General features: G+C 46.9%; 53 protein-coding genes. 10 read left to right on the forward strand and 43 right to left on the reverse strand.

All coding sequences use genetic code 11. The annotated features are described in order from the left end of the window. Window positions 1-463: 463 nt before the first annotated feature. The 3 genes from argS to ACTRWE_RS11645 all read right to left on the reverse strand — a co-directional run bounded on the left by argS (window position 464) and on the right by ACTRWE_RS11645 (window position 4,762). The gene (gene argS, locus ACTRWE_RS11635; protein WP_462880045.1) at window positions 464-2,206 is read right to left on the reverse strand and encodes an arginine--tRNA ligase; all 1,743 of its coding nucleotides are present in this window, start codon (window positions 2,204-2,206) and stop codon (window positions 464-466) included. A gap of 62 nt (window positions 2,207-2,268) precedes the next feature. Further along, complete coding sequence (gene prfC / locus ACTRWE_RS11640; RefSeq protein WP_462880046.1) at window positions 2,269-3,858, reverse strand: peptide chain release factor 3; 1,590 nt, start codon at window positions 3,856-3,858, stop codon at window positions 2,269-2,271. Between the two features lie 256 nt (window positions 3,859-4,114). Next, window positions 4,115-4,762 (reverse strand): LexA family protein, encoded by a 648-nt coding sequence (locus ACTRWE_RS11645; protein WP_462880047.1) that lies wholly within the window; start codon window positions 4,760-4,762, stop codon window positions 4,115-4,117. Window positions 4,763-4,879: 117 nt separating this feature from the next. Between ACTRWE_RS11645 and ACTRWE_RS11650 the strand changes: the two genes are divergently transcribed. From ACTRWE_RS11650 to eexR, 7 genes are read left to right on the forward strand one after another with little or no spacing between them, the layout of a single operon-like run. Continuing rightward, window positions 4,880-5,131 carry a helix-turn-helix domain-containing protein gene (locus ACTRWE_RS11650; protein WP_032482345.1) on the forward strand — a complete coding sequence of 84 codons (252 nt, stop codon included), beginning with the start codon at window positions 4,880-4,882 and terminating at the stop codon, window positions 5,129-5,131. Window positions 5,132-5,186: 55 nt separating this feature from the next. Then, a complete protein-coding gene (locus ACTRWE_RS11655) occupies window positions 5,187-6,056 on the forward strand; it encodes a hypothetical protein (RefSeq protein WP_064663599.1) in 870 nt (289 codons plus the stop codon). After that, window positions 6,043-6,705 (forward strand): DUF6475 domain-containing protein, encoded by a 663-nt coding sequence (locus ACTRWE_RS11660; protein WP_055648505.1) that lies wholly within the window; start codon window positions 6,043-6,045, stop codon window positions 6,703-6,705. Before ACTRWE_RS11655 ends, ACTRWE_RS11660 begins: the two co-directional genes overlap by 14 nt. After that, window positions 6,692-7,240, forward strand: a complete 549-nt coding sequence (locus ACTRWE_RS11665) for a lytic transglycosylase domain-containing protein (protein ID WP_025610846.1) — start codon at window positions 6,692-6,694, stop codon at window positions 7,238-7,240. The genes ACTRWE_RS11660 and ACTRWE_RS11665 overlap by 14 nt, the downstream gene beginning before the upstream one ends. Continuing rightward, the gene (locus tag ACTRWE_RS11670; RefSeq protein ID WP_000210563.1) at window positions 7,237-7,536 is read left to right on the forward strand and encodes a flagellar transcriptional regulator FlhD; all 300 of its coding nucleotides are present in this window, start codon (window positions 7,237-7,239) and stop codon (window positions 7,534-7,536) included. Before ACTRWE_RS11665 ends, ACTRWE_RS11670 begins: the two co-directional genes overlap by 4 nt. Continuing rightward, a complete protein-coding gene (locus tag ACTRWE_RS11675) occupies window positions 7,533-8,066 on the forward strand; it encodes a FlhC family transcriptional regulator (protein WP_000566755.1) in 534 nt (177 codons plus the stop codon). Before ACTRWE_RS11670 ends, ACTRWE_RS11675 begins: the two co-directional genes overlap by 4 nt. A 54-nt stretch (window positions 8,067-8,120) precedes the next feature. Beyond that, the gene (gene eexR, locus ACTRWE_RS11680; RefSeq protein WP_462880050.1) at window positions 8,121-8,552 is read left to right on the forward strand and encodes an entry exclusion protein EexR; all 432 of its coding nucleotides are present in this window, start codon (window positions 8,121-8,123) and stop codon (window positions 8,550-8,552) included. A 32-nt stretch (window positions 8,553-8,584) separates the two neighbouring features. On the opposite strand, the gene ACTRWE_RS11685 is transcribed toward eexR, so the two are convergent. The 17 genes from ACTRWE_RS11685 to ACTRWE_RS11765 all read right to left on the reverse strand — a co-directional run bounded on the left by ACTRWE_RS11685 (window position 8,585) and on the right by ACTRWE_RS11765 (window position 25,636). Next, entirely contained in the window at window positions 8,585-12,154 is a 3,570-nt protein-coding gene (locus ACTRWE_RS11685) for a conjugal transfer protein TraG N-terminal domain-containing protein (RefSeq protein ID WP_462880051.1), read from the reverse strand. A gap of 3 nt (window positions 12,155-12,157) precedes the next feature. Then, a complete protein-coding gene (locus tag ACTRWE_RS11690) occupies window positions 12,158-13,546 on the reverse strand; it encodes a conjugal transfer protein TraH (protein WP_024023020.1) in 1,389 nt (462 codons plus the stop codon). 2 nt (window positions 13,547-13,548) lie between these two features. After that, window positions 13,549-14,493, reverse strand: a complete 945-nt coding sequence (locus ACTRWE_RS11695; RefSeq protein WP_024023021.1) for a thioredoxin family protein — start codon at window positions 14,491-14,493, stop codon at window positions 13,549-13,551. Window positions 14,494-14,585: 92 nt separating this feature from the next. Beyond that, window positions 14,586-15,290 carry a hypothetical protein gene (locus ACTRWE_RS11700; RefSeq protein ID WP_462880052.1) on the reverse strand — a complete coding sequence of 235 codons (705 nt, stop codon included), beginning with the start codon at window positions 15,288-15,290 and terminating at the stop codon, window positions 14,586-14,588. Window positions 15,291-15,379: 89 nt separating this feature from the next. Next, window positions 15,380-16,447 carry a DUF7146 domain-containing protein gene (locus tag ACTRWE_RS11705; protein ID WP_462880053.1) on the reverse strand — a complete coding sequence of 356 codons (1,068 nt, stop codon included), beginning with the start codon at window positions 16,445-16,447 and terminating at the stop codon, window positions 15,380-15,382. A gap of 90 nt (window positions 16,448-16,537) precedes the next feature. Next, complete coding sequence (locus ACTRWE_RS11710) at window positions 16,538-16,879, reverse strand: plasmid-related protein (RefSeq protein ID WP_462880054.1); 342 nt, start codon at window positions 16,877-16,879, stop codon at window positions 16,538-16,540. Beyond that, entirely contained in the window at window positions 16,879-17,376 is a 498-nt protein-coding gene (gene radC / locus ACTRWE_RS11715; RefSeq protein ID WP_000791199.1) for a RadC family protein, read from the reverse strand. Before radC ends, ACTRWE_RS11710 begins: the two co-directional genes overlap by 1 nt. An 83-nt stretch (window positions 17,377-17,459) precedes the next feature. Continuing rightward, on the reverse strand, window positions 17,460-19,115 hold the full coding sequence (locus ACTRWE_RS11720; RefSeq protein WP_462880055.1) for a VWA domain-containing protein: 1,656 nt from the start codon (window positions 19,113-19,115) through the stop codon (window positions 17,460-17,462). Between the two features lie 69 nt (window positions 19,116-19,184). Further along, a complete protein-coding gene (locus ACTRWE_RS11725; RefSeq protein WP_462880056.1) occupies window positions 19,185-19,625 on the reverse strand; it encodes a hypothetical protein in 441 nt (146 codons plus the stop codon). A gap of 61 nt (window positions 19,626-19,686) precedes the next feature. Next, on the reverse strand, window positions 19,687-20,640 hold the full coding sequence (locus ACTRWE_RS11730; protein WP_462880057.1) for a DUF3150 domain-containing protein: 954 nt from the start codon (window positions 20,638-20,640) through the stop codon (window positions 19,687-19,689). A gap of 98 nt (window positions 20,641-20,738) precedes the next feature. Further along, a complete protein-coding gene (locus ACTRWE_RS11735) occupies window positions 20,739-21,503 on the reverse strand; it encodes a hypothetical protein (protein WP_462880073.1) in 765 nt (254 codons plus the stop codon). 2 nt (window positions 21,504-21,505) lie between these two features. Next, window positions 21,506-22,465 carry an AAA family ATPase gene (locus ACTRWE_RS11740; protein WP_007104990.1) on the reverse strand — a complete coding sequence of 320 codons (960 nt, stop codon included), beginning with the start codon at window positions 22,463-22,465 and terminating at the stop codon, window positions 21,506-21,508. A gap of 209 nt (window positions 22,466-22,674) precedes the next feature. After that, window positions 22,675-23,691, reverse strand: coding sequence for a YqaJ viral recombinase family nuclease (locus ACTRWE_RS11745; protein ID WP_000862954.1), 1,017 nt, complete (start codon window positions 23,689-23,691; stop codon window positions 22,675-22,677). Between the two features lie 60 nt (window positions 23,692-23,751). After that, complete coding sequence (locus ACTRWE_RS11750) at window positions 23,752-23,895, reverse strand: hypothetical protein (protein ID WP_000167275.1); 144 nt, start codon at window positions 23,893-23,895, stop codon at window positions 23,752-23,754. Window positions 23,896-23,976: 81 nt separating this feature from the next. Further along, complete coding sequence (gene bet / locus ACTRWE_RS11755) at window positions 23,977-24,795, reverse strand: phage recombination protein Bet (protein ID WP_000414662.1); 819 nt, start codon at window positions 24,793-24,795, stop codon at window positions 23,977-23,979. A 79-nt stretch (window positions 24,796-24,874) separates the two neighbouring features. Next, the gene (locus tag ACTRWE_RS11760; RefSeq protein ID WP_007104994.1) at window positions 24,875-25,294 is read right to left on the reverse strand and encodes a single-stranded DNA-binding protein; all 420 of its coding nucleotides are present in this window, start codon (window positions 25,292-25,294) and stop codon (window positions 24,875-24,877) included. A gap of 15 nt (window positions 25,295-25,309) precedes the next feature. Further along, window positions 25,310-25,636, reverse strand: coding sequence for a plasmid-related protein (locus ACTRWE_RS11765; RefSeq protein ID WP_335910251.1), 327 nt, complete (start codon window positions 25,634-25,636; stop codon window positions 25,310-25,312). Between the two features lie 367 nt (window positions 25,637-26,003). Here ACTRWE_RS11765 and ACTRWE_RS11770 point away from each other — a divergent pair, with 367 nt between their 5' ends. Then, the gene (locus tag ACTRWE_RS11770) at window positions 26,004-26,606 is read left to right on the forward strand and encodes a hypothetical protein (protein ID WP_462880059.1); all 603 of its coding nucleotides are present in this window, start codon (window positions 26,004-26,006) and stop codon (window positions 26,604-26,606) included. Between the two features lie 529 nt (window positions 26,607-27,135). Here the strand turns inward: ACTRWE_RS11770 and ACTRWE_RS11775 are convergent. The 18 genes from ACTRWE_RS11775 to traL form a co-directional block, all read right to left on the reverse strand. Beyond that, window positions 27,136-27,669 carry a DUF6691 family protein gene (locus ACTRWE_RS11775; protein ID WP_462880060.1) on the reverse strand — a complete coding sequence of 178 codons (534 nt, stop codon included), beginning with the start codon at window positions 27,667-27,669 and terminating at the stop codon, window positions 27,136-27,138. Then, window positions 27,669-28,220: a YeeE/YedE thiosulfate transporter family protein gene (locus tag ACTRWE_RS11780; protein ID WP_462880061.1), complete on the reverse strand. Its 552-nt coding sequence runs from the start codon at window positions 28,218-28,220 to the stop codon at window positions 27,669-27,671. The genes ACTRWE_RS11775 and ACTRWE_RS11780 overlap by 1 nt, the downstream gene beginning before the upstream one ends. 324 nt (window positions 28,221-28,544) lie before the next feature. Then, entirely contained in the window at window positions 28,545-29,144 is a 600-nt protein-coding gene (locus ACTRWE_RS11785) for a glutathione S-transferase family protein (RefSeq protein WP_462880062.1), read from the reverse strand. A gap of 246 nt (window positions 29,145-29,390) precedes the next feature. Continuing rightward, window positions 29,391-33,083, reverse strand: coding sequence for a conjugal transfer protein TraN (gene traN, locus ACTRWE_RS11790; protein WP_462880063.1), 3,693 nt, complete (start codon window positions 33,081-33,083; stop codon window positions 29,391-29,393). Window positions 33,084-33,085: 2 nt separating this feature from the next. After that, a complete protein-coding gene (locus ACTRWE_RS11795; protein WP_462880064.1) occupies window positions 33,086-34,114 on the reverse strand; it encodes a TraU family protein in 1,029 nt (342 codons plus the stop codon). Beyond that, window positions 34,098-35,225 carry a TrbC family F-type conjugative pilus assembly protein gene (locus tag ACTRWE_RS11800; protein ID WP_462880065.1) on the reverse strand — a complete coding sequence of 376 codons (1,128 nt, stop codon included), beginning with the start codon at window positions 35,223-35,225 and terminating at the stop codon, window positions 34,098-34,100. Before ACTRWE_RS11800 ends, ACTRWE_RS11795 begins: the two co-directional genes overlap by 17 nt. 7 nt (window positions 35,226-35,232) lie before the next feature. Then, window positions 35,233-35,745, reverse strand: coding sequence for a S26 family signal peptidase (locus ACTRWE_RS11805; protein WP_462880066.1), 513 nt, complete (start codon window positions 35,743-35,745; stop codon window positions 35,233-35,235). Further along, window positions 35,729-36,076: a hypothetical protein gene (locus ACTRWE_RS11810; protein WP_462880067.1), complete on the reverse strand. Its 348-nt coding sequence runs from the start codon at window positions 36,074-36,076 to the stop codon at window positions 35,729-35,731. Before ACTRWE_RS11810 ends, ACTRWE_RS11805 begins: the two co-directional genes overlap by 17 nt. After that, on the reverse strand, window positions 36,069-38,468 hold the full coding sequence (traC, locus tag ACTRWE_RS11815; RefSeq protein WP_188731912.1) for a type IV secretion system protein TraC: 2,400 nt from the start codon (window positions 38,466-38,468) through the stop codon (window positions 36,069-36,071). The genes ACTRWE_RS11810 and traC overlap by 8 nt, the downstream gene beginning before the upstream one ends. Then, on the reverse strand, window positions 38,468-39,160 hold the full coding sequence (locus ACTRWE_RS11820; RefSeq protein WP_188731914.1) for a DsbC family protein: 693 nt from the start codon (window positions 39,158-39,160) through the stop codon (window positions 38,468-38,470). The genes traC and ACTRWE_RS11820 overlap by 1 nt, the downstream gene beginning before the upstream one ends. A 131-nt stretch (window positions 39,161-39,291) precedes the next feature. Beyond that, window positions 39,292-40,230 (reverse strand): nucleotidyl transferase AbiEii/AbiGii toxin family protein, encoded by a 939-nt coding sequence (locus ACTRWE_RS11825; RefSeq protein ID WP_067206304.1) that lies wholly within the window; start codon window positions 40,228-40,230, stop codon window positions 39,292-39,294. Then, on the reverse strand, window positions 40,223-41,014 hold the full coding sequence (locus tag ACTRWE_RS11830) for a type IV toxin-antitoxin system AbiEi family antitoxin (RefSeq protein WP_161747939.1): 792 nt from the start codon (window positions 41,012-41,014) through the stop codon (window positions 40,223-40,225). The genes ACTRWE_RS11825 and ACTRWE_RS11830 overlap by 8 nt, the downstream gene beginning before the upstream one ends. Window positions 41,015-41,234: 220 nt before the next feature. After that, window positions 41,235-41,621: a TraA family conjugative transfer protein gene (gene traA / locus ACTRWE_RS11835; protein WP_000180225.1), complete on the reverse strand. Its 387-nt coding sequence runs from the start codon at window positions 41,619-41,621 to the stop codon at window positions 41,235-41,237. Beyond that, window positions 41,618-42,190, reverse strand: coding sequence for a type IV conjugative transfer system lipoprotein TraV (gene traV / locus ACTRWE_RS11840; protein ID WP_140372854.1), 573 nt, complete (start codon window positions 42,188-42,190; stop codon window positions 41,618-41,620). The genes traA and traV overlap by 4 nt, the downstream gene beginning before the upstream one ends. Before the next feature lie 74 nt (window positions 42,191-42,264). Then, window positions 42,265-43,554, reverse strand: coding sequence for a TraB/VirB10 family protein (locus ACTRWE_RS11845; protein WP_462880068.1), 1,290 nt, complete (start codon window positions 43,552-43,554; stop codon window positions 42,265-42,267). A 2-nt stretch (window positions 43,555-43,556) separates the two neighbouring features. Then, window positions 43,557-44,453 carry a hypothetical protein gene (locus tag ACTRWE_RS11850; protein WP_462880074.1) on the reverse strand — a complete coding sequence of 299 codons (897 nt, stop codon included), beginning with the start codon at window positions 44,451-44,453 and terminating at the stop codon, window positions 43,557-43,559. Continuing rightward, window positions 44,437-45,063 (reverse strand): TraE/TraK family type IV conjugative transfer system protein, encoded by a 627-nt coding sequence (locus ACTRWE_RS11855; RefSeq protein WP_000667170.1) that lies wholly within the window; start codon window positions 45,061-45,063, stop codon window positions 44,437-44,439. The genes ACTRWE_RS11850 and ACTRWE_RS11855 overlap by 17 nt, the downstream gene beginning before the upstream one ends. Further along, window positions 45,060-45,341 carry a type IV conjugative transfer system protein TraL gene (gene traL, locus ACTRWE_RS11860; RefSeq protein WP_000433891.1) on the reverse strand — a complete coding sequence of 94 codons (282 nt, stop codon included), beginning with the start codon at window positions 45,339-45,341 and terminating at the stop codon, window positions 45,060-45,062. The genes ACTRWE_RS11855 and traL overlap by 4 nt, the downstream gene beginning before the upstream one ends. A gap of 288 nt (window positions 45,342-45,629) precedes the next feature. On the opposite strand from traL, the gene ACTRWE_RS11865 reads away from it, so the two are divergent. Then, window positions 45,630-46,217, forward strand: coding sequence for a plasmid-related protein (locus ACTRWE_RS11865; protein ID WP_462880075.1), 588 nt, complete (start codon window positions 45,630-45,632; stop codon window positions 46,215-46,217). 26 nt (window positions 46,218-46,243) lie between these two features. Here ACTRWE_RS11865 and ACTRWE_RS11870 read toward each other — a convergent pair whose 3' ends face one another. The 4 genes from ACTRWE_RS11870 to mobH are packed head-to-tail and all read right to left on the reverse strand — an operon-like array spanning window position 46,244 to window position 51,442. Continuing rightward, window positions 46,244-46,879 carry an IncC plasmid conjugative DNA transfer DtrJ family protein gene (locus tag ACTRWE_RS11870; RefSeq protein WP_462880069.1) on the reverse strand — a complete coding sequence of 212 codons (636 nt, stop codon included), beginning with the start codon at window positions 46,877-46,879 and terminating at the stop codon, window positions 46,244-46,246. Further along, window positions 46,866-47,426: a conjugative transfer protein gene (locus ACTRWE_RS11875; protein ID WP_323242469.1), complete on the reverse strand. Its 561-nt coding sequence runs from the start codon at window positions 47,424-47,426 to the stop codon at window positions 46,866-46,868. Before ACTRWE_RS11875 ends, ACTRWE_RS11870 begins: the two co-directional genes overlap by 14 nt. Window positions 47,427-47,435: 9 nt before the next feature. After that, complete coding sequence (traD, locus tag ACTRWE_RS11880; protein WP_462880070.1) at window positions 47,436-49,256, reverse strand: conjugative transfer system coupling protein TraD; 1,821 nt, start codon at window positions 49,254-49,256, stop codon at window positions 47,436-47,438. 47 nt (window positions 49,257-49,303) lie between these two features. Further along, window positions 49,304-51,442 (reverse strand): MobH family relaxase, encoded by a 2,139-nt coding sequence (gene mobH / locus ACTRWE_RS11885; RefSeq protein WP_462880071.1) that lies wholly within the window; start codon window positions 51,440-51,442, stop codon window positions 49,304-49,306. A 95-nt stretch (window positions 51,443-51,537) separates the two neighbouring features. Here mobH and ACTRWE_RS11890 point away from each other — a divergent pair, with 95 nt between their 5' ends. Beyond that, window positions 51,538-51,840: a hypothetical protein gene (locus ACTRWE_RS11890; protein WP_115389085.1), complete on the forward strand. Its 303-nt coding sequence runs from the start codon at window positions 51,538-51,540 to the stop codon at window positions 51,838-51,840. A 29-nt stretch (window positions 51,841-51,869) separates the two neighbouring features. Here ACTRWE_RS11890 and ACTRWE_RS11895 read toward each other — a convergent pair. Then, on the reverse strand, window positions 51,870-53,828 hold a 1,959-nt coding region (locus tag ACTRWE_RS11895), incomplete at its 5' end, for a hypothetical protein (RefSeq protein WP_462880072.1).

The raw sequence follows: 53,828 nt of genomic DNA on the forward strand, positions 1-53,828 counted from the left end.
ATCAGCTATCAGCTATCAGCTATCAGCTATCAGCTATCAGCTATCAGCTACAAAATTGGTGAACATACCGAACAGTGTCAATATAAATCTAACACCTAAACCTAAAATTATCTGTAAGTCTAGGAGTGCTAGCAAGGCGGTAAAACTATTTATGCATAGGAGCATACGGTTTGTATGTGACTTAGGCTAAATAGTTTTACCAACGCAGCTAAAGCGAACTACACGCAGCAGACGTTCACCTAAGTAGTTTAGTCTAAGATAAGGCGGACACTCGACTTATCCCTATGAGCATACGTAGTTGTATGTGATTAGGGTGAACTATTTAGTGCCAAGCTTCGCATCTGCAAGTGTAGAAGTGCTGACAAGGCGAAGTGCTTTTTTATGCCAAGGAGCATACGTTTTTGTATGTGACTTAGGCTCAAAAAGCACGACAACGCAGTCAAAGCGAACTACACGCAGCAGATTACATTTGCTCCATGACTTCGATGCCTAACAGATCTAAACCCGTTTTTAACGTATCTGCCACTAAATTACACAACACTAAACGGCTATCACGAACACTTGGCTCTACGCCCTCTTTAAGTACTGGGCAAGCTTCGTAGAATGTCATGTATAGGCTAGCTAGTTCGTATAAGTAACCACATAATACGTGCGGTGTGGCTTCATTGATCATCAGATCAAGGACTTCTTCTAACTGCAATAATTTAAGCGCGAGGGTTTTCTCTTGCGGCTCAATAATGCTCACATCAGCCTTTAAGCTTCCAGCATCAACACCTGACTTACGGAAAATACTGCGAACACGCGTATACGCATATTGTAAGTAAGGGGCTGTTGCGCCTTCAAAACTTAACATGCTGTCCCAGTTGAAGATGTAATCGCTGGTACGATGCTTAGAAAGGTCTGCGTATTTAACCGCGCCAATACCCACTTTACGGGCAATTTCACTACGGTCTTCGTCAGATAAATCTGATTCACGCTCAGCGAGTTTAGCTGCTGCGCGAGTAATTGACTCTTCAAGTAAATCAGCTAATTTTACCGTACCGCCTGTACGGGTTTTAAATGGTTTGCCATCAGCACCCATCATGGTGCCAAATGGGCAAAACTCGTAACTGGTTTCATCACGTAACAAACCGGCTTTACGCGCAGTAAGCTCTACTTGATTAAAGTGAAGGCTCTGGCGCGCATCAACAAATATCAAAATACGCTCAGCGCCTAGTTTGTTTGAACGGTAATCACACGCGGCTAAATCTGTGGTTGCATATAAGAAGCCGCCACCCGATTTTTGTACGATAAAAGCTGAAGGCTCACCGTCTTTATTTGCCAGCTCATCTAAAAATACCACCTGTGCGCCTTGCGACTCTACTGCAATATTTTTATCTTTTAATAGGCTAATAATATCGTTAAGTTCACTGTTATAAGCACTCTCAGCCATAATGTCGGCAGGCGTAAGGGTTACGTTTAAACGCTTATATACTTCCTCAGAGTGCTTCACTGAAGTGGCAATAAATAGTTTCCACAGTTTTTCACAGTGTGCGTCGCCACTTTGCAGTTTAACTACGTAGTTACGTGCTTTATCGGCAAAACCTTCTTCGTCATCAAAACGCTTTTTAGCATCGCGGTAAAAAGTTTCTAAGTCAGCAAGCGCAACAGTATCTAAGTCAACACCTTGATTAATTTGATCTTCTAAATGCGCAATCAACATACCAAACTGTGTGCCCCAATCACCCATGTGATTTTGACGAACAACGGTATCGCCTCTAAATTCAAGCGCACGTACTACCGCATCACCAATAATAGTTGAGCGTAAATGACCTACGTGCATTTCTTTTGCAAGGTTCGGCGATGAGTAATCAACCACTACTTTTTGTGGTTTGGCGTGCTCATTTACGGCAAGTTTTGCGTGGTTATTAGCGGCTTGTACGCTTTGTGCTAAAAACTCTGGCTTTAAGTGAATATTAATAAAACCAGGGCCAGCAATTTCCGTTTTTTCGGCAATGTCGCTTACATCTAACTGATCAATAATTTTTTGCGCCAATTCACGCGGATTACTTTTCATTTTTTTAGCTGCGCCCATCGCGCCATTAATTTGGTAATCACCAAACTGTGGACGTGTGCTTTGCGTAACCGCTGGGTTAGTATCTTCTGGCAGGCCTGCAGCGGTCATAGCGGCAATGGCTTTTTCTACTAAAATAGTACGAATATTCATTATATTATTTACCTTTATAAGCCCGCCAAAGCAGGCTTTGTGTTAATTCTAGTGGCTAAGTGTTAGTTTTCACGCGTGTGGTTAAATGTCACTTCAGGGTAACGCTCAGTCGACAAGTTAAGATTTACACGACTCGGTGCGATATAAGTTAAATTATCGCCACCATCGAGTGCTAAGTTGCTTTCGCACTTACGCTTAAACTCTTCAAACTTTTTAACATCATCACAGCTAACCCAGCGGGCTGTATTTACATTAACGCTTTCGTAAATTGCATCAACGTTATATTCAGCTTTTAAACGCGCTACAACCACGTCAAACTGCAACACACCTACCGCACCTACAATTAAGTCATTATTAATTAATGGTCTGAATACTTGTACTGCGCCCTCTTCTGAAAGCTGTACCAATCCTTTTAATAACTGTTTTTGTTTTAATGGATCGCGCAGACGAATACGGCGGAACAATTCAGGGGCGAAGTTTGGAATACCGCTAAACTTAATTTTTTCGCCTTGGGTAAAGGTATCACCAATTTGAATCGTACCGTGGTTATGTAAACCAATAATATCACCAGCGTAAGCATCAGCCGCACGCTCACGATCGCCCGCCATAAAGGTTACCGCATCAGAAATACTGACTTGTTTACCGATACGCACATGATTCATTTTCATGCCTTGGCTATATTTACCCGACACAATACGCATAAAGGCAATACGGTCACGGTGTTTTGGATCCATGTTGGCCTGAATTTTAAATACAAACCCAGTGAAGTTTTCTTCTGTGGCTACAACTTGGCGGTCTTCTGTCTCACGTGGTAATGGGGTTGGCGCCCACTGAGTTAACCCATCTAAAACATGATCTACACCAAAGTTACCAAGTGCGGTACCAAAATACACAGGCGATAACTCACCCGCTAAGAATAGCTCTAAATCAAATTCGTGTGATGCACCAATAACTAGCTCTAGTTCATCACGTAACTGCGCTGCAAGTTCATCACCAATGGCTTGGTCAAGCTCAGGGTTATCGAGCCCTTTAATGCTGCGTACTTCTTGAATAGTGTGACCTTGACCTGTTTTATATAAAATGGTCTCTTCGTTATGGATATGGTAAACACCTTTAAACTCTTTACCACAGCCAATTGGCCAAGTAACAGGTGCACAGGCAATATTTAGCTCTGTTTCTACTTCGTCAAGTAGTTCCATTGGGTCGCGAATATCACGGTCACATTTATTCATAAAGGTAACAATAGGCGTGGTACGCAGGCGTGTTACTTCCATTAGCTTACGGGTACGTTCTTCTACACCTTTGGCGGCATCTATCACCATTAAACACGAATCTACCGCGGTTAATGTACGGTAAGTATCTTCAGAGAAGTCTTCGTGTCCTGGGGTATCAAGTAAATTAACTAACGCATTGTTATATGGAAATTGCATTACTGAGGTAGTCACAGAAATACCACGCTCTTTTTCCATTTCCATCCAATCAGACTTAGCATGCTGATTAGAGCCACGCCCTTTTACTGTTCCGGCTTTTTGAATTGCTTGTCCGAATAACAATACTTTTTCTGTGATAGTGGTTTTACCCGCATCCGGATGCGAGATGATAGCAAAGGTCCTTCGCTTATTGATTTCATTAAGAAAATCTTGGTTTGCCATGTATAAATTCTTTTAGTTTGTACACGGATTTGTACACACTTTTGGAAGTACTCTCTTTTCAGTTCTTCGCTTGTCAAATCCGTCGTGTTAATCGTAATTGGCCGCTATTTTCGCTGATCTTGACTTTATAAACAATCAATGGTTATCTAATCGGTTACCATTTACTCTCAGCGTGCGCCAATGCTCAGTTGTAGCTGTTTGCAATCGTTGCTTCTTCAGCTCATGAACAACTGTGGCTAAACCACAAATTCCTTCGCTACCAGAAATCGATGATAGCTTGTCGTACTACACCGATGATGGTGCAGTTGCCGTTGATCGGTATTGCAGGGTATTGCGGGTTCAAAGGTTTTAGGTACTTCTGTTCACCATCAATAACTAACTGCTTAAAGGTTGCTTCTTTCGAATCATCCAAACGCGCAACAACCAATGAACCTGAAGAGTAAGGTAACTCAGGATCAACAACGATCACTGCCCCCTCAGGTATGGATTTTTTTCCGCTTGGATTTTCCATACTGTCGCCTTTTACGCGAAGTGCGAAACAACCCTCATGTGCTTTCCCAGTGACTTCCCGCCACTCCTCAGCATCTTCATGGGCAAATCCTTCCGCTATTTTAGTCCAATCACCGGCCTGAACCCAGTTAATGAGAGGAATTCTTCCCTTAATATCAGGCCCGACTTCTACATTACCGACCCCCAAGCCAATCTCGCCATCACCTGTGGCGAGCCAATGAGCATTCACGCGAAGCGCCTCCGCGATCTGCATGGTGTAACGAGACCTAGCCGATTTACCAGAGCAAATCTGGCTGATCGACTGCTGTTTGATACCAATGCGGCGAGCCAACTCAGACTGAGTCACCCCAGTAAGCTGCAAGGCATGGTTTAGTCGTTCGGATAAAGTTTTCATAAGCCCGTATTCTACAAATAAAACTGTAGCCTTTCAACAATTTTAACTGTTGACTAATCTACAGTTTAAACTGTAACATCCAATCTTGTAACAGTTATTATTGTAACAGGAGACGGTATGGAAGTGTTCAACACAACACAAAAACATCTCCGCCGTGCCATTGACTTGGTCGGCGGGCAATCAGCATTAGCACGAGCCATCAACTCAAAACAGCAAAACGTCTGGTTTTGGTTGAATAAATCAGGGCGTGTTCCCGCTGAATTCGTTTTACCCATCGAACAAGCTACGCGAGGACAGGTAACCCGATCCCAGTTAAGACCGGACATCTATCCCGAATGCCCAAGCGAGCTGAAAGCCAGTAACCAGTAGGATTAAGGGCAAATAATGGTCAGCATTTTACGTAAACACAAAAGCGAGTTCCTCCATGCGTGATTATGGCAAGGTCTATACCCGCTTTTGGCTAAAGCAAAATGTTTTGTCCTGGAGTGACTCAGCGAAGTTGCTAGGACTGTATTTGCTTACATGCCCGCATTGTAATTTGCTTGGCTGCTTTCGACTGCCGATTGGTTACGTTGCTTCTGACTTGAACTGGGATGAGCAACAGGTTGCCAAGACGTTAAGTGAGTTAGAACAAGATCAGTTCCTCATTCGTTGCGAGGCATCTGGTTGGACTTTGATTCGAAGCTTTCTGAAGCACAACCCAATCGAAAACCCAAACCAAGGTAAGGCAGCCTTTCGGTTGCTTAAAGATGTACCTGCCGACTTCATTGGTATGGCATCGCTTTTGAAATCTCTTGCCGCTTTTCAAGCTCGGCTACCAGAAGAATTTTCATCATTGTTTATGCCTGATGGCAACCCGGTAAGGGACTCTCAACGGTCGGATGACTCTGAGAGAAGCAATAAACCAACAGTTAAAACTGTTGACCAGATACAGTTTGAAGACTTCTGGGATGTACAAATACGCAAAGAAAAAAAAGCGAAAGCCAAAGAAGAATGGCTACGCATGGGCCTCAATGAAGACCATGAACTCGCCTTGGAAGTGCTAACACGCTGGAAAGAGCAACGAGACAACCGATTACAGTATCAAGATCGGACTAAGACCCCTATGCCACATAACTGGCTTTTAAACCGGCAATGGGAAGACGAGTACGTTCGCATTGATGAAGTACAGCAATCATCGACGAGCCTAAAGGGCAGCAATCACCAATTGAATATTGAAGAAAGCAATCGCCGCATTGCTGAAAGCTGGGCCGGACCAGGTATTCGGGAGGTTCGTTCAAGTGCAGGAGGTTGATAAACGCGAGTTTGCTGAAGTTTGGGGAGCTGCTTGGGCCATGTATGGCAAAAGCGTATCACCACAATTGCTATCCATCGCATTTGAAGCCCTTCGTGCTTATAGCATTGAAGAAGTGCGAATCGGTCTGACTCGGCATATTCAATCACCGGATACTGGGCAATTTTTTCCAAAGCCCGCTGACGTCATCAAGCATATCGATGGCAACTCAGGTTCAAGAGCCATGATTGCTTGGAACAAAGTTGACAAGGCTGTTCGTCAGGTTGGCGCTTGGACATCCGTGATGTTTGACGATGCGCTTATCCACCGCGTGATTTCAGATATGGGTGGATGGGTTGAACTCTGCAAGGTTGATGACAGGGAATACCCCTTTAAGCAAAAAGAGTTTTTAACACGCTACCAGGCTTACTTGCTACGGGACGAAGTGGGTGAATACCCAAGGCTATTACAGGGTATTGCAGACCATCAGAACCAGCAAAAAGGATTTGATATGCAAGCGCCTGTTGCCGTAGGCGACTGGTCAAAAGCGGCACAAGTTTATACGAGAGGCATCGCCGACTTTAGCGCAGTGCCATTAAAAAGAATAAGCCCGAAAGCCATTCAGGCGCTTCTCGGAAATCAATTAGAGGACAAAAATGAAAACGATTAAAGCAAAAACCATTGCCCTAGTGATAGCCATGTCCGCAAGCACTTCAGTCTATGCGTTTCCGGGCTATCAGTGGGAAAAAGCAGCACAAAGTGTTGGTATTGATCCAGTCATGCTCTACGCCGTTGCCTTGGCTGAGTCGGCCTCACATCGAGGTCTTAACATGACCAGTCCATGGCCATACGCAATTCGCAATGGTTCAAATGCAACCTACGCCAAATCTAAGACAGAAGCGGAGCAACTGTTAAACCAAGCACTGCAAGAGAGTGAAAAATACCAGCTCGATATTGGCCTAATGCAAATCAATTTGCATTGGCATGGGCATCGGGTGAGCTCAGCGGCGGAACTGCTAGACCCCATCACCAACCTTACCGTCGGCTCCAGTATTTTGGCCGAAGCAATCAAGTCTTCACCTAACGATTTAGAGCTTGGCATAGGCCGCTATCACAGTTGGAACGAAGAGCGTGCACGCTGGTATGGGCAAAGAGTGCTTTCTATTTATCGCAATATTTTACATGAACTGGAGGTCCGTCAATGACAACCAATCAACAAGACTTCTATCAATTAAACTTGGCGTACCTGCACGCAGCACGGGAATTGGCGCGCATTGATCCGCAAGAGGCTGTCTTGCGCTTTGGACTTACACGCGATGTGGTTGATGCTCTGATTAATGCTGGTGTTGACGACCTGCAACGAGTGGCGACCTCATCATTCATGCTGTTTCAACCAAGGGGTAACCAAAGCCAACTGATTGAGATGGTGAAGAGCAAAGGCACAGGTATCCCAAGAATCGCTTATTTATTATCAACCCTAAACAACAAGGGGGATGCATGATTGATAACCTGTCCAAAAGTGAGCTGTTTACCCGAGCCTCGCTGCTTATTAAATACGGATTTCGAACAACCATTATCGCGCTCGATACAGGTTTGCCAATCCACATTATCAGAAGGCTCCACAAAGAAGTGACTGGCAAGTCACCTTGTCCTGGTCAATTGCCAGAATCTGATGCCATCGTCAAAAGCAGAAGAGCATTAGTTGAAGGCTCCCTGCTTATGGCGCTTTATGTCAATATTGGTGGTGATAATGTCTACAAGCAATTAAATATCGATGCTTTGATGAAGGCTTACGATGCGTATTTGGTTGCAAGAAAAGAAGCAGATCTTCCAGCTGAGATCCCCTGGAAAAAACTGACCATCAATGAAGGTTGGGTTCTAGCTCGTGATTTAAGATCACAGCTAGCATCCTTACACCGGTGTCGATGCGGCAGTCTGTATTTGACGGTATCTCAACAGCGCATTCAGCTTAAATGTCCTGTGTGCGAGATTATGGCCGAGCAAACCACTAGAGCACTTTTTGAGAACTAAAATGCTGATGCATGATTTGATTGTGCACCGCCCGTGCACTTTGAGAGTACTAAGATGATAAAATTACTTAAATCTTTACCAGCACGCTGCTGGTTTATATCACTGGGGCTTTTTCTGGCGACTTTGGCTGCGGCTCATTTCTTTCCATCAGAAATATTAACGGCATCTGCCAAGTTAGCGGCTTTGCCATTTCTGATTTGCACCATCGTTTTTTTCAGCTACTTGGGATTCAAAGCAACTGCTAGTCCTATCGGCCTTATAACCATCACCACTATGTTTTTAGCAATCGCATATTGGCAAGCGAGTTGGGCAATTTTATGTGTCGGTTTAGCTTTCTTAGGCTTAAGCGGACTAATCCATTTATTTCAAAGACAACTGAAAGATACCGGTCGAGAACTAAGCCTGAGCGAAAAAAAATATTGGTACTGGGTAAACGAATTTGCAGACGGTCGCTCATCAATCCTCCCCAAAAGGCCAAAAAAATAGCCAGCCCATCACAAGCTGGCTACCTTCTGTTTTTAGTTCCTTCCTGAAGCCTGATTATAGGCTCTAATATCGATCAAGTTGTTCTGAGCATAATCTCCAGCAAGGGATGCATTTGAGATCACTGCAATCTGCTTATCCACAAATGCTTTATCTTCTTCGGACACACTGTAAGGGATGTAAGCGCCACTCTCATCCTTTTGACGATACTCATTTAGCATTTGCTCCCTTAGGCCAAGCATTTCAGGCGACCAACTCGATGAGTCTTCAGAGTTGAATACGCGCCCCGCCAAACCTTCATTGAAAGCTTGAGCGAACACTTGACTTTGAATCGGGGTCAATCCCATTCTCTGCCCTTCGCTGTATGCCTCCTGTTTAAAATCATCGGCATACTGTTCTAAGAACTCACCATATCGATTGTTAACTGCCGCACCGAATGCCCCAGCCAACATGGCTTCAGACTTAGTACCCCAGTTTACTTCGGAGGCATACTGCAAACTCGATCCACTGTATGCATCATTAAACGCCGTCAATGGGTTTTCCAAAGAGGTTCCGGCGTCAACGGCTGCTTTTAAGCCATCCCAGGTTGATTTACTGGCCACCGTTGCATTGTGCAAGAAACCTCGTGAGCCAGGATCTTCAAGCGCTTGTTCTTTGTAACTCTCATAGTCTTCGCCAAAGTGATTCAAGGTATGCAGTGCTGCATCAGTATGCTTGCCACTGAAATCACCAATAGCACTGGCGCTGTTGAAGAACATTTCAGCACCAGAAACTCCGCTATCATCAGCCATAATGCGTGCTCGCCACTGAGACCCAGCTTCACTGTTTAGTCCAGATTGATAGGTACTTGTGTCAGAAACTACGGCCTGTTGGGCTTGTTGTTGATGCGCATTTAGTTGTCCATCTACACTGGACAGATTGGCTTGGTAAGCTGATTGAGCTGAGTTGAACTGCGTTTGAACTGTTGCAGCATCCTCATAGCCTCCCAGAACACCCGATTCCACTTGGCTTTGAGTGCCTCCAAAAGTAGGTGCTGTTGATGACAAGCCTTCATTAGAGCGCGGTTGAATAGATCGTAAATCGGCTCCGGTAGCCATGGCCATAACAGTCATTGCTGCTTGATAATCATTGTCCCGTTCAGCGGGCGTTGAAGAATTGCTATAGGTTAAAGACTCCATAGCTGCGGCCACATACGCCTGATTATCATCAGGTAACAAACGCTGATACATTGGAAGGTTTTCACGTAATCGGTTACCGGCTTCAACATGCTGGTTCATATAGCGACCTAAATAATCCATGACTTCAGGATTATCCGCCGCTAATCGGGTTAACGTCGCACCATCAGTATTTCTTTGTCCTGATAGACTGTAGCTGGCCTGATCAAGCTCACTAAAGCGGTTTGATGCCGTGACAACGTCTTGTGCTGAACTCTGAAGAGACTGATAGTCTTGGTTAGACAAGGACATCTCAACGCCAGAACGTCTTGAATCTGAAAGGTCCTTAACCATTGCATCGCGATACTCAGCACGTCGTGAATCACTTGATGCCAAGCTTTGCATCTCCCCAGTGAGCGTATTTGCGGTCGTAGATCGAGAACTGCCTTCTGATGACTCAACTTGGCCACTAAAGTTACCACCTAAATCCAAGCCTGCTCGTAACCGTGATATTTTTGGTACACGAGATGCGTCTGGCTTATCGACTCCTGGCAAGTTGCCCTGTGGGGAGTCATTCCCCCCTGTACCAAGTAATCTTCCCAAGAACCCTTTATCTGCTACTTCTTTATCATCGGTATTTGTAATGGTTCCATCGCCACCGACCCTTAAGCCTCCCGATAACACGCCAGATACCAAGCCACGTACAGCATCTTTTTTATCGTCTCCAAAACCATACCGAGTTTGCAGGTCATCAGTAACCTGATTAACAACGGCGCTAGATGCGGAGTTAGATGAGCCGATCTGACGTCCAACCGAAGACAGGTTGTCGTAACTTAGCTTTTCACCAAAAGTTCGACTCATAGTATTCCCAACCTGACGACTAAAGGCTTGGGTTGCCTGAGTCATGGATTCTTTTGCAGAGCCGACCATTGAACCCACTGCGTTTCCTACAGAGAAACTGCTTAGTAGGTTTGACGCTCCGGTCATAGCAGAACCCGTAAGGGCTGAATTCTGGAACATTGACTGTGATTGCATTACCGGGGCATTTTTCGCGACATCTGGACTTGCCATCTTTTCATCAATGGCATCACCGTTTTGAAGACGTCCAGCCAAGTGGGTTGCAGTTATTGCTGAGCCATACACGAGCATGAGCGAAATTGCCGGAACACTCGACGCCAACATGCCGCCAGTAGCTATCCAGGTTTGCAGCACTGAATCCATCTGCATCATCCCAGCAAAAGATGGCACTTCTGTACCTGCAAAGGCATCAAGAGCCGACATTTTCCCGGCAACGGTTAAATGAATATACAGGTTAATGATAGCCATGACAGGCATCCAAAGTTGAATCCAAAGCAGGATTAACAAGTACTTCCCAGCCATTCGCATCCCGATTTGGCCAAGGGCTATCACAAAGGCCATCAAAGGGGTGATGGCGTAAATGAAACCCTCAAAAAACGTCATCATCGGACGAACGATACTTTGGAAAAGAGTCTGCTCCGCCGCCCATTGTGTATTGCGCTGTTCAATCGCTTGATTAACCATAACGGCGGCAGTGAAAGCTTGATCATCCATATACTTGCCCGTCACGCTTTGCTCATAAATAGGCAAAAGCACCGACGCGGTCATGTACTCTTGGGTGTTAACCGAAGCCAAACCAAGGTTATTCAGTGCATTTCGGATCACGTCATCAGTGTCCGTGGCTGACGAAGTCCCCAATGAGGCTGACAGAACCTGTTTAAGCCTTGGAATGAAGGTTGATTCTGTCATGAGTTTCAGTTGGCTGTAGGCATCAGTGCAGTCCAGATCTCTACTGCTACCACTGAGCATGATGCGCGTGCCATAAATGCGCGAATCAAACCTAATCGCAGTCATCGGGTTAGGATCACTCAGCACCTGATCGAGGTTCTTTTGGCCGATGTCGATGCCAATCAAGGTGCATTCTTTGATGTAGTTAAACCACGATTGCTCGATATCTGAGCCACCGACACGATTTGCATCACCCAACCCCGAGCGATCCATCACCTGTTTTCTCACTTTAATCAGTGACTGTAAACTGGATGCAAAGCCGTATTCCGTCATGGCGGGAGTTGAGAACGCCGTTTCAAACAATCGCGTGATTTGAAAGCCGACAGTTGAAATCGTACTGCCTGCGGCAGCAACACCGATGGGCACATTATCAACCACTCGAACTTGTCCCGTGTACGCATCCTCAATGCTCACTCGGGTACTGGGTCCAAACATGGTTGCAAAGACTAACCATGAGACTAAAACGTGTTGAAAGTTAATGCCACGACCGCCTTGCATTAAGGCCTGAACAGAGACCATCAATACCCCAATGAGCAAGCCAATGCGAACCATTGAAGTAAAGTCGCCTGTACCAGTAATCATCGCGACAGCGTTCAAGACCTGCTCTAAAAATGCCGAATCCCCGATGGAATAGATCTCCCACATGACCTATTCCCCCAGTGCCGTAGATTTAACGGTGTAATAACGCTGTTTGCGAATGGTCTGAATCACCTGGTTAAAATGCGCCAGCAATTCTTGCTCTGAGCCGTATCTTCGCTGCAACGCAGCGTACTCCTCATTGATTTGGCGACGTGCACGTTCAAGGTCTTCCGTTAATAACTTCGCATAGGCATGATCTTCCACACCGGAGGTACTTCTAGCTGCATTGAGCATGTCTTCAACCAATGCTCGCGCCATCTCAACAGCAATAAATGGTGCCGTTCGTGAAGCAAACGACCTAGCGGCCCCTTCATTTAATGCAGAAAGTGTTCGAATCATGCCGCCAATGCTCGCAGGAGCCGATGTCATAAAAGCCTTTTCGGTGGTGCTAGCAGCTCCTGTATTTCGAGCAAACTTAAAAATAATGCCGTTACTGGAACCTGTACCAAGAAGTAAATTTTCTACTTGGGTTGATAACCCCGTCAGGGTCACGTTAGTGATTGTCGGATTCAGACAGCCGTCTTGTGTCACTGTGTCACATCGGTACATAGCGACGTTACCGCCGTGAATTAGATGCTCAATAGTCACTTTATTGCCATTCAGTCTGGTCAGTTTCGGGGCTTTACCTTGGCCATCAGCGGCATTAGCTAGATCACCAACAATGATCGAACCAGTCACCGACATAACTGCTTCAAGAAAACGGTCATCCCCCGATGCAAACCAGCTTGATGCCGAATGACGTTTCAGTGCTCGCCAAACCAAATTACCTTTAATCGTTCTGTTTACATCAGATGCCGCGACACTCGAAGCGTTCTCATATGGGTTCTTACCATTGGACTCACTCCAACTGGTAAAAATGTCCCCAGCCCCTTTAAGTGAGCTCAACATGCTGGCTTCTGTTTGCCCCTTTTTACCAAAAGCAGCCAGGGTATCGTTCACGACTCCCTGAGCCATTTGACAGGAATTACCAAAATACTCGTTCAACTGCTGGATTTTCTTTTGCAGTGTCTCCATGTGCTGAGAGCATTTCTCACACATAGCACTGAGCGCCAATTGGAATGCATACCCCTTGGCGTTTGCAGCAACAGAGCGAAGTAATTGAACAAACTGATCCGCGTTAACAAATGACAAACTTCCCGCGAACATATCAATGCCGCCACAACCGGCTTGGAATGACGGTGGCACCATAGAGACGAGGTTCTCGTTCATGATCCTGTTACGAACAACAACGCTTCCTCCAGATATAACGCCACGCCGCTGACTCTCGAATACACCAGGCGCAGTGGTGTTGGTCATTGAACCAAACAACTGGTTCATCTCCTGTTGCAAGCTTGCTTGGCTCATAGATGAAAAACCAATCGCACAGGCGATTAGCGATACTCGGATTACTTTTTTCATTGTTATAACCCTCCTTGTGCACGCAGATAGCGAACAAGGAACTCAGGGTCCTGTAATATCTTTTCGTTAAGCTCTTGGGCTGACATCGCGAGTGACACGCCGGGTTGAACAGGTCTGGTGGCATAGTAAGTTTGATCGTCAATCCAACCGGCTTGATGGGCTGCGAGAATGATTCGATTATTGAGCTCATCAAGGCTCATTGCGCCTTGTCCAATCGGAGTAATAACGTTAGGCGGGTCAACTAAGAACACGGCAGGGACAGTCGTAACGGACAAGGATTGTGCTTGTCCTGAATCGACTTTGTAATTGGGAAACTCTCCACCGGGTAAAGGCAAGCCATCGACAGCAATAGCAAACACCTCGAACCCATAGTTCAAGGCCATAGATTCGATGATAGGCGCTTGAGCATGGCAATAAGGGCAATCCGAACGATAGAAAAAGAACAAACCAGCCCGCTTCGCTACTTCACCTAAAGCTACATCACGTTGAGCGCCAGCTTCTCGATCCATCCGATTGGCAGCATAGGTCGCCAAGGGTCTGCGACTGATTTCATCCAAAACAGGATCGCCCATGACCACCTGCTGACTAACATCAGCAAACTGTGAGCCCTTATCCATCATGACGCGCTGGAGATACAGATAGGCTCTGACGTTCTCATTCGTCGGCTCATCAATTGCCTTGTCCATGAACGACTGCATGTGCTCACGAAACCAGGCAGCACTGAAAGGCTTTAGCCCGTCCTTAGTGGGCTCCACAACACCAGATTTCGGCTTCATTAGGTCTTCAGACTCGGCTGGCTCGGGAATGACCTGATACCAAAACCAACCTTCCTGACCACGCTGATAGAATTGCCCATCACTAGCATAGGCGGGCAAGATGAATAGAAAGAAAATAATGATTGGGATGGTCACCCATAGGATGAACCAAGGTAACAAAGGCGTTCTCATTGTCAGCTCCAGAAATTTCACAGAGCTAACATGCTAAAGATCCCCGTAAGAGCGATTGGCCAGATAGATGAAGGAATCGTGTGTGTTTCTGACTATCTATTAAACACTGTTACTAACGTAAGTGCTTTGGCTGATGGCACCATCACAAAGTGCATACCAGAGCTCCCATGACACCAAAACTCTGCCTGTACGAAATATTTTTTTGCTTTCTTTGAAGCTATACATTCTGGCAATAAAGATTTTGCCAATTCTGTGCTACACAATTTAGCGCACAAAGCCTTCCAAGGATGCTTAGGTACACCGCCTGAAAGCCGTTCCACAAACCTTTCCAGTGCATGACGAGTCACCACGACAGGCCCAATGTTCGGAACGTTGATGACCTCATCGATTTCTCTCACGGTAGCATTATCGACGCTGTATTCTTCGAAGGAATATGAGAGCCAATCTTCCCGTTTCTCTACCGATATCTGTGCTTCCTGGTATCGAGTGAGCAAAAACCTAGTCAGGCTGTAAAGTGAATGCTGAGTTGAGCGTTGTTTCTGTAACTTTTTGATAGCTCCTTTACTGACCCGGATTTGAAGCCCATTACCGCTTCGGTTACTCCCCATCACCTCTTTCACTGACAGTAGGTGATGAATAGCATAAAGCTCAGCTGCAATTGGCTTTTGCTGCTCAGGTAGCTTGTCGTATTGCTCACCTAAATCGACCTTTAGCTCACCACCTCTTCGAAGGCCGGTCTTCCAGTAAACCGTAAACTCACCATCAGTCTGCTTTGTTAACAGGGTTAATACCATCATGTTTGTTTCTCCTATTGGTTATCTATTTTTCATTCTCCATGTTTTTTTAAATATGCAAGGCGCAAAAAAAGGGGCCGAAGCCCCTTGGATCAGATATGAACTTTCGGAAAGCCCATGGCACCGTAAACATTCAGCACATCATTCCAATCCCAACTTTTCACGCCGAGTGACGTTGGTATCGGAGGGATCAGGACTTGTGTCAGAATGCCTTTTTTCCAGGCTTTTTTCTTGAGTTCATTCGCTGCATTCAGGCCGGTCTCAGAGAGATCGTGATCTGCCCAGATGTACAGCATTTTCACATTACTTGGTGGTTCAAACCTAGCCAGTAGCGTTGCATTCACAACCGACCAACATGTTTGCCCCGTTGCTCTGGTTACCGCTAGGGCCGTTTCTATACCTTCAGAAACACCTAGTACTTCACCAGGCTCACCTATCGGAATGGCACCACCAGTGATTGTTCTGTCACTTGGTATCGGCATCATCTTTTTAGGCTTTTCAACCGGCGCTTTGAATCCATCTTCACTTAGGTAGATCCGATGAAACGTGGCCGAACGCCCTTGCTGAGTAACGATTTTACCTAGCAGCGCTGGGTAGCTATCGATAAACAGACCATCTTCATCATGGTAAGGCAAGCTTGGATGAAACCTCAGCACCGAATCCCATTCAGGACGAAGCCGCGTCACAATGCCGCGACGATGCAAGTAGTACCAAACAGGTTGCGCACGAGTATCTGCAAGAGATAACGTTTCTCCCCACGTTTGATTCAAACGATGGATAATCGCTTTGTCCTCTTCCTGCTTTTTAGTCTTCCAGTCAACAGCGTTACTCGGTATTACCCGAGTTGGTACTTGTCCGGGTTGAATACCTAGAACTTGACCGATTGCTTCAATAGACTGAGCAAAGTTCCATCCATTAATCCAAGACAACAGTTCAAAACCATCATGAAAGATACCGCAGGTGTTACAAACGCCACCTCCGGTATATTCAGCATCTTTGAATAGCCTAAAACCATCACGACCGCCATGAACAGGGCAAGCCACATGACGGCCTTTTCGAGCAATAGCGGCATCAAGTTCTGGCACCAATGCCGCCAATACCTGAAGCCATTGGCCATTAAGATATGGCCTTACTGTGTCAATTTGTAAAGGTATCGCCATATAACCTCCTTAAGTAAAAAGCCGACTCCTACCACAGGTGGTAAAAGTCAGCTTGGGTCCTGCATTAGCCGTTCGGTTAATACAGGAACGTTAGTCAAGCTGGATACCATGTCGTCTTAATAGCCACATGATGGAATCACGAAGCACATCAGGATCGACAACCGCAGCCATTGCGCAAACACGAAAGCAAAATGGCGCTAATTCGTCATTTTGAATCCACGACAACACATCCTTGCGCAACCGAGTACTGACACGACCGTCCAGCAACACACGGATCGCATCCAATAGAATGCCTTCGCGTAACTGCCAGATTTCCGTGTCAGACCAAGTGACTGGGGCATCATCAAACTCAAATAGAAATTCGAGCTGTGATGACGTGTGTTGATGGGACTGCTTTTGTGATGAAGGAGAATGGGCAATGCGCCCATTCATTAAAGATAACCGCGTTCGGCAAGCGAAACGCAGCCCTCGGATGCGACCACGACATGGTCAAGCGTTCGAATATCAACAAGTGACAAGGCGTCACGGAGTCGATGAGTGATGCGTTTATCAGCTTCACTGGGTTCAGGATCACCCGATGGATGGTTATGAACCAGTATCACTGCTGCCGCATTAAGTTCTAGCGCTCGTTTTGTTACTTCCCTTGGATACACGCTCGCCGCATCTAAAGTGCCTTTGAATAGCTCTTCAAATCGAATAACGCGATGCTTTGTATCAAGAAACAGCACGCCAAAGACTTCGTGCTCATACTCGTGCATCAGTGTTTGCAGGTATGAGAACGCCGACGATGGCTGTTCAATTTTTCGACCTTTACTCAATCGACCACGGGCAAGCTTGAGCGCCATATCTAAGATATCCGCTTCAGTCACTTGCTCAGGAACGATATAAGTACCGGCTTCTTCGCCAGCTAAGAACTTTTTGTTTTTCATAGGAGTCTCCCAAAAAAAGCGGAGACGAACCCATGCCCAGACGGGGACGGAATCGTCCCCGCAGGGTGGTAAAATGGATGTGGTTACTGAATTAACAGTTGTTGTGTTACTTCGAATAACTCACGCTTTAGATCTTTGATGTCGTTAATCACGATGCTTTGTGGAAAGAATTTCTCAACACTGCGTGTTTGAATCCCTATTCCCAGCAGCTCAAAGCCACTTCGTCTGCACCGGTCAACAATGTCATGCGTGGCAGCCCAATCATCTGGGTCACCATCCGTTAGCACTATCATTAGCTTTCGCTTCTGTTTTTGTGCTAACAAACTGTTTGCCGCAAACCACATTGCTTGTGCCATAGGCGTACAACCTCGTGGTTTTTGGTCAAAACAGGCGGCCCGATGTCGAACCGATTGCTTGGGCAATAACGCGATAGAAACTTCCTGATGAATACCAGGAAAATAACTGACCGCAGGTACAACACCCGGTATGCCTTCCAGTGCCATGGCTAAAGCCAATGCGGCTTCATTGGCAACATGAAAGTACTTTCGATTACCCTCGCCAATGGGCTTACCCATTGAGCCCGATATATCGACAAGCAAGTGCACAGCAGCATTGGGCGCAATGCGAGGTTGCCTTTGAATAAACAATCTCGACTCACCTGCTTGTGAAGCGGCAAGACGATGGGTTGCAACTCGAAGACCTTGCCGTTTGGCATGATTCCGATTGTCCTGACTGGACTGAACCATGCCCCTAAGTCGGGCTCGGATTTGAGCCGACTCAGACGCCGATAAGGTCAAGATAGCCTCATCACCCAACATAGCTTGCTCTGCTTGGGGCAAACTGAGTGGTGTGACGCCCTGATGTCCTTCAGCTTGTTCCGACAACACTTCTGCCACTTGGGCAAAGGTATCGGGTTCAAACTGAGCGGCACTGGCCTCTAAGGCTTGTCGCAAATTGTCAGCTTGATCAGAGTTATCTGAATCCCCCGTTTCAGCGGCATCCCCCATTGCAGACGATGCTGCTTCTGGGGTTTGACTGTCACTACTGTTATTGCTGTCATTACTCGCATCTTGTCCAATGTCATTACCGCTATCAGCATCCGACTCATCCTGTGGTGGACGAGATTCTTCTTCCAACATGGCAACGATGGCATCGACAAGTTTCAGCACTTCACCTGTAGATGCCAGGCTAGGCACTGCTGTCAGCATGGCGCTTAACCGGCTCATCGCTGCGGCAGGAAAGAGTTGTCTCACTCTTTCATCAACCGCTTGGTACAATGGCGTCAGCGCTTTCTGGCCCAGAAAATGGCATCTCAAGCGAAACAACAACCAGGCTTGCAAGTTAGATGCAGGCTCAGGCTGTTCAGGTACACACATTTGCTGTGTGTCCACCATGTACTCAATCACTTGCGAAATACTGCGCCGGGTTCCGGGGTAATCCTTTGCCAATTCGTTTTCAATGCGCACATCCTCAATAATATTGAGAAGTGCCTTACGGATCGGCTTAGACGACGCCTTCTTCACCATGTCAAAATTAGTATGCCGAATATGCGCCGCTTCATGAGCCAGATAACCCCAAGCTATCTGTTGATAGTGTGGATCGTCTGGGTTTGCTGTTGGGATCACAATCCGCTCACCATCGGTAAACGCATCTTGTCCTTGAATAAGCACCTTCACACCAAACTTTTCGCCATAAGCGGCGGCAACGATTGGCAGTGCGTTTTTTAATGGATGATTCATGGGAGTCTCCTAATCATTAGGGGGAATACTCCCTCAGCGGGAGCGTTTCCCCGCTGGGAATGTAAGTGTTTAAACCTGTGCTTTTAGCTTATCCAGGTCGTATTTTTGACCTAACCAAGCCACCAATTGAGCTGGACTCTCGTGCTGCTCAAATGACGTTTTAAGCTGGTCTAAACTCAGGATGTCATCCAATGTCAGACCGTACTGGTCTTGTAACTGAGTAGACACCTCGTGTTGATATTGCAGCCAGGCCCGCTCATAAGCGGTTTGCTGCAATGCCATGTTTGGAACAAATACCATGGCCGTTACCCAAACTCCTTGTGCGTCCGCATCTGCGATCAAAACAGGGTTCTTGGGGATCACGACACTATGTGTTGAGTACGACCGTTGTACTAACGTTCGACAACACGCCACTTCTGGTATCGATTCACTTTCAACCGCATCAGTCACACCACGAAAATGTGGTTCAAACTGGTTCAGTTGGCTGGGGTTATGGATGGTTGATTGCATAATTTCCTCTTACATAGTTCAGAGGACATGCGCCCTTCGGGGCAACATGCCCTCAAGGACGTTAGAAATAAAATGAGTTTGGTACAGTCGAACCAAGGTTTGGTCTGACGGTTGGTTGTGGTATTGCACGTAAGTTATCTTCCTGAGCAGATACTGGCTGTGCGGGTTTAGGTTCAGGTTTGGGCATCAGTTGTCTGATATCCAATTGACCTTCACCGTGCATTCTCATCTTGTCTGGATCAGACAAAATTAAAATGGTCGCCATCAGTTCGTGATAGAGATTGTCTGTCACAGGGCCGGTCTTCGGCAGACGAACAAATAAATTGTCCATCGCTTCAACCATCGGCTGAACTCGATGATCCAGGAAGGACAAACCATCCAACTTGTCTCTTAATCGCTTGAGCGGATTAAGGGCTCGCTGACTGATTTGATTCTTGCCTGCAACGGAACGCTCAAACAGTTCATTGGCATCACGAGCCACCTCCCTAAAGAGGGTGTGTCCCATACCATTGACCTTGTCATCTAAGCCACCAGCTTGGTCAGCCGGTTGCATTCGATAGATGGCATAATCGAACTGAAGCCGTTGTTCCACGTCTTCGATGGGTGACAGCGCACGCCGGATTGCATCTGCAAATTCCGGGTGTTTTGCAACCCAGTCAAACGTCACCTGATCATAGTTGTCCAAGAACAACTGCTTGCACTGCGCAAACTCCTGACCGATCCGGTCAAGCTCTGGAACAATCTGATCAATTCGGTCTTCAGGGACGGCATAGCCACCTAAGAACCGCACACCGACTTGCTCACACAAACGCTGCGCTTCTTTCTTAAGCCTTTCAAAGTTCGCCAATGCCTCAGGGTCGCAAATTTTTTTACTCCCTAAGCTGGCAACATCCTTCGGTGGAAGTTGGCTGCCATTGGCTAGTCTGAAATCTTCAGGCCTTAGTTTTTTTCTACCGCTCCAGATGGAACAGTCGATGTGACAAATCAACAGTTTGTCGAGGGTTTGAATACTCATAGTGCATCCTCATGCGAGATGGGGACGCACCACTCCCAGCAGGAGCAATGGCCCCCGTTTGGGTGGTAGTAGTTGACGCGCTAATGGCAACATCACTATCAGAAATAGTAATTTTGCGAATCAGGCGACGATTGGTTGAGATCGATTTTCACAGGCATTAAGTCCAGTGCTTCAGCTATCGGGCGAACCCGCTCTAAATCACTGCCTAGCAACCGCAATACATCTTTTTCCAACTTCAGTTGGTCGGATACTTCTATCCCTTCAGGACTCGCTACTGTGAGTGAACACAGTGGTGGTAATTGACGCTTAAAGGTCAGTAACAGCAACAATGGCCACGGGCCATCATCAGTGTTAACAATGCCAGCGCCTTCACCTGACACCATGCTGATTTGATTGGTACTAGGTAATCCGCTTTTGCAAAACCCTAATGACCATGCTCCAATCCTGACTTGGTTATCATCAATAACAGCCAAGCCATAGGCTTCAAGCAGCTTTGCCATATCGAACAACGCTTTTTGCGCCAGCGAGATTTGGCCATTGACGTCCTTGCGAGTACGAAACTCCCAACTGACGTTATTGGCGCACGCGACGCTATCAAGCGCATTTGAGAGTTCAAATGGCCGCCCTTGATGATCAATGCCGACTTGTCCAACAAATCGATAACCCTTGTTGATTTTCTCATTGATTCTTCGGTCTGCTTCTGCGTTAGGATCAGTCGAGTCAATCAATCGCTGCTGCGACAATTGACCAGCTTTTCCAAACCGGACTTCAATCTCCTGGGTATCTGATCCAACGTAAATGGCCCATTCTTTGGCTGTCCCATCAGAATGACTGTAACGGTAAAGAGCAAAGCACTTTTCCATCATCAATCCTCCCAGTGGTCACCGAAGACATCAGCGGCAATACGGTGAATGGCTTCACGTTGCTCCAACTCAGCACGAGCCGTCAAAGACCGAACCAGTGCATACTCCACTGCGTTAGGAGCGCCTTTAAAAGCAAGTGTTAACTTTGCCCAGCGCACCAAGGTCCGAGTGGACATGGTGATACTAAGCTCTGCACCGCCATCCGCGCCCCCAATAAAAAGACGACGAATGTCACCAGCCACCTTCACCATTTTTTGGCGAAAGACCTCTGGTAAGCCCGGCGCAACGTTCTCCAGAATGGCTTCCTCTACAGAAGGCTCTGCATAGGTCGCTTCGATGATTCTAAAGCGATCAAGAAAAGCCAAATTCTGTTGAAGCACACCTTGATACAAGCCCGTCTGGTCACCGCTGCCCGCACTGTTGCCGGTTGCGATAAAACGAAACTTGTTATGTGGCATGATGATCTCACCGCCATTTTGTGCGATGACCAACGGGGCACCTTCCAAAATGTCATTGAGTCCAGCCAGTTCAGCAGGCTCAGCAAGATCCATTTCATTAATGATCAGCAAATGGCCATGCTTGACAGCCAGTGCCAGCGGTCCATACACAAAAGTCATGTTGCCATTAACCAGCGTGTGGTGACCGATAAGATCGGACAACTCCAATCGACCATGCGCAGTAATTTGCTGAACAGGCCAATTCAATCGAGAAGCTACTTGGCAAATTAGCGAGGTCTTACCGCATCCCGTGGGGCCTGTAATATACAAACCGTCACCGTCTGGGTTAGACAAGAACGCCAATACGTCACGTAAGTCTTCTTTTCTAAAAACATACTCGTCCTTGCGAACGGGAATGTTTGGATGGGTAGTGTCGGCACTAAATCCTTCCAGAACGAAAGCATCAGGAGCCGGGACATTAAACGCTTGATTCACTTGAACCAAAAATGGGGATTGTTCAGTCATGGTAAACCTCATCTGTTTTGACGAGGCCCCATGCCCCAACAGGGAATGAAGTCCCCGTCGGGTGGTGTGTTGATTGTGGTATGGCTGTGTATGTAAGAGTTCAGCTCGCTCTATCATTCGTACCCAGCATTGGCTACGAGTGAAACTGCTTTCTGATGCACTCAATGTAAGCGCATGAGAAAGGAGCCGAAATCGGCTCCAAGTGAACGTTAAAAATAAAATGAGCTCGGCGAGTCACCTGGCAGAACCAAGTTCTCTTGCTCAAGGCTGATTTTGATTGGTGTTTCAACGGGCTGCTCTGGCTTATTGGTGCTGATACGCAACCGCTCTTGTGGCGCTTTTCGGTAAGCAGCTAAAACCTGTTCGTCCAGCTCGCCTAATTTATCGGTGGCCAATTGCTTATAGTCCACCGTGCCCGCCATCATGTAGCGGCTGAGTTTGACCCCAGCATAGTCGGCATGAGCGTAGTTACCCATCATAGCGACCAATTTTGACTGAGCGTCTCGCATTTCCTCTTTCAAAGATTTAATGTGATTTTCCAGTCGGACAACTTCGGCATGTGCTGAGCAATACTGTCGAGACAACGATGTCCAGCGGTATTGAGCTTCACCCTTGGGAACAAAACAATCTTGTTCAGGGCATTTTGACGGTTCTTTTTTGGTCTGTACTAACTCCCAAAACTGAAGCGCTGTTTCTTGCAACTCAGTTAAGAACGCCGCGTCTCGTTGTATTTCAAACTCAATCAGTTGATCCTCAAAATAGAAAACCAACCAACCACGCGTGCTATTGGCGACCAGTATTTGATGCTGTACCTGCACCCAATACAACTGGTACGCCTCGCTTTGTTCTCGGTGAGCTTGCACATCCTCAAAAACTGACTGGCAAGGACATTTCAGTTCAACGGGTTCTCCCGCATCGTTGATGCCATCAAAGCTGGCTCGAAAGATTGCGTTATGATCGGCTTCTGCACATAACGGCAGAAGAAAGTCATTATGTGCATTCTCAAATGCTCGCCTTGCTTGAGGCTCCAACCGTATACCGCGAAGCACATTAGGATTATTAGACAGGTCTTCCGGTAATACGAATCCCGTTTTTTCTGCCCATAATCGCCAAGGTGTTTTGTAGGGTGAACGCCCCATAATAATTGGGGCTTCAGATGCCGTAACCCCTGCAATGCGCCACTGGTGCCATGCAGGAGTACGTTGTGATAGGTCGATAACCTTCATATTGCCTCCTTTGAGGGGAGACTCCCCCGAAGGAGAGAACTCCCCTTCAGGGTTAAGTGGTTACTTTGCTGCTTGTGCTAACGCTGTTTGGTGCTGAACAACACTTGCTTGAACCGAATCAATTGCCGCTTTACCGGCTTGAATCGAACCTACGACAAGGGCAACAACCAATACCAAGCGAAAAAGTGAGGCTGATTTAGTCATGGAAGATCTCCAAAAAAAGACGAGACCTTCCCCCTGACGGGAGAATAATCCCGCCAGGGTTCGTAAAATGAATGCGTGGCGCTAAGAAGCTAAAGGCTGTGTGAGCGCTTTGGCTGCTTGTTGCTGTGCATTAAATATTTCTTGTTTCGCAAACGTCAGCTCAACACCTTGAAAATGTTCATTGGCATATTCCAATGCACTATTCCAAGCGTTTGAAGCTTCCGCCCGCTCGATAAGCTTGTAAACAAGCCCTCGGGTTCGATCATCAACTTGCTCGGGTGGAATCACCGATGGCTCAACAACGTGTGTTGCTTGGCCTTCGATAATTCGCTCCGCTTCGTCTTGATCGAAAATTCCCACAAAGCCAAACGCAATGCGGGAACACTGGATCATAGATTTATGTCTTAGCATTCGCTTAGTGTGCGTCTGCCATGGACCATCTACACGGTAAGGGCCATTTTTGCCGTTACCTTCAAAAGGCGGTCGATAGACTTCATCCAGATACTCAGTGATTTTGACTGGGTGCGAACGGTCGCGCCGATAGATGATGCATTCCATCCATTCCGGGCATTCTTTCGCGCCATCCAGGGAGACTTTGTTTTCTGAAGTCTTAAACTCCATGCCATCAAACTGGTCGTGTTGATTGATGATGCGAGACCATCCATCGACACCTACCACTGGAATAATTCCAGCTTGTTTATCAGGGAACGCAAAAATCTCTTTGGTGAAAGGGTTCAAGCCGTACTGATCTGCAACCACCAAGAGCGCCATCATCTGCTCATTGGTCGGTGCACTACCGTCACGTTGCTTGAATGCTGTTGCTTTTAGGGTATCGAACAACTTGTTTGGATCGACACTAAAGCGCTCAGCAAAGCGTTGGATTAGCTTTGGCTTTTCCATTTTGGACTCCGACAATCAAAGTGGGAGTCTGCCCCTGACGGGAAAGTACTCCCGGCTGGGTTAAAGCGTTTTTGCTCGGTTAAAAATCTGGTTCAGGATAAGTTTGTGCCCAATTAGCTTGGGAGCCCGCATCATCCGCCGGTGATGGCTCAGATGCTTTGTTCACACTATCAAGAAGCAGAAACTCGTCCGCGTCCACTTCGGTCAATCGATGCTTAATGCCATCTTTCTCCCATGAGCGCGTGCGCTGAGGCCCTTGAACAAAAAGCTTCGCTCCTTTTTGGATCAAATCTTTTGCCCTTAGCCCTAACTTAAATCCACCACGATCTCGAAAAACGACCCGATGCCATTCCGTATGCTCTTTGAGCTCATTGGATTGACGGTCGCGCCATTTCTCAGAAGTGGCCAGTGAAATACTGGTCACTAAATCACCTGATGGATAGGCTCGTGTCTCTGGCTCAGCGCCAACGTAGCCTATGAGTGTTACTTGGTTTTTCATGATGTTCTCCTCGTCTTAATTGAACTCTGTGCACACAGTTGCTTCTACCCGGCTGGGCAAAGAAGACTGACGACGCAGATAGGTTGGTATTTCGAGTAAAGCCATGTCGTACTGATGTGGCTCTTTGTAAAACGCAGGTGTCAAACGGGGCATACCAGGAGCTTTAGGCACCGCCATTGGACGACGTTTTGGTGTTGGTGTGAGCAATCGCTTGATTTGAGTAAGTACAAATCGAAACGGGCGCAAGCATTGACCAGCAAGCAATCGCAAAAGCGACCAGCTCAGTTTTGCAAGCAACATAATGCCTGCGATTTGGATAATAAATCCGAAGATATATTCCATTGGTGACTCCTTATATTGGTTTTGAAGGAGTCACCCCCAACTGGGGAAAACTCCCCCAGTTGGGTGGTGAAAAGGCGAACCGCACGGAACGCATGCTTGAGCATGTAAAAACATGCAGGCTATTTGTTTAAGGAGGCTAGCTACCTCTTAGTACCGCTGAGAATACTCAGCGGCGGGCTTCCTTTGAGCTCATGCTCTCAGGCGCAGATATCACTGAAACAGATCAGCAATATTTGATAGTCAGTGTAACCGTCTTATCCAGACAGGATAGTTAGAAAGATGCTCAATTCTTCCACCTAGCTGAAAGGCCATTACCTCACAGAGGATTAGGCTAGGGACTGATTATTGTCATATCAGGAGCAAACTTATGGCCCAAGCAAAACCCAATTACTCAAAACCCATCTTTGAACAATCATTCACGATTAACAGCTTACAGGCGCAACGTGTCGTTGACCGTGTTTTTAGACGGACGGTAAGTGCGCTTTACGGAATCGATGTCATCCTGCGCATCATTGGCGATGAGAACGAAATTGATGAAGTGGAACAGATCATTAGCCAGTTGATCGAAGATTGTGCTAAGGCGGTAGACAGCGAACAAGCTCGTTTGGACAAACTGATGGAGTCCAACGGCATCGATGAAGTACCTGACTACACCGACCCGATATCCTTCAACGCAAAAATAAGTTCGCCCCAAGTTGGCCAGTTTGTTGGCTTAGTGCGCAAACTCGATGCGTTGATGATCTCAATGGACACACTCTGGTTGTCTAGCGTGCTTAGCAACAAGCAACGTGTTGATGGTAACTACGCATGGCAACAGCGCATCATCAAACTGGCTCGACGCATTATTGATATCGAAATTCGAGCTCGAAAATCAGCTCAAGCGAAGGGTAAAGAAGCAGAAGTTGAACAAGCGGTGCCGTCAACCGATGACGATATCACTGAAGAGGAAACAGATACCCCCGCCAACTAGCCAGCTAGGCTCCCATCACACAGCCCCTCTCGAAGGGGCTATTGAAATTTAGTGTTGTGGATTTTGAAACACAGTTTTGGACAAAACCTTCTTAGAGTAATCACTTAAATTAGAAAAGTGCGGATAACTTTTGGTATCGGAAAATCGCTTAGTGTAAGAGTCCAGTTTGGCTGGAGTAGATCATTGTTGAGCGCAGCCTCTCCCCTGTCACGGATTTGGATTCTTATCTGTTTTAAATGGGGCGTAAGGCTTGAGTACGGTCATATGTCGAATGCCAATTTAAGAGAGTCATCGCTGGGTCAAACAGAAAACTCGCCAAGCACTCGATTGGAAGTCATTGGAAGGAGCGAAAGCTAGCCTCCATGGTCGAGAGTTATGGACGATGTTGAAACGTGACCAAATAGAAATTGAAGGTGACACTGCCTTTGAGCGATTTTACGCTCTAGCAGAATAATTGTGTCAGGAAGATGGCACTGTCACGTCTTTAGCAAAATTTGCGACAGAGCCGTTATCAGACATACTGCGCAGATTAGTCTTTGATGATCTGCTTTGGTAATACAAACGCCGCCGCAATCATCGCAACACCAATAACAATCGCTAGCCAGATGTTATGAACGCCAGAAGCTAAACTCACTTTTCCACCAAGCATAGGTTTAAAAAGACCAAAAGTCGCTAGCCATTCATACGCAAGGGTAAACGCCCATGCACCAATTAACCCGCCGCTGACAAAGAACATAGCATCTTTACGGCCTGCCCCTAGGTTGGCAACGCCAGTACCCGGGCACATTCCTGATAATGCCCAGCCAAAGCCGAGTAACAAACCACCAATAATGACCCCAAGGTACATACCTTTAATGCTCATATGTGAAGGGTCAAAAATGCCTAGCGCGATCCCAGCAAAGAAGAGCGAGGAGGACAACCCAATCGCGGCCATGATGGTTTTCGCCAAACCTAGATCTCTTAGCGTCAGCATATCGATAATTTTATCTGCATGCGTTGCGCCTACTCGATAAAGAGCAAAGCCAAATAAAGTGCCTAGAACAATTGATAAAATAATGCTCATTATTTTGCTCCTTTCTTACCATAGATAATCATCGCAGTCGGGATAGCCACAGCAAACGCTGCCAAGGCGAATAGATAACCACTGACTGAGGTTTGCATCATACCGCTCATCATATGACCGGAGGTACAACCACCCGCCAAACGAGCCCCAAACAAGGCAATAAAGCCACCAATAAAAGTCAATGTATAGCGAATGACAGGACTATTGCCAAAGCGACGTACATGCGCTTTAGGTAACGCTGGTTCTTTGTGTTTTCTCGATGCCAAGAAGCCACCAAAAATCATACTAAACACAAAGATCAAGCCATAATTAACTGGGTTTGCGATCGATTTTGCGTACTTACCATCCGATTTTGCTAAATACTCATTGGTACTGCTGTAGCCCGTTTTTGTATCGGCATTTTGTTCGATCAAGTTTTCATCAATCGCGCTAGCAATCACGCCATCAAAGATAACAAATTGGGTCGAGACGCCAATTGGTTTAACTAAAACGATGGCGAGTAAAAACACTGCCGCTAATGCAATTGCTCCTTTTTTCCAATCCAGAGGCATAACAATCTCCTTAGGTGAGTGAATGTTTTGACACTAAGAATAATATCAGCACTTATTAATTTAGCAAGGGCTAATGTAGAGTTGGTTAATTCATGCCTGTAATCGAGAGATATACCAGAAGATATACTAAGCCAGATTGGCTCTTTGATTGTCCACAGGTTCCAGCTTCGGCTGGAACCACTTTTACCTACCGATGTAAACTATCTTCCCGTAAGCTCACCATTTTTCGTATTTTGTGAATTTTGGGTGTCAGATTAATTATATTTGGTCAAAATTCGCCCGACCGAGAACGTAGTTTTTTTGTCGAAACTATTAAAGGGGCAGTTATGTTTTTGGTTCAGCACGCAAAATAGCCTCCTGTGTTCGTAGCCAATTTAGGTGACTTGTAAAAGCGATGTATTCTTCACTACCATGTTGCAATGCCTTTTTGTAGATCGAGGCAACATATATATCTGCAAGCGAGAATGATAAACCAATAGCAAACTGCGACTCCTGAAAAAGCGTTTTTTCTAACCTTTTTAGACTCTCTATGATCCAGCGTCCACGCATGACTTTCTTTGTACTTTCATCAAGATTTGGTTGCCAGTATTTTATCGCTGTTCGGTTTTGCGGGGCGTGAATACCTGAATTGACGAATTCACACACCTGTCGAATTCTGGCTCTCTCTTGTGAAGATGAACCTAACAAAGTAGTCGTCAAATGTTGCTCATCTATATATTCAGCTATCGCCATCGATTCAGACAGCATGAAGCCATCAACCGACAGTGAAGGTACAAATCCAAGGGGGTTTATTGAAAGGTAACTAGTAGTCAAAGAATTCGAGTCAACCTCTATCCTTTGGTAATCAACTTGATTGTATTCTAACAGCCATTCGATACGCTCAGAGCTATTAGAACCTGTTGCGCTATAAAGTATGATTTTCAAAGATTACTGATCCTACGATATGCTGACATGCATTAAACATTACACGGATAAGGAAATCTAGGTCAAATATCAACCAAAGAAGTGTGACGAATAAATAGTCTAAATTATTTTGGGGCAAAAGCGCGTTAGCTGAAATATGTTCGATCTGTGATCACAAAGTGCAAAAATGGTTACTTCAAAGCGGAAAAACACATTAAAGTAACCAATATGGAACATTATTGGTGCAGCTATTTTAGAAGGGCGTGCTCAATTATTCCCCGAAATTTCTTCCGTCGCCTCCTGACGCAGTTTCTGGGCATCCATTCCGTTTAGCCGTTCAATGGCTCTGTCTGCGGCACCCTGACGGTTTCCATCCACGTTTAGCGTACTTCCTGAGCCTGTGAGTCTTTCCATATCCAGTGACGGTACTTCGGGTAGGTTGCCTGTTATCGACAAGATACCTATCCATTCATCGAGATTGACTTGGCTCCAATCTACCTGGTTTAACTGACTCGCGGTCAAACCTTCACAGTTTGGTGACTTCGCACTGCCCCAACCAAGGCCCAATTGAGGACGTACTTGTTCTTGAATGATCCGTGAAAGCGGCGAAGTAAAGCAGCAATATGATTGCCGTTTCTCAACACAGGCACCTAAGAACTTAGACTTGCAGTAAGAGCCTACGTAGTGGCAACTCTTCAATACCCGCTTGGCGTTCATTTCAAACTCGCTCTGCTCACATTTCCAGATAAGCTGAATGAGGATCATGGTGACTGAATAAATCATGTAGGCCGTCATAACCGTACTCAGAACCGTGCCCGCAGCGCCACCCAGCGCAAAGTTACCACCCGATACAACACCATCGGCTCCAACCGCGCCACCAACGTTACTAAACAGTGCCGATTGCGCCCCCGAACCAAAGGTAGAGCCTACCCACTCAGCCGTTTTGTTGGTCAACACCTGCATAAAGCCAGTCGCAGCTTGCTCCGCTCCCGCGCCAGCAGCCGTTGATGGCCCAGCCCCCATGAGAGAGTCCCATGCAGACACAAAAGGCTCTTTAACCGCACTCCAGGTACTGGTGATTGGTTCCCTGAGCGTATTCCACGAACCATAGATTGCAGAAGACGGATTCATGGCCATGACTGCCGTATCAAGCTTGTTAACCGCCACTATCATCGTGATGTAGTCCGATAACGACACGCCACTTGGCTTTTCACAGCAATCCACTATGCCACCAACGGCTTTTTTGCACTGGCCAGCATTACCTTTAAAGACCGTACACTCGACGTTATCTTGGCCATCAGCTCCCGTGCATGACATATCATTGGTCATAAACTGCGCAGCATTGAGCATCGCAGCGGCCTCTGCAAAGTTAGCCTGCTTGATTGACTCTGGCTCTAAACAATCTGTGCCCATACAGCGAACTGGGCCCTCACAGTTGAATTGAGTTTCCATTCGTGCATTTTGCACTTCAACGCTTTGTCCACAGTCATACACCAAACTTTGGATATAGCAGAAGCCTTCATGACCAGCTCCGCCTTCAGTGCATTCGGTTCTGACATACTGGCAGGCTGGTTTTTGCTCCAGCGCGGAACATGTATTGGTGGTCGTGTTTTGTCCGTTATTGACGATGGTTTGTATATTACCATTGGCATCTACCCAGCTATCTGAGCTGCCCATGTTGAACTCTGGGTGAGCAGTCGAGGCATTGTAGGTCGCTTTTGCCCTCCAGCATGAGAGCCCCAGCCCATCAGAGCTACCACGACTGGTTAAATGAGCAGGAGACGAAACAACCGCCGGATAAAGGCTTCCAAGATTGGCCAACTCGCCACTACCAACCGTTAACCCGTCGATTCGTTTTGTGCCCGTATCCAAACACTGCCACTGCACCGCAGTGAACTGATCCGTTTGCATCAAGCATTGGTCTATGCCGGGATCACTTGATTGATGAACAACCTCCTGTTCTAAGTACTTGCCGGAGAAGGTCAATGAAGCTTTCAGTTTCGCAGGAGCCAAACACTTCTGAACTTCTCGGCTGCAAGTATCGAAATCGACTTTATTCCAGCCGGATTCACATCTGGAACGAGTGACTTCCTGAGGTTCATGCCACGAAATAATCGACCCATTGACGACTTTACACAATGAACCAACCAAGGTTCCTTTTGGACAGGTCATTTCAGGGTACTTAATGGACGGTTTCGTCTCATTGACCGTTTCCTTATTGCCCGTCAGTGAGAGTGTCGTTTTCCAACCATTTGCCTTGGAGGGCGACTCGGTGATTTTTATCTCAGTATTTTGATTATCAAAAATCCTCAGCGTAGCGTTTCCAGTTTGCATAGTACTGCTGTGCTGTGGAACAAAACTGAGCGTTTCGGAGCTAAAGCAACCACGCTCAATGGACCAGCTTTGTTGATGGGTTTCAGCGGATACACGTCGCTCTAACTGACACTGAGTAAGCGTGCTGATCTTCTCGCACACCTGGTAATCCGGTACATGCTTGGTTTCAGTAAATGGCGTAATCGTCTGAGTAGGCTCACAGGCCTCAAAACTACTTGGCATAAGGTTGGATACCACACACTTTGGATCGCTGGTTTGCAATCCACAGTCATAGGTATCGGTAAAACGAATGCATTCACCTTTATCATTGGTCTCGGCACATTCTGACGACATGAAGCCACAGGAAGGGTTCGCTTCAAGCACATGGCAGGCCTGATTTTCAATCCCCTTATAGCTTTCGTCATCCACACTCACTTGTACACGCCGACACAAAGGCGATATGCCAGCCACAGGGCTTGGGGCAAAGTAGGATTCACAAACTGAAACACCATTGACCACCGTACATCCGTTGGTTGAAGACGGCTGATCCGTGCATTGAATGCTGTAGTCTGAAAACTTCGTCGGAATATCAGCTGCTTGTTCGATACAGGATTGCGGCGACCAACTATCATTCATCACCACCTTGGTTGGATCAAAACGCACCTTGATGCGTGCATACCCCTCACCACTACCCGTAACCGATACGCGAATTTTTACCGGCACTTCTAAACCTGGTTCTACCGCTTTTAGCCTGGCAGTGAGATCGGTATTTGGATTGCGCTCCCAACTGGTACTAAGCTCGCAGCGACCTGCCGTTTCTGGTGGAAAGTTATTGTTCGGCCCAGACCAGACTTTCTGATCGCCAAGCCACACCTGCATGTAGTCATCCCATTTGGCGTACTCAAGAACGGCTGAGATAATCGCATCGGGGTTCACGACTTTGAGTGTGATGGCCTGTTCAAACACTTTACAACGGCCACTCCAGTAGTTGTCGCCTATTCGTCCAATCCAAACTTCAAGACATCCCTCACCACAAGAGCGAAGGTTCATTGGTCCTGAAACATGCTCAATAATGCCAGCCGTGTAATCGTGAGTAATAGTGCAGCTGTTAACCGCTGTATTGAGCCTGTCGCATTGCTGGTAATTTGGACTGCCTTCACCTTGAGATTCACAGCCTGGGAAGCTTTGCGTCAATAGATTAGGGTCAGTTTGAACCGCATCAGTTAATGCCCAAAGCGGATCATTGACCATATCTGGCCGAGACCTGTCTTTGATTTGCTGTAGCGAGCGAAACGCCTCACCCGTAGCGCTACTTTCGGATGCCATGCTCTCTTGGCGCTGCGTCCCCAATTGATTCATGCTGGTATCAGAGCCATAAACGCCCGTTAAGACATCCAATGAGCCCTGATCCATACCAGGGAAAAGCTCTTGCAAGTTAATGGACTCATGACCACTGCCATTCGGCACCGACAATGTATTGCCATTGAGTGCGGGCATCGTCCAGTTTTGCAGCAATTGCTTACCTTCTTGTTGTCCGCTTAGACCGGATTGGCGCTGCACATCAGCGGCCACACCATGTAAGGGCAAGCACGCCATAGTGATAGATAAAATACCCGCTAACACTCGGGTAAAAAATGTTGGTTTCATGGTTAACCTCCCGAGTTACAGCAGTCTTGCCAGCGCCACAAAATGTAGAGCGCATCTTCACCGGCACCGGGGATCGTTCGCCACTCTCCCCATTTCATGGTGCTTTCACCGATGACATGCGCACTTTCAGTTTCCGGTACAGGGAAGAACATACTCATCTTGTATTGGGATTTCGGCAGCATGGGTTCGATAACAGGTCGGCATAGCGCACTGTTCCCCATTGTTCGCCTAGCAAGACCACGCCTGTGTTGAGCCGCGATTGCACGCGCCGCTAAGTGGCTGGTATTTTCTGCTAATGAGCCAAAGGCTAAGGTGTGGCCAGATAACGGATAGAGATGGCCCCAACTGCCAGCACACCAAAACAACTGGTCGATGGGTTTACCAAGCGTTGATGAAGCAGCGTCAGCGGTACAAGCAGATATAGCCAATGGATTGGCAACGGCAGCGGCTTCAGGCTGAGTAAAAAAGGCCAGTTCATCGTTCAGCCATGTTGGGTCCAATTCCGACAAATACATCAAGTCAAAGTCCATGTAACCATCGGCATTGCAATTGCCATCCATGAACAAATCGAGCATGACCAAAAGCGGAAAGGCGTAATAATGGTAATGGTAGAAAGCAAGATCACCGGTGTCGTATTCACCCTCGCCATGACCACCTTGCAGTCGTCTATCACCTAACGGTAAACGAATCCCTCCCAGTGAAGGCGAACAACCTGGCATTCTGACCAGTTCAATCAAACGCGCTGGCTCCCACATGCTGGTAACAATACCTGGCCTTGGCACACCTAAGTTGTCTTCACATAAGCAAAATGACTTGTTTGATGCGCCGCTTGGGACACTGCCAGAGCCAAGAGGAAGACCCGCAACTCGGATAGGAAAAATGCATGACCAGCAAACATCCGTCAGCAACTTACCCGACAATAAACCCGCGTCTGGGCAGGTCAGTTCGGCTTTTGCAGGAATAGATACGCCAAGGACAAACATGACAACGAGAGTCCGCAACAGACGATACATATTATTGAGCTTTTTCATGAACAAGCTCCTTTGCTGGAATTTCTTCTATTTCAAACGCGAGCCCCTTTGCTTGAACAAACGATGGGGTGACTTGCAGATCAAAGCGCTGCTTTAGCGAGGCATTGAGAAGGTAAACCGGACTATCCAATGTCTTTTCGAGCGCATTGAGGCGATTCCAGCCTTGGGCACGGTCGAGCTGCGTGGTGATAAGCGTAATGCGGCGCAGCGTCCTATCTTGCGTCTCAAGCCAATGCGCTACTGCGTCCACTTCTTCAGCGTTCGACGCATTAAACACCACGAGCTGCTGAGTAAATGGCAAGGCTTTGAGCGGGTTAATACGCGTTCCTGCTGGGATCAATGTTCGGCCATTGGCATCCAATAGTGGCCGCTGCATGACGATGGTTGGATCAACCGTTCTTATCCGATACTGCGTGGCTTTGGGTAAGTCAGTGAATGTTTGGCGAGACCAGAAACGCTCAATGGCTTTTTTCTTTAATGCGCCCAGGTCAATCGACTGTAATCGCTGCATCGCCACTTGCATCAAATCCGGTTCTAAAATCGAATGAATCGGACCGCGTTGACCCAATGAACCGGTATTGCCGGTTTCAATTTGGCGTTGCAACCAGTCCTTGCTGTAAACCCCTAGTGCACTTGCAGTCACCTTGTCATCGTCTATGCGAAAAATGGCAGGCACGCTAGTCACCCGCCAGTGCACAAAGGCTTTCGGATCGATTCGAACCTGAGGAACAGGATCAAGCCCCGTCATCAGGGTATGCCAATCACGGATAGCTGCCCCCAAGGTCTTTCCTTCAGGAATTCCCCGAAACAACACAATAGCGCCGGTAGCACTGGCCTCTTTAAATAGCTGCTTCAGTGAGGAATCTCCCAGTGAGGACGACGCAAATATCAACCATTCATCGTCGTGTTTGAGCGACGCAGGTTGTTCAATCGGTGAAAAAGGCTCGATAAATTCAGATGAACCATCCACAGCACTTTGTAAAATGCTGCGGCTCATTTCGACGATCTTTTTGTCCTCGTCAGACAACGGATAAGGCTCTTGTGCCCAGGACACTTGAACCCAAGCCAATGGAGCAACGAACAAAAATAAGAGGTATAGTCTTCTCATCATCCACCTCCTACCAAAGCGGCCAAGCGCGACCGACAATCTGCTCGCGCTTAACGGCATTCCAATAGCGGGAGTCGAAACTTGTTGCAGCCTCGCCGGAAAACCAATATTCGTTTTTTTGCAGCGTCAATGAGCGGCTAAATTGTGATTCCGCCGCACCAAGACGCTGGGCTAATGCCATGCCGGTTGAGACTTCAGTACCGTTCACCAGCACATGTTCAGGAGTCACATTGACTTCATCCCCAGGCATCCCTGTTAGGCGTTTCAACATACGAGTACCGTCGTTATATAACGGAGCGAGTCCTTTTGAGTGGAAGGCATACAAACCATCCTTAACGGGCTCTTTATTCCATAGGTCAATCAGATACACCGTAGTATCAGGCAGGCAGCGCTCTTGCTGGGTATCAATACCTATTCGGTAGCGCATCATGGCGTAGGTGCCTACCAAGGCCATGATTAACGCAAGAACGGTCAAACGGATGAGATATGGCCGCCAAGGCATTCTTTTACGGAGTATCTGCATGAGACACCTCCTTTGATCCTACTGGCACAAATATGGAATCATCAGCACCCACCACCGCTTGGGCATCCAGCACGATAAAACCGGCTGCTTTTAATTTTTCAATTTGCTGATTGGTCTGAAGCAACCTGGATTCGATGTCTTGTTCGCTGGCATTGGGGCCCAGTGACAACACCGCCTCCCCAAAATCCACGACTGCAATGGGCATACTTAACGCCAACTGGCTGTGGATGGGTTCGAGTGTTTTCATTAAGAGCCAGCTGGTCATTAAACCGCTACCAGCAATAGACAAAGTAATAGAGGCCATAAATGGCCAAAGCGTGGACTTATTCATAGCCTCGCTCCTTCAACAACTGAGAGATGGCATCAGCAACAGAAAGGCCTTTGCGCGTTAACTGTTTAATCGCGTTTACATCTTCTGCACGGGACGAGTACAACAGCTTGTGAAACGGATCGACGATGAGGCGGCCAATCCCGGTGCCCATTTCGGTAATAAAGAAAATTTCGGAATAGACACCAGTGACGGTATGAACGGTTTTCAGGTACTCATAACCGCCTTCACCTAGTGGCAAGCGGCCTTCTTTTTTGAGTGCGTTGATGGTTTCAGCTTTTTGGCCAAGCAGGTACATATTGGCCGAGTTTTCAGCGATGGCTTTACCTGTAGGGCTGTCATACAAATCGTTGACCGACTGCGTTACCGTTACAGCACTGCCGCCATATTTTCGAAATCGCCGGTAACCCGTCTCGATGAACTTACCGACATCACCTTGAGTCAGCAGATCCCAGGCTTCGTCGATAAACACAATCTTGCGACGATCCCGCTCACCTAAGTACATCTCTTGTTGGATTTGGTAGATAAGCTGAAGCAACACCACTTGTTGTAGGTGCTTGCGCCCCTTGAGCTCTTCTAACTCCAAAACAGTGAAACGGTTTTTGAAGCGAATATTGTTGTGACCATTAAAGAAACGGCCATATTCGCCCTGTGTCGTAAACGGATAGAGCTGCTCACCCACGTCTTGCACACGTCGGTCTTCGTGATTTTTTAAAGCCTCTGCCACATCATCAACTAACATCGCACGACCTTTTTTCTCCCACAGTTCACGGGTCTGACGTTTTAGGTTGGCCATCTGAAAATCGGTTAATGACTGCGTAGGTGCGGCCATTGCGGCCAATAACCCAACCAGTACATCCGCTTCTTCGTCATAGTCCTCAACGATTTCAAACGGATTTAAGCAAATGCCACTGTCCCGCCCGAACTGTAAGAACTCACCGTCATAGACTTCACACAGCTTTTCATAAGACCGGCCAACATCAATCACCCAGCATTGCCCGCCTTCTGATAAGTAGGAGGAGATGATTTCGTTCACTAGGAATGACTTACCCGACCCCGATTGCGCCGCGATGCAACAGTTGTAATTACTGCCCGAGTCATAAAGGGACACACTCATGATCTGACCATTACGGGAAACAAAGTTAATCACCGGCGTGCCAGTGCCTTTCCAATCCGCAAACAAAGGCAACAGAGGGATGACATGCCGTGTCGCCATGGTCTTGAATCGAAACAAGTCGTTCATCGCCTGGCGGTCAGCACCAAATGGCAAGGCATTCAGGAAAATGGGCAAACAGAAGTACTTGTCTTCCATCAGCTCAAATCCGAGTTCTTTGAAATAAGTTCGAGCATTTGAAACAGAGCTGATGGACGCTTCTTCCGTTGGTGAAAACAGCGTTAAGGTCATGTTTGCCCGAATAGGACGATCACCTTCTTGCAAGGCTTCAAAAAGAACATCAAATCCCTTTTTCTTGGCTGCAAGCACCGGCACAAACTTGAGCATCGGCCCATAGGCCTGATTAACCGCCCATTGACGCTTCGTCTCTAGACGAGATCGCATCGCCTCAGCTGAAGGAAAGTGAATGGTGACATTCAGCAAAAAGCTTCCGCGTAAACCGCGACTGCCCGTCATCATATCGCCCGCAAAACTTGCGGCATGACCAAACCAAATCCGCTCAGGCAAGCGCTTAAACGATAAGGTTTTAACTCGGTAATCGCCCAGCATCAGACCTTGGCTATCCACCTTGATAGCTCGGTCATAATCCAACACTTGCTCTCGAAGTGGTTTATCTGCCTCACTGCGGATTGGAGATGGATTGCGCCAGGAAGCATCTTTTCCCCAGTTAAGTTGCGCACTTAATGCCGCGAGCCAATTTCGGTCAGTCATCTCAGTGACGCGAAAACCAACCGTTGCCAGCGCTTGCAAGAAAGAAGCCCGAAGCGCGGATGCTCGACTCAACTCACGCTCCGTCGGTATAGGACTTTCCAAAGGCAATTTGCAGGTGACGATCAGTTGAAAGTTGCGTACCTGAGTCTGGGTCGATTCTTCTATCGGTTGAACCGTGCCCCCATCGAGGAAATCCGCACGTTTGCGTATCGACGCCCTGAGCAATGGATCGGATTGACGATGCCGTAAGCCCATCATGCGTTGAAGGTCGGTTTGAATATCAGGCGAGGCGTACAGGCCAAATTGTAGCAAAGTGTCTTTTGGCCAGTCGTTGTTAAGTAGAACATTAACCCTGTCTGCAACAGACTCATCACCACCCGGCAATGGGTCACATAGAAAACCAAAGCCAACACTCTGGTCTTCCATGAAAAACAGTTGCTCATCGTCTGAATAGGCCAATACTGGCAAGAGCTCTGAAGCGCGTTGCCCTGAATACAGAGAGGCTTTCATTAACGCCCCTCCAACCAAGCAGAAAGATCATAAGGACGGCCTCGGCTGATGCGACCATCATTGGCGACGATGAAAGGCACACCTTGAATTCCCAGAATTTGAGCGGTCACCAAGGTACGCTGCATTGGCTCTAAGTTGCAGGCATCATCCTGCTCTAGGTTACCAATCCGGCCATTGAGCAATGCATCGGTGGCCGCTTTTTTGTCACGCGCACAGCCAAGCTGGCGAACCTGACGCTCTGAATCAGGACCAAGCACTGGCACAGGGAGAATTTGGAAGGTGTATTCTTTGGTTAACGGTAAGGCTTGTTTCAAAAGCTCATGGCAGTGCGGGCATCGTGGATCAACAAAGACCACCACTGTCTTTTTGCCTTCGCCCAGCGTCAGTGGGTTCAAATCATCCATTTTTAAGCCAAGACGACTTAAGTCCAGCGTGTTACCAGCTTCACGAATTTCTTCAAGGCTGGTAAGCGGCTTTTTGGACCAGGCATCATAGAGCGTGCCATCAATGACGAACCGGCCACTGTCTGACATGAAAACAATACGGCCATTGCTTTCGACCGCTTTCATACCCGTGACAGGTAAAGAAACCATGCCGTCAATTCTGCCAACGGGCGACACTTCAGACACAGGTTCAGCTTGAACCAATGGAGACAGCGCAAGCGCCAGAATAATTGGAGATAGTTTTCGCATGAGGAGTCCTCGTTAATGTAAATCGAGGCTCCAGTCTATGCAGTTGTCCTATGTGGACTCGGTTAGATAGATTGAAGAAATCGCAATCTAACTAGGGGGCTTATAGCTCGTTGAGGTTTGTTATAAACGAATTACTCGGCGTTTGCGTTAACAAGCCAATCATCAAGCACTTGCTTCAATTTATCTAATTGCTCTTGATGTTTTGCTTGATTCTTTGCCAATTTGTTAATGTTCTGCAACTTCCAACGAATCGCTGGCAAGTCTGCTGCATTAGGATAGTCAAACAATGCCCAGTCAGGTTGCCCTCTTTTGAATGACATAAGGAAAGCATGATCCCTTTCTGTGAAATGTTTTTGCAGTTCAATTAACATCATGGGCCTAACAGAGGCTAAGTCTTCGCATTCAACTTTTTCAAAAGTCATTCCGTCAAATTCTGCCTGAAATTTCTCATTTAGAGGCTGCCAGTTTGGCGACATGACTTCATTAATAGGCCGAGGGTGACTTAATGTATAGGTTAAAAAACCCACCAAAATCTCTCTCGAAATCCCTTCACTGCCAAGTAACATACGCACATCAAATAAGTCGCGAGGATGTTGGCGATCCATTGCAGCACACAATTTTCCACCATACAGATCGGGAAGACTGACTACCTGAATCTCAGCATAACCAAACTCGTCTTCAACAGACTCTTGAACTGGCATTATTTCTGCACTATGCAATGTACCTCTGGCGACGGGCGACACTTCAATTTTGATCGTCGCAACCGGACTTGATACAACGATTCTCAGTTCATCAGCTTTATTATCCTGAAATGCCGCTCTGATATCTGGTTGAGTATTGATTCTGTCTGTAATGCGCTGCAATGCAGCCCTGACATTAATCAAAGCCTCATCTCTTGGTTCAAGTGGAAGATAAGCAAGATCAATATCTACAGATAACCGAGGAAAATCTCTCACAAATAAATTAATGGCGGTGCCACCTTTAAGTGCAAAAACCGTCTCTGTTGCTACCACAGGAAGCAGTCTTATGAGCAAGGAAACCTGTTTGTAATATGGGCTATCTTTATCCATTATGTTGTTCACCTTTTTTGACGCTTAATATCTCTGGCACTGTGATTTGATATCGCTCATCAAAACGTCCTTTTTCGACAACCTGCCGCTTTCCTGCACCCAATTTAATTCTTGTTTCATCTATGCGATTGACCCACTGGTGATCGTAGTATCGACCCAGAAATAGAAATATTCGGTTTGCCTGAACAGAGCTGCTTCGCTCAAGAATATCTTGTACTTTTCTAGGGCTAAGATTGACTAAACCCTGAAATAATTCTGCGACATGCTCAAATGAAATCAGCTTCCCAATCCCGTCTACCACTTCATAGGCAGCAAGTTCTGCACAGCTGACAGTGAGTTCTTTCTCTTTAACCGTGATCCTTTTCAAATCTTTCTCGGGATTCACTTCAAGCTTATGATTTCCACAGTAAAACCAATTCTGATAAGGGAATTCACGAAACCATTTTGGTAAGGAAGACTTATTTTTAACGCAAATCCAAACTTGCTCTTTGTTCAGCTGTAAATAGTGACTCAGTCCTTGGTGAGTTAAGCTGCTCAATCCAGCCAAATGAACTGAAACGCCCAATTGCACATCTAATGCTTGAATGGCATCAACCCAAGTTGGCTTTATATCGCCCCGCGCATCTGGACGATAATACACGCCAGAACATAGCTTCTTTAGCCAACCGTTCTGCGCGTACTTTTGAGCCAAGGAATAGCTCACACCGTTTTCAGTCAGCCATTGCTGAAGTACTAGCGCACCAGGAGAAGTATGAGCAACAAGCCAGTTTATCTTAGATGACATTTTAACACCCTAAGTATGAATATCACGAACAGTATAAACCATATAGTTTATTGTGACAGTGATTTTAACACCTTAGGTGTTAATATACCAAATAATGTAAACCAAGTTCGTTAATGTGGCGTCGCTGAAATGAAAAGGTCTACACAACATCACCAATAACCCGATGTTGTGTAGACCTAAGTTTGATTGCATTAAGTGAACTGCCTACTATGGCTCACATTCAGGTGCCCAGTAAGACGGCGCTGATTGCTGGAACTGTTGTGCCAATAACTTCTTGAGTGCTGGCAACAACAGGTAAAGTTGCAGACATAACACTTTCAACGACTGTTGGTGTGTTGTAGAGACCCATACCGCCACCAATGCCCAAGGCAAAAGCCATCAAGCTTTGGCGAGCGATACCGCCCACAATACCCACCAGAACCATGGCTCCCGCTACGATCCGTCCCAAAGTACCTTGGGTCCAATCTTTTAGGGTATCCCACACATCAGTGAAAGCATCACCACCGGTGCCCGCAAATGAGGGCTCCGAAATCATTAACGCCATTAAACCAAGCGCACCAATGGTCATTAGGCGCTGAGTTTGAATGGTGCGAACTGCATTTGTCATTCGTTAGTTTCTCCGTAGATACTCAAGTTATCGCGCTTACCATCAACTCCCGCTGAGGCTGAATCGCTTTGAGTCTGAAGTGGACGTAGCACTGGCGAAACCGTTCGAGGTGCTGACACCCCAATATCCCACCGGCGCGGTTCAATTTCGGTAAACACGTAGCTGGATAAATTCAGATCCCCACGGTCATCCTCCCAAGGCGCAATCCAAATCCGCATTACCCTTGAAGGAATGCGAATAGGTGCAGATTGCTGCGTCTCGGGTAATGCTGGATGGCTCAGCAGTCCTGTCTCTAAATCAGATTGTGAATACCCAGAGGGAGAACCAATTCGAGTCGCCACAGCATCAATCGTCTTGGGTGCAGCGCCATTACTGGTAAGCTCATAGACTTCACGAGCGGATAAACAGCGCACACCGTCAGGCATACCTGGGCATCCATATTCACTACTCCCAAGACCCAATGAACTACAGCCAGACAATAAGGTTGAGCCGACTGCCAATAAAAGTAATCCAGCTTTAGACCACTGTTTTGACTGGTGCTTTGGGTTGTTCTGCATTGATGTCGTCATGGTTAACTCTCCTCTGGATACACATCTTATTGTCTGAAGCGGACTTCGATCGGTTAGCAACATGCAGGATTTTTTCATCTTCTTGCACCTACCCCTTGCGAAGTGGCCAACGATAACGAGGCCCCACGAGTGACTATGACTTCAATTCTCCTTGCAGCGTCTACCTCTATGACTGGGAACATATTTTCAGCCATGTCCAAATAGAACTTGGCCACTCGATCCAATGCTTTACCGGTGCCTTTAATCGCAGCGCCTTGTAATGCTTCTTGGCTCATGACTTGTTGGTACAACTGAGTATCACCGGCATTACCCGTCTGAATCGTCGGAACAGGATTTACATCAAATGCGCCAGCCAACCCCTGAAGGAACCCGGCCATCATTGATTTGGCCACCAGCTGGCCTTGTTTCGACACTAATCGGCCACGAATACCGGCTTTGCCGTCTTCACCCACAGCATAAGAATCCAGTCGCGTTTCAATGACGCCACCATCTTCTCTCACACATGAAATGGTCTCGCCTCGCAAATAAGCACGCTCAGAGCTCAAATCACCGTAACCTGCGGCGATCAAGAAACACTCTTTGATATCCGCTCTAAATCGGTTAGGTAAGATGGCTTCCTTTTGAATCCTCAGCAATGCAGGAAAAGGTTCACGTCTTGCGGACTCGTGAGTAGGTGCATCCAAACCTGTGATCAAAGTACCTGAGATGATGCTGCCCGCCGGTAGATACAAAGGCGGCGCTTCTTGCACAACAACCTCTGGTTCAGCAACCACTTCAGGCTCAATCATACGGATCGTGATTGGCGGCAATGGAACATCTCGTGCTCGTGTACCTTGGCCATTGGCTGGCTGCTGATAGAGCGGATCAGGCAGCGGCGCATTGGCAAAATAGTCGTCTGGGTTAGACGGCAGTGGCCTTTCTTCATTAGGCAATTCCATGGCAGATAAAGGCACTTCAAAACGGCTACTTGTGCCTTCAACTACTGAATCCCCCCCAGCGCGAACATCATCAAGTTCCGCTCGAAGGCGAGCCAACTCCGCATTGACCTCACTTGGTATAGAAGGCGAACCTGGGCTTAGCCGTCCTGAATCGACGTCACGACGCAAGCGTTCAACTTCACGGCGTAACTGTTCATTGCGCTCACTGAGTAGTTTTACGTTCGCAGCCAAACTATCGACCCCAACATCACGAGTATTGGTATCCGTAAGAATGTGCCGGATCGTTTCCTGCCGGTTCCGACTGCTTGAGCCATCGTCAGGATTAGGTGAAAACACCATCACCATAAGGATGAGACCACCAGTAATACCAGCAACCGATAGACCCCGCTTCATGTTCGGGCTCATTTGTTCCCATTGTGCTTTCATCGTTATTCACCTCCCACAAGAAGCGAAGGTCGCAGACTTTCCACCGCTTCTTCACGATGATTGCGAACAACCACATACAACTCAGTCTTTTCACCCGGCAACAAGATATTGCGAGGCCAGTAGGCGCTTGCCACTATATCTGGTGCATGACAGGCTATTTCTCTGGCTTCTATCGGCTCATCGGCAAAGCTTTCAACCAGTCCTACATAGACGGTGAAGTAATGTCCCGTCACAATTTGCCCCTGCTTAAAACCAAACTTTAAGCCCGGCTGAAAACATTTCGGGCTTGTTTCAGTTTGGCCAGCTAAACGGATGTCATAGCCTTGTGGTAACTCATTTAGTGCAAGGCGTCTGAGTAAATCACGTAAGCTATCGACGTATGGCTGAGCCGTTTCCCAAGTGGCGGCTTTTCGGTTCACGACGCCCTTAATAGGCCACTGCTGACCATCAATAGCTAAGGTGATTTCACGCGGTGGAATACGACGAGGTACTAAGGTGACAGATAATGCGGGCGCTTCCTGACCAGGCGGAGTGATGTAAAGTGAAACCGGTGATTCTTTGTCAGTGGCTACATATACAACATTCCCCTTGATTTGCGTCTGAGCATCACTGGTTGTTCTCACCTGAGGCGATTCAAACGGCGTCACAATCCGATTCAGATGACCAAGTGCTACAGGGATCAGTTCATTTACCCCCGGTGTCATCAGTAGCGTTGTTGGCGCATCCGTTGCAACCGTATTGCTTTGAACCGGTGGATTTGCTGTAGCGGGCTGCTTCATCACACTGGCTGGCACAATCGGCAATTCCACGTCTGCATACGACGCTTGAGATAACAGGACGCCACTCAAGCACATTGCGATTAAGCTTGGTGTCATCAATCGACTAATTTTGGTTCGCATCATTCACCCTCCGGTTTTGCTCTTGGGTCAACTTTTCACGAACTCGCTTCGTTCTAGCTTGCCCTTCATACGTATCCATCCAACTGAGCTTTGGACGGTATTGCTCAATATCGATATCAAACTCATAGGTGCGAGTTTGGCGCTGTTCATCTCCAGATGGCCCTGAAACCAAGGAATAACCGGTCACAAAGACATGCCCGGTTTCATACTCATACTCCACTTGTCTGGGTTGGAATTTGAGCGTGACTCGGTCTTCCCGGATTTGTCTTGCCTGAATCTCCAGTGCATCGACCACTTGCTGGTACACCGCTGGAGAAAGTAGCGGCTCAATAGCAACCCGGATAAAAGACACATTACCCGGCGTCACGTTGCCCATAAGCTCAGCCAGGTAGAGCCCCCAGGATTCCAAGTAAGGCTGAGTAGCCTGGTTTCGTGACACTTCAGCCGTTTCAGACAAAGTTGGTGGTTGAATGGCTACCACGGTATTGCGAGAAAATGCCGCTACCGCAAGCAGCAAGTTAGATAGCACCAGCACTGCAATCAGGAACCGTTGCCATCGGTTCTCTAATTGCGTGCCTTGCCATGATTTTAAAAACACGTCGAACTTCACGGCAGATAGCTCCTGATAAATGGGTTAGGGATCGTCTTGGCTTTGGTTGGCAACAGTCCGGCCCAGTAGATGGCGTGAAGAATAAAACCATCTGGGCGACCATCACGAAAACGCCGATAGAGCTTGGTTGTCACCAACCCCAACAGGCATAAAACCAAGGCATTACCGGTAAAAATGCCGATCACTAGCCCCAACAGAATGGGAGCCATCTCATCGGCACTCCAAAGCAGGAAGTGCGGCGGGTCATCGATGTAGGATGGAATACTCACAGGTTCCATAGTCACTCCTCGTTGTTTGAATTGAGAAGTGAAGAATGCCTCGGGATTGGCAGCTTCAGTGGTCAGCTAGATGCCGAATTCTTGAATGTTTTGAGGGTTCTACTCAGACAATACTAATAATTGATCTTTTTAATGCAGTTGATATGATGGGGATATTGGTCGTGTCGAGACCAGCTGCCCACTTTAGCAAACCCGGACGGGACGACATGCATATCAAATTTATTTTTTGCTTAGGTTTTTTCTGCGACCTCGGCAGTGGGCACCGTATTCGCTAATAGGAGAAACTCAATGCAAATTACTAAAATCATTTCCTCTGCCACGGTTGAACGTTTAAAGCAAAAAGCACGAAAGCTTAAACGTGAAAAATCCATTACACACACTCAAGCACTCGATGAAATTGCAGTATCTGCTGGTTTTAATCATTGGCATCAGGTTGTACAAGCTAATGACGTACTGAAACCATCAGAAGTGGCATTATCTTCTGGGTGTGTCATGGCTTTTGATGTCAAAGATGGTATGGATGTCGATACCAGTGATGGGGTCTTAATTGAAGACCACTTCTTGGAGATGCTCACTGAAAAGCAGCTATTTGAAATTTATGCCAATTCCCCTGATGAGGACGACGAACAAAACAGACCGCTAAAAGAAACGCTATCGGATTCAGAGCTTGATGAGTACTTTCGAGATGATTGCTCATTCATGTACTTCCGTCTTGCCGAACCTCACGCAAACAAACCGCTGAAAGAAGTATTGGCTCTTATACGACAGTACTCGTTTTGGATGCCGCAATATATTTGGCTTCAAGGTCACCTTATTGATACTTATCATTTGCCAGCTGAAGACGAGAACGGCAATACCGTAGGCGTAAGGTTTTAGCTCTACAAGATGAGGCCTAACTGGCCTCATATCTTCTTCTGCAAGTGACTTAACGCCAACCCTGCCATCAATGCTAAACCGATGATCAGCGACGGTAACATCACAGGTGGAATGGCCAGCGGGGCGAACAATCCCATAAACAGCAAAATGACGCCTGTGCCCAGGATAATCATGCTGTAGCGGTGAATGATAGGGCTCGAAAAATCAAAGGTTGTTTTCTTAATCTTCCAGGTCATCAAGCCGTCCCACAGCGCCGGTAACATCAGAATAAGCGCAAAGGGCAACCAGACCATCAGCAAAGCAAATCGAGTGAACACTTGGTACAGCACATCAAAAAATGCCTGAATACGGTCTTCTACCCACACAAACCAAAAACCTCCCATGTTCTCCATCCCTTTAGAGCGCAGTCGCTGCTCTTCAGTGGGGATTAGAAAATCTCGCACAGATTGCTCCATCTGCGTATCCACAACCCATGACTGATACCAGCGATGGCTAGATTGACCAATCCAATAGCTTGTTTGTGCGCCCAATTGGTTTTGGATCATCTGCTTCTCTTTACTGATGACCCGGCCAGTCCAATCACCGGGCACTAAAACGCCAATGGCAATAATCTCTAGCATCAGTGCCAGACACAGCAGCCAAACCGACTTATGCTTGCTCATGCCAAACATCCTCTTCTACTCGGGCCAGCATGGCTGCAACGGTTGGCGTCATAATTCGGGCTTTAATCACTTGTTGAAGCCGCTTTGTCGTCGTATGACCACTGACATAACGCACATCGATGCGTCCTTCAGCCAGATACGCCATTCGATTTGGACGATTACGAATCCAGGTGTGGAAATAAACACCATCCACGGCGGCCCACTCGAAATGGTCAGGATCACGCAGGCGAATCCCTGTTAAAGCACTGGCGGCAGTCCAGGTAAGTGCCTCAATGAAATGCCAAAGGCGTACACTATCATCATCACAACTGACTTCTTCATAACTGCCCAAGCCATTGCACAGACACAAATCAAAGATGGAATGGCCATCTAACGTGAACGCATCCGTTAAGTAGTCCGCCAAGCAATACACCGAGGCCAAAGCATGAGGCCAGTCGGTTTCAAGCAGTCTTAAGGTTTCCTTGAACTGGGGGTTATGTTGCTGCCACTGAGCGATCATTTCTTTACTAGTAAGTGTTGTCATTTTCAGACAGACAGAATGATGCATACAGACTCCTTATGCTGCCTGTGTAGAGCTGGTTAAAATAGGAATGCGGCCTTTGATCACGCGGCCACCTGAAAGCTTGGCGATGTACTCTAGGTTGGGGAGCTGGCCTAATAACTGCGGTGGAAACATATCGCCTTCTTCCTCCATCAATCGTTCTCCGTGATTGCCGGTAAACAATGCTGGGCTGTCCGAGTTGGACGACATACCTTGAGTTTGCATGATGTACTGCAACCGAGTCTTAGGCAGATTGTCGGTAATGTACTGCTGCGTTTCGGCATCCATCACCCGAAGGGCTATCAAGTTATTGATGTTACCTAACACCTGGCGAGCCTTAGCTTCGCTGCCTGTACGAGCTGCAAAGTCAGCAAAGGTCTGAGTAGCAATCACACAACGCATTTTTGCGCCACGGCCTTTGTTGAGCAGTTGAATGAAGGGATCGTTGACGACTTCAGCCGCCTCATCGATGAAGATATTTACGGGACGATTTTCAACACCATAGTTATAGCGGTCACCGGCCACGGCGGTGAGATCCGATAAAAGCAACGAACCAATAGCGCTGCCAACCATGGCGTCGGTCAATGAATCCAAGCCTATATATGCCACTTGGGCATTGTTGATAATACGGCCAGAATCCGTAATTAACCGGCTGTCATCCACATCGTTTGCAATCGGTGATAGCAGTGGGCCAAGTTCACTTGATGTGAGCATATTGAGCACCGGCATCAATGAGGCCACCATCTTTGAATAGTGGGTTCTGTCATGTTCAAACATGCTCAAAAGGCCTTCCAAATCAGTATTGGCGGCAATGGGCTGAATGCGTTCGTAGTAGAAAAGCAGCATCGCCATGGCTTGTTTAGTCAAGGTGTTGGCCTTTTCGGTAAAGCGCTTGATCTCCACACTAAAGTTCGGATACACCTGCTCCCCCCAGGCCGTGACGGCTTTTACTACCAAGCCTTCTGGGCCACCTTCCAAGAATCGTCTCAGTGTTTTCAGATCAGGACGTTGTGACGTAAGCAACAAACCTTGCACTATGTTATTCAGTGCCATTTGGCCAAAGGCTTTAAATGGATCAGCACCGGTTTCGGATGGGATTAGTGCCGCAATACGGCTGGCAATTTCAGTACCCCGGTTAAAGTTTCTAAGAGGATTAAGACGTACTGAATGCTCTGGAAAACCCGGATGAAAATACACAAAGCGCTCAGGACTACCGGCGGCAATACAGGCTCGCTGCGCATTATCCTTAAGTTCCTTGTCTCCCTTGGGGTCAATAATAATCACGGCTTCATTGCGCAAAATGGCCTGAGTGATCATCGCATCAAAACATCGGGTTTTTCCGGCACCGGTCGTTCCGACAATTAAGGTATGCCCCTCTGTGTGACCAACTGGCTGGTACACATCTTCTTCTTTGGGCTCGACACCATGAATCCAGGTCGAACCCATTTGTTTGCCGTGACCTTGGTTAAGCAAGGTTTGCTTATCCCGCTTTAGGATTTCATAGGCGCGTTGGGCATGGCGTTGGTCCCACTCAAAGCCATAACCTAACCACAATTCATCAGGATGTTTTGCCATCACCTTTTGCAAATGCGACAGCTCCATAAAAGCCAATGGTTTTCCTTTTAGTCCCTTCTGCAACTTATAAAGACGGTAAGCCTCAGGCAGGCGATACAACGCCATGCCCGAGGAAACCCCTGTCATCCACCAAAATGGCTCAGGTGGTAGCTCAGTCAGCATTTCTGCGGCAATTGCCCCAGTTGCACCAACCAGCCAACCTGCTGCTGCCATGGCTTCATAGTTCGTGCGCCAGGGCATCTCGTATGCGTTTTCTTTCATTCATTCTCCGCAAAATAACCGTTTGCAATCGCTTAATTTCAAATGGATTAACGTTTAGCGTGAGCGGTAAACAGAACCGTTTCCCCCTCATAAAACTGGCATTCGTCACTGGCCGAGATCCCCCGAAGCAGCTGTCCGGCTGGAATACCATGCTCATTGGCGACTTGGCGTAAGGTTTTAATCGTGACGCGAATACCATCGGCACTATGATCCACGTCTGGGTAATCGCCATCGGTCAGTAAGATGGGCAAATCTTTCACAAAATTAACCATCTGTTGCCGCTGCGCGTGTTTGGGGTCTGTACTTGAGTTCGCATTGGCCGCAATCGGCTTTTGCTTACGTTCCGCTCTTGTGGCGGGCTCTTTTGCTTGGGCATTGGCTGTCTCAGTTCGACTAGGACGCTGTGAAGCCTCTTCGTTCTTAATTGCTACCGCCGCTTCTGCGTCTTGTTTGGAGAGGTCTATCAGTGCAGTTAGCCCTTTAGAAATCGATACCTTAAGCAGTAACCCTTGCTCCTGAACGCCATCTTTCGTTGTCACAGTTCTGGCCTTACGTGTCGGGTTTGCGGGATCTAGTTCAAGCCAATCTAATCGACTTAGTTCAGCAAGCAGTTTTCGGGGTGCACACCAAGGTCTTACGGCATCGGGATAGCGGATCAGTATCTGTTCACCAGCCATAATCAACGCACTGCTGGCCTCTGGGAGCCACGCCAAAGATTCAGGGAGATTAAATGCGTCTGCATCGTGCTGGTTTACGTTATTTGAGATAGCGGCATCGTTTGAATCGTTAGGCTTTTCGCATCCATCACCCGGAACATTTTCAGTTGCCTGAAGGTGATTAACATCACTGGCATGACGAAGTTCATCATCTTGTTCGGATGATTTTGTCGATGGCGACTCAGCCGAATTGCTGAGTTCAATTGATGATGACGCTTCAGGCAAGTCTAAATGCTCACTGGAGCGACTCTGAGGCTCTGCTTGTGTTTGCTGTGTTGCTTCCCACTCAGATTTGCTAAACAGTCTCACGCTACTTGGTACATTCGAGCTGAACAATAAATCGGCCTCAACTATATGCAGCATGGCTAACCAGATTGGCTTGTCGTCTTTGATCAGCACTTCAGGGGCAAGGCTTTCATATCGCTCATTTGAGGTGGATTTAGTGGCCAATCCTCGCTCAATGAGGATGTCCGCAAGGGTATCGGGATCTCGTGGAATGCCAGGTATCTTGTCTTTGGCCAACAGCTCAATGATGTCCTTAGCCGCGCTTTTCCAAACCAGGTAAAGATGGGTTGATTGATTGGATTTTCGTACCCAGACTCTGGCATCTCGCTGATTAACCAGCCATTGCGAACTGGCAAGTAATCGCCTCATGGCATCAAGTAGATAGCGTTCGACTGGGACACCAAGGGCATTGTCGTCAACGGAAATGCGTTGAGCTTTCAGGTCTCGCTGGACACTGGTTTGGTCAGCTTCAATAACCAATTTGGACAGGACATGCTCTGGATCGGTATTGCCAATTGCTTCCAGCATGGCTTGCAAAATTTCAGGGCCCGGTTGGGTTAACCAGGCGAGCAACTCAGGTGTCATCACCCGGTTTAATACCAAAATTGAAAATTGCTCGTGCCGCTTGCACCGTCCGTCGCGCCAGCGAATGAAATAGCGTTCAATGCTGTTGTTACTGGTCCACTGGGATAAGGTCTCTAAAAAAGGGTTCCACTGATAGCGTCCATCTTCGTCTGTAATGGACAAGTCTGAAACAGGCTTACCAATATCATGGAACAAACCGCCAAGAGCGGCCGCAACACGCCACCTTGGTTCCAGCTCTTTTTTTTCAACCGGTGTGCCGCTGGCAACAAAGATGATCCCTTCAGCAGCTTGTGCAGCCCAGAAAGCAACTTCCAACGAATGACGTAATAAACCACCAGCGCCACTGTGATGATGATGCTCAGAAGCTGGCAACAAATGAACATAAGCAGCCAGATGATCAATGCAGGGCTGAATTAGCCTTTGAAAATCACGCAGGTTAAAGCCAAGTACCTGGCGCAGTTTGGCAATTAGCTCGTCTTGTGTAGACTGCAAATCCTCGGGGGACGCAGCTGGCAACCCTTTCAGGAATGGCGGGTAGCGTGGAATTTCTGATTCAGTTGACTCAGTTTGGCGTTGCGACTTTAAAAATCTACTAAGCATAAATACCCCTACAAAAGTGGTATCATCCTTTGTAAATACCAATATCTGTCATCAGATAAATAATCGAATCTTTAAGCTATTTAAGTGGCAAAACTATGAAACAACTAAATACATACGATACAAAAGAAGAAGGTGAAGCGGCTCTTGCTAAAATCGATGAACCCAAGCGTCTTGCTAGCGAGCGCGATGCCACTGAAACGATTTATAACTTATTTGGAATTCCTAGCTGGGGAAATTTTTATAAGCTTGGAATGTTCAACCTGAACGAGCTAAAAGACATCATCCAGAAAAAGCAAGATGGGTTACCCTATGATGAAAAAAAGCATCGTGAGATCATCACGATGCTTCAGTATGTTGCTAAAAATTTCGAGTTAGAGATACCAACACATTGGATGTAATGAAGGGCTTTTCAGCCCTTCAGGCCTGCCTAAGCAACCATTTTTCTAAACAGCTTCTCTAAATAAACCGGTCCAGTATCTTCCATAAATAAAACATTACGCTCTTCAAGTTTATCTTTTGACTCAGATACGTTGATCAAATCCGAATGCAACGTTTCAGATACGATGAAAGCACTTAAGCTTAAGTCTTTATCAGCGAGCTTCGGCTCTAATGCTTTAATTTCAGAATACAATCCAAACTTAGCGTCATCTAAATTCAGGTTTCGAATACCTTTGGGATCAATAAGGCTAAGCCATTGCTTACCCGTCTTATCATCCACTAGCCATAATAGAAAATCAGGATAAAAGTTCCCCGCAGTTGCAAAACCTAATCCTTTTGATTTTGTATCAGCGTTACGTAGAAGATATAAGCTCTTATCACCGATGATGTCCTGGCCTTTTGGTGTTTCAATAAATGCCTCTAAATCTTGAATAAAAGTAATTTCACTTGGCGCATCAAATGCCATAGGTCGCATTTTTAAGGGCAAGTCAGCATTTTTTTCAATCGAGAGAAGTGGATAGTACAAATGCTTGTCAAAAGTCACAGCTACCATTCCCGGGGCATTCCATTCTTTAGCTTTGCCAATATCCCCTTTAGCAACGATATCCTGCAATTGCTCCAATCGCTGAGCATAATCCAAGCCGTTATCCGATTCCTCAATTTCAAAATGATACATTTTGATCATGCCTGGGTCGTCTTCCTGCACTTGCGTTACCTGATAGAATTGTCCTTCGTAAGCATTTTTCAACGCGTTATAAAATCGCTCTGTATAGTCAAGTAACAAGCGCAACATGATGACTTCTTGCTTCTTCACATCAGAAAATTGCTTGATGTCTAGCTCTGATTTCGGAATAAGCAGTGTGTACCACTTGTTTGAAAAACCACTATTCCCTAAACAAAAATCCATTAACCGTTGCTTATCAAGACGAAGATTCGACCAGCCTCGCTGCAATTTATAATCCTGAACTGCAAGATATAAGCGTTCAAAGTCGAATGCAGAAATCACTTTATAGTCGAGTTTACCTTCAAATCGAACATTGACGGGCGTGTTGTCGCCTTTTCTATTTGTATCAATGGATTCAAGCTTTGGATACAGGTCTAACTTCACATGAGGAAGTTTAATTTTCCCTTCGAACTCAGCAGGAACTTGATATAACTCAGGAAAATGAACACGCTTAAAGCCGTGCTTCTGATTATCTTTATACCCATCTTTCAATTTTAGCGTTTTCAACTTGGTTGTCGGTAAGTTAGGACGCGTTTCAAAATTCAGCTCTAATATTTCATCACTAGGAGTAATCCCCTCGTCTTCGAGATACTGCTTGAACGTTGCCATGTAATCGGCACGGACACCAAAAATATTTAAGGTTTCGAGCTTTTCTAAATGAATCCCTTTTGGCCGTTGACCCGGCGTGCTGCGTTTTAGCGAGTAGTCACGACCTTTTAAGCGGACACCACGGCCAAACAACTGAATGATCTGCGAACCTTCTCCGCGCCCCATATTCAATAGACCCATAGTTGATACACGCCAACTACTCCAGCCTTCGGTAAACTTACGTGAACCAATCAAGATATGCAGTTTCGAGTCTTTGTCATTCAGAGTGTGAAACAAGGTTTTAGCAAAATCATCACGTTGATAATCGAAGCTCTCATCCGCTTCACACATGGCATAGAGCGATGGTGAATCACCAATGTTAATCAAACCAAATGGCGCAGCTTCGCCAACTTGAAGAGCAAGCTCGCCTTTGCTACCAATTAGATTCAAAACCCTGAGGCGCTGACCTGAATGAGTTGTGTTGAATAACTTGGCAAGAATATCAGCGTAGATATCTTCAGGGCCATTCATCAAAGCAGTGAAACGCTTCTCAAAAATATTTCTGTCTTTGGTATCGAGAATCCTCGCTTTGTTATCCACAAGATCTTTTATCCAAGCTTTAGCTTGTGCTTCATT

The organism is Pseudoalteromonas sp. G5_S1_54_S4 (assembly GCF_054968565.1).

Coding starts and splice junctions, on each gene's coding strand:
- argS (WP_462880045.1), bottom strand. CDS start 2,206: ATGAATATTCGTACTATTTTAGTAGAAAAAGCCATTGCCGCTATGACC.
- prfC (WP_462880046.1), bottom strand. CDS start 3,858: ATGGCAAACCAAGATTTTCTTAATGAAATCAATAAGCGAAGGACCTTT.
- ACTRWE_RS11645 (WP_462880047.1), bottom strand. CDS start 4,762: ATGAAAACTTTATCCGAACGACTAAACCATGCCTTGCAGCTTACTGGG.
- ACTRWE_RS11650 (WP_032482345.1), top strand. CDS start 4,880: ATGGAAGTGTTCAACACAACACAAAAACATCTCCGCCGTGCCATTGAC.
- ACTRWE_RS11655 (WP_064663599.1), top strand. CDS start 5,187: ATGCGTGATTATGGCAAGGTCTATACCCGCTTTTGGCTAAAGCAAAAT.
- ACTRWE_RS11665 (WP_025610846.1), top strand. CDS start 6,692: ATGAAAACGATTAAAGCAAAAACCATTGCCCTAGTGATAGCCATGTCC.
- ACTRWE_RS11670 (WP_000210563.1), top strand. CDS start 7,237: ATGACAACCAATCAACAAGACTTCTATCAATTAAACTTGGCGTACCTG.
- ACTRWE_RS11675 (WP_000566755.1), top strand. CDS start 7,533: ATGATTGATAACCTGTCCAAAAGTGAGCTGTTTACCCGAGCCTCGCTG.
- eexR (WP_462880050.1), top strand. CDS start 8,121: ATGATAAAATTACTTAAATCTTTACCAGCACGCTGCTGGTTTATATCA.
- ACTRWE_RS11685 (WP_462880051.1), bottom strand. CDS start 12,154: ATGTGGGAGATCTATTCCATCGGGGATTCGGCATTTTTAGAGCAGGTC.
- ACTRWE_RS11690 (WP_024023020.1), bottom strand. CDS start 13,546: ATGAAAAAAGTAATCCGAGTATCGCTAATCGCCTGTGCGATTGGTTTT.
- ACTRWE_RS11695 (WP_024023021.1), bottom strand. CDS start 14,493: ATGAGAACGCCTTTGTTACCTTGGTTCATCCTATGGGTGACCATCCCA.
- ACTRWE_RS11700 (WP_462880052.1), bottom strand. CDS start 15,290: ATGATGGTATTAACCCTGTTAACAAAGCAGACTGATGGTGAGTTTACG.
- ACTRWE_RS11705 (WP_462880053.1), bottom strand. CDS start 16,447: ATGGCGATACCTTTACAAATTGACACAGTAAGGCCATATCTTAATGGC.
- ACTRWE_RS11710 (WP_462880054.1), bottom strand. CDS start 16,879: ATGAATGGGCGCATTGCCCATTCTCCTTCATCACAAAAGCAGTCCCAT.
- radC (WP_000791199.1), bottom strand. CDS start 17,376: ATGAAAAACAAAAAGTTCTTAGCTGGCGAAGAAGCCGGTACTTATATC.
- ACTRWE_RS11720 (WP_462880055.1), bottom strand. CDS start 19,115: ATGAATCATCCATTAAAAAACGCACTGCCAATCGTTGCCGCCGCTTAT.
- ACTRWE_RS11725 (WP_462880056.1), bottom strand. CDS start 19,625: ATGCAATCAACCATCCATAACCCCAGCCAACTGAACCAGTTTGAACCA.
- ACTRWE_RS11730 (WP_462880057.1), bottom strand. CDS start 20,640: ATGAGTATTCAAACCCTCGACAAACTGTTGATTTGTCACATCGACTGT.
- ACTRWE_RS11735 (WP_462880073.1), bottom strand. CDS start 21,503: ATGGAAAAGTGCTTTGCTCTTTACCGTTACAGTCATTCTGATGGGACA.
- ACTRWE_RS11740 (WP_007104990.1), bottom strand. CDS start 22,465: ATGACTGAACAATCCCCATTTTTGGTTCAAGTGAATCAAGCGTTTAAT.
- ACTRWE_RS11745 (WP_000862954.1), bottom strand. CDS start 23,691: ATGAAGGTTATCGACCTATCACAACGTACTCCTGCATGGCACCAGTGG.
- ACTRWE_RS11750 (WP_000167275.1), bottom strand. CDS start 23,895: ATGACTAAATCAGCCTCACTTTTTCGCTTGGTATTGGTTGTTGCCCTT.
- bet (WP_000414662.1), bottom strand. CDS start 24,795: ATGGAAAAGCCAAAGCTAATCCAACGCTTTGCTGAGCGCTTTAGTGTC.
- ACTRWE_RS11760 (WP_007104994.1), bottom strand. CDS start 25,294: ATGAAAAACCAAGTAACACTCATAGGCTACGTTGGCGCTGAGCCAGAG.
- ACTRWE_RS11765 (WP_335910251.1), bottom strand. CDS start 25,636: ATGGAATATATCTTCGGATTTATTATCCAAATCGCAGGCATTATGTTG.
- ACTRWE_RS11770 (WP_462880059.1), top strand. CDS start 26,004: ATGGCCCAAGCAAAACCCAATTACTCAAAACCCATCTTTGAACAATCA.
- ACTRWE_RS11775 (WP_462880060.1), bottom strand. CDS start 27,669: ATGAGCATTATTTTATCAATTGTTCTAGGCACTTTATTTGGCTTTGCT.
- ACTRWE_RS11780 (WP_462880061.1), bottom strand. CDS start 28,220: ATGCCTCTGGATTGGAAAAAAGGAGCAATTGCATTAGCGGCAGTGTTT.
- traN (WP_462880063.1), bottom strand. CDS start 33,083: ATGAAACCAACATTTTTTACCCGAGTGTTAGCGGGTATTTTATCTATC.
- ACTRWE_RS11795 (WP_462880064.1), bottom strand. CDS start 34,114: ATGAAAAAGCTCAATAATATGTATCGTCTGTTGCGGACTCTCGTTGTC.
- ACTRWE_RS11800 (WP_462880065.1), bottom strand. CDS start 35,225: ATGATGAGAAGACTATACCTCTTATTTTTGTTCGTTGCTCCATTGGCT.
- ACTRWE_RS11805 (WP_462880066.1), bottom strand. CDS start 35,745: ATGCAGATACTCCGTAAAAGAATGCCTTGGCGGCCATATCTCATCCGT.
- ACTRWE_RS11810 (WP_462880067.1), bottom strand. CDS start 36,076: ATGAATAAGTCCACGCTTTGGCCATTTATGGCCTCTATTACTTTGTCT.
- traC (WP_188731912.1), bottom strand. CDS start 38,468: ATGAAAGCCTCTCTGTATTCAGGGCAACGCGCTTCAGAGCTCTTGCCA.
- ACTRWE_RS11820 (WP_188731914.1), bottom strand. CDS start 39,160: ATGCGAAAACTATCTCCAATTATTCTGGCGCTTGCGCTGTCTCCATTG.
- ACTRWE_RS11825 (WP_067206304.1), bottom strand. CDS start 40,230: ATGGATAAAGATAGCCCATATTACAAACAGGTTTCCTTGCTCATAAGA.
- ACTRWE_RS11830 (WP_161747939.1), bottom strand. CDS start 41,014: ATGTCATCTAAGATAAACTGGCTTGTTGCTCATACTTCTCCTGGTGCG.
- traA (WP_000180225.1), bottom strand. CDS start 41,621: ATGACAAATGCAGTTCGCACCATTCAAACTCAGCGCCTAATGACCATT.
- traV (WP_140372854.1), bottom strand. CDS start 42,190: ATGACGACATCAATGCAGAACAACCCAAAGCACCAGTCAAAACAGTGG.
- ACTRWE_RS11845 (WP_462880068.1), bottom strand. CDS start 43,554: ATGAAAGCACAATGGGAACAAATGAGCCCGAACATGAAGCGGGGTCTA.
- ACTRWE_RS11850 (WP_462880074.1), bottom strand. CDS start 44,453: ATGCGAACCAAAATTAGTCGATTGATGACACCAAGCTTAATCGCAATG.
- traL (WP_000433891.1), bottom strand. CDS start 45,341: ATGGAACCTGTGAGTATTCCATCCTACATCGATGACCCGCCGCACTTC.
- ACTRWE_RS11865 (WP_462880075.1), top strand. CDS start 45,630: ATGCAAATTACTAAAATCATTTCCTCTGCCACGGTTGAACGTTTAAAG.
- ACTRWE_RS11870 (WP_462880069.1), bottom strand. CDS start 46,879: ATGAGCAAGCATAAGTCGGTTTGGCTGCTGTGTCTGGCACTGATGCTA.
- ACTRWE_RS11875 (WP_323242469.1), bottom strand. CDS start 47,426: ATGCATCATTCTGTCTGTCTGAAAATGACAACACTTACTAGTAAAGAA.
- traD (WP_462880070.1), bottom strand. CDS start 49,256: ATGAAAGAAAACGCATACGAGATGCCCTGGCGCACGAACTATGAAGCC.
- mobH (WP_462880071.1), bottom strand. CDS start 51,442: ATGCTTAGTAGATTTTTAAAGTCGCAACGCCAAACTGAGTCAACTGAA.
- ACTRWE_RS11890 (WP_115389085.1), top strand. CDS start 51,538: ATGAAACAACTAAATACATACGATACAAAAGAAGAAGGTGAAGCGGCT.